This window comes from Variovorax sp. J22R115 (assembly GCF_030317005.1).
GTDB lineage: Bacteria > Pseudomonadota > Gammaproteobacteria > Burkholderiales > Burkholderiaceae_C > Variovorax.
In genome coordinates this window covers 166,082-221,028 of record NZ_JASZYM010000013.1, presented here as the reverse complement: position 1 = coordinate 221,028, position 54,947 = coordinate 166,082, and the positions used below count along the sequence as shown (strand labels likewise).

Below are 54,947 nucleotides of genomic sequence, written 5' to 3'. Positions count from 1 at the left end.
CGGGATCTCGGAAGTCTCGGATGACAGGTTTGAGACTTGCGTCTCAAATCGGGATCGCTGCATCATACGGTCCGGCCGCAGCTGTTCACAATAGATTCCGGACCTGTCCGAGCCCCGTACAAACCCCATGGCCCGACTGAAGCACAAGCTGAGCGAACCCCCGACACCCCCCGAACGCGGCGTCAGGGCCGCGACTTTCCGCTTGCTGCTGGACACCGCCATGACCATCATCCAGGAGAGCGGCCACATCCCCTCGGTGGCCGAATGCGCGGCGCGGTCGAAGGTGTCGCGCGCCACTGCGTACCGCTACTTCCCGAGCCGGAGCGCGCTGGTGACGGCGGTGATCGACAGCTCGCTCGGCCCGGTGCGAAGGCTCGCTTCGGACAACCCCAACGGCCGCGAGCGGGTGCACGAGCTGTTCCTGCAGACTTTTCCGCGATTCAAGGAATTCGAGGCGCAATTGCGCGCCGCCGCACAGTTGTCGCTGGAGCAATGGGGCCTGGAGCGTGCAGGGCTGCTGGAGGAGGAGCCCTATCGGCGAGGCCATCGCGTGCGCATCCTCCAGCATGCGATCGAGCCACTCGCGCCACTGATGCGGCCTGCGGTGCGGGACCGGCTGCATCACGCGCTGTCCGTCGTCTACGGCATCGAGCCCTACGTGATCCTCAAGGACATCTGGGGCCTGCGCGATCGCGAGGTCGAACGCACTGCGCTGTGGATGGCCGATGCGCTGATCGATGCGGCGCTGCGCGAATCCGAGCAGAAGCCGCCGTCCAGGCGCAAGACAAGTTGAGGAGTTCCATGCCCAATCGATCGCCCGAGTGGTTCGACGCCCAGTACAACAGCCGCGCACGCATCCCCGAGCATCCGGCGATCCTCCAGCACTGGGCCGATGCATCGGCGCGCGCGCTGGCCCGGCCGGGCTGGGTGTTCGATGTGGCCTACGGAGACGACCCGAGCGAACGGCTCGACATTCTTCCCGCGGGCGTAGATGCACCGGTGTTCGTCTACATCCACGGCGGCTATTGGCGCGCGCTCGACAAGCGCGACCACGCCTTCGTCGCGCCGCCGCTGGCGGACGCTGGCGCGATGGTCGTCAACCTCAACTACGCGTTGTGTCCTTCGGTGAGCATCGAACACATCGCCCTGCAACTCGTGAAGGCGCTGGCCTGGGTCTGGCGGAACGCCTCGGTGCATGGCGGCGACCCGAATCGCATCGTCGTGGCGGGCCATTCCGCGGGCGGGCACCTGGCGACGATGCTGCTGACCTGCGATTGGCAGGCCGTGGCATCGGATTTGCCGGCGGTCCTGGTGAAGTCAGCCCTGTCGATATCGGGCCTTTACGAACTGGAGCCGCTTCGGCATGCACCCTTCCTCGCCGCCGACATCGGCTTGACCGCAGCATCGGCCCTGCGCCTCAGTCCCGCTGCGATGCCCGCACCTTCGCGCGGATCATTAGTGACGGTGGTGGGCGGCGCCGAAAGCGAGGAGTTCCATAGGCAGGCCGCTTTGATCGCCAAGGCCTGGGGCCTGCGCGTCGTGATCGCCTCGGAGATCGAGGCGGGGCGCAACCACATGGATGTGCTCAATCAGCTTGCCGATCCGCAGTCGACAACGAATCGGCAGGCCCTGCAGCTTCTTGGGCTCTGAGTTGCCGAATGTCCGGGCTGCGTTGCACCAAAGTGCTATTCAAATCCAGGGACGAAGACGCTAGGCTGCGCCGAGCAATGCCTCTGGTGGGCGTCGGAGAGGTGCGGTGTGACCAGACGATGGTGGCTGCGAACAGCGCTGGGCGTTATCTTGGCTCGCGGCTACCTGGCCGCGAGTCCGGCGTCGGCCCAACAGAGCATGCCCGCCCGCTCGCCGTTGCTGGAGCCGGCCATTGCCTATGTGCTGGAGCAGCCCTCCGAACATCCCTACTCCGCGGTGCTGGACTATTCGGTGCACTCGAGCCAGCCGCGCTTTCATGTGATTGACCGCTCGACCCGGACCATCGCTCACAGCTTCGTGGTCGCGCACGGCATCGGGTCCGAGCCGGAAGACAACGACGGCATCCCGCAGGTCTTCCTGGATGTGCCCGACAGCTTCGCCAGCAGCATCGGCCTGTTCAGGACCGACGAGATCTACATGAGCCCGACGGAGGGCAACGGTCTCTCCATGCGCCTGCGCGGCCTTTCGCCGACGAACAGCAATGCCTACAAGCGGCTGATCGTCATCCACGCTCAGTGGTACGTCGAGCCGGAATTCGTCGCGTTGTATGGCAAGGCGGGGCGCAGCGACGGGTGCTTGGTCTTCTCTTCCGCCGATCGCGATACGGTGATCGAGCTGTTGCGCGGAGGGGCGCTGATCTTCGCGGTGGCCGGAGTGGCCTGACGGACGCCTTTCGGTGCGCAGGTGTGCCAAAGCGCACATCCACCGCGAGCCACGACAGAAAGAATGGGCGCCGAACCTCAGGAGAACACTATGCAGTGGCCCTCCGCCGCCGAGCTCGGCTTGCGCGCTCCATTGCCGTCGGGCTACCACTACGAGTTGCTTGACCGGCGCCAGATCCCTGCGCTGATTTCGGCGCTTGGAGAGTGGTATCCGGGCATCGCTGTCGGCAACGCCAGCTGCCACCTGCGCGAGGACTTCTACCTGCACAGGGTGTGTCTGGAGGACGAGCTCGATCGAGACTTCATGGTTGTCCTGATCAAGCAGGGCGACCAATTGGCAGGCGTGTTCTCGGGCGAGCGGGATCCGGACGGCGAGGTCTTGTACGGGCGCATCTGCGCCATTTCGCCAAAACATCGGGGCGCGCACCTGAGCAGGAGCGTTCCCCTGCTCGAGGAGGCGCTGGGCCGCGCGATGGGCATGGGGATGGCGTACGGCCTCGCCACGATGCACTACCCGCACATGCAAGCGACCTTCGAGCGTATGGGATGGCGGCTGGTCGGCATCACGCCTGGATTCGACCGGGAACTCGTGGCGCCGGGCGTCGTCAAGCGCGTGTACGAAGCCGTGTACGCGAAGGTGCTGGTGGCGGAGGAAGGGCTGTTGCGACCGCAGGCCCGGAGCATGACGCCAGCGGTCAGGGCACTGTTCGGGTTTCTCTTCCCGGGACAGTGCGACAACGCCTGACGGACCACTGCGCGGACGTGCTACCGTCGCCCACCCTCCAACCAGCGGGGGCTGAACTCCAGGAGACCCATCGTGCAGATCGGCGTACAGAGCTTCGCATCCCGGGTTCCACCGCGTTTCGACAACAAACCCGCCGAGCGGACTTACCTGCTGCAACGCCTCGCCGCCGCCTGTCGCATCTTTGGCCGGCGCGGATTTTCCGAGGGACTTCTGGGGCACATCACGATGCGTGACCCCGAGTTGCCTGATCACTTCTGGGTCAATCCGGTCGGCGTCGCGATGAACCGCGTCAAGGTATCGGATCTGGTTCAGGTCAACCATCAGGGACAAGTGGTGGGCGGCAGCGGCATGGTCAATCCCGTCGGGCTCCTGTTGCACACCGCCATCCATCGAGCGCGCCCGGAGGTGGGGGCCGTCTGCCACGCGCATGCCTTGCATGCATCGACCTGGTCGTCATTCGAGCGATTGCTCGACCCCATCACGCAGGATGCCTGCATCTTCTTCGAGAACCAGGCGCTCATTCGGGAACCGAGGGTGGTACGCGACGCGGAGGCTGCGGCCCGGTTCGCTGCCGGATTCGGCGACAAGCGCGTCGCGATCCATGGCGGGCATGGCATCTTCACGACGGGGCAGAGCATCGACGAGGCGGCCTGGTGGTTCGTTCTGATGAATCGATGCTGCGAATCGCAACTCTTGGCCGAGGCGGCAGGAAAGCCGACCCACTGGCAGACGGAAGATGCCCGCTGGCTCGCGTCGGTACTGGGCTCACCAACATTCGGTTGGCTCTCGTTTCAAACACTGTGGGATGACATCATTGCGAGCGACCCGGATCTCGTGGGTTGAAGCAAGCCAGTAGTCCTCCCGATGAGCCAACCCCCTCGACTTGCCTCCTATTTCTGGAGCGGCGATGCCATCCGCAGCCGAAGCGTGAGCGATGTCGTGCTGTCGGGCACGCTCGACGTGCCGGCGCCTCCTGCAAGGCTGACGGCCGATTGGGAGCGGGAGATATCGTTGCGCGTGGGCCTGGAACCCGGGGATGTCGAGCCATTGCCCTTGGCGCGAGCGCGTGTGCGCTGGCCGGACTACAGGCACTGCGTGCAGGCGGTGTCCGACTGGACGCGCGCGCTCGGTCTGCACGACGTGCTGGCCTCCAGCGATGTCGCCCTGATGGCCTGCCGAGGTGCAAGGTACCACCATGACGGCGCCCAATATGGCGGCGCGGCCTTCTGCAACCTCTTCGTGAGCGAGGACAGGGGGCTGGACGTGCATTTCCCCGCTGCAGGCCGGCGAATCCCCCTGGTCAGGGGCACGGCCCTGATTTTCGACACTGGGCAGCCGCACGCCGTCATCCGGCGCGGCAGCAGCGGCTTCGATTTGGCTGACTTCGCGCCTGAAGAGGATTGCACCCAGATTTTCCTGACCTGGGAGCTTCCCATCGAGCATGCCGACGTCGGACGCGCACTTGGGATCGCGCTCGACATCGACCCCGCAACCTCGTCGCAACTGGATGAAGAGCAAGTTCGGCTGAACGGAGCGCGCGCCAGCGTGTGCCCGGATTCGGGTGCCTACTTGTAGAACGCCTCCACCTTGCCCTTCAGCTTGATCAGCAGGGGCTTGCCCTTGCGGTCCAGCGTACGGCCGGCGGGCACCTTGATCCAGCCTTCGCTGACGCAGTATTCCTCGACGTCGCCGCGCTCCTTGTCGTTGAAGCGGATGCCGATGTCGTGGTCGAACACGGCCGGGATGTGATGCGGGCTGCGCGGGTCGATCGACAGGTGGTCGGGCAGGGGTGGCTTTGGAGAAGTTTCGGTCATGAAATAGAGATTCCTCGAGGCCTCTATTCTGAATTGCCTACCGGCCGGTAGAAACGGGTGTCTCACACGTGACGCACTCTCAGGTGAAACCTTGAGGCCGTACGACCGGTGCCACTTCCACAATCAGCGCCTCGCCTCGATGCCGCACCGGCGTCGTTCCCCCCGAGTCATTCCGAGGAACACGTGGAGCTCTTTTTTCAGCAACTTCTGAACGGCCTCACCATCGGCGGCGTCTACAGCCTGGTGGCACTGGGCCTGACACTGGTGTACGGCATCCTGCACGTGCCCAATTTCGCGCACGGCGCGTTCTACATGACCGGAGCGTTCGCCGGCTACTACCTGATGGCCAAGCTGGGCGTGAACTACTGGCTTTCCATGGCCGGGGCGGCGGCGATCGTCGCGGTGATCGCGATGCTGGCGCAGAGGCTGGTGTTCCATCCCCTGCGCAATGCACCCGAACTGCACGACATGATCGCGGCCATCGGCATCCTGCTGTTCCTCGAGGCGGGTGCGCAGGCCCTCTTCGGAGCGGACTTCCACCGCATGCCGACGCCCTACGGGCAGGTGGTCGAGATCTTCGGTCTCACCGCGCCGCTGCAGCGCCTGCTGATCATCGCGGGCGCATTCGGCCTGATGGTGCTGCTGCACCTGTTCCTCAACCACACGGTGCTCGGCTCGACGATCATCGCGATGGCGCAGAACCGTGACGGCGCCGCGCTGGTCGGCATCGATGCGACGCGCGTGACGCTGCTCGTGTTCGCCATCTCGGGCGCGCTGGCCGCGATCGCGGCGGTGCTCTATGCGCCGATCAATCTCGTCTACCCGGCCATGGGCAACCTCGTGATCACCAAGGCCTTCGTGATCATCATCCTGGGCGGCATGGGCAGCTTCCCGGGGGCGATCGTCGGCGGGCTGATCATCGGCATGGCCGAGAGCTTCGGCGGCTTCTATTTCTCGACGGACTACAAGGACATCATCGCCTTCGTGCTGCTGGTCGTCATCCTGTCCTTTCGGCCCCAGGGCCTCTTCACCGCGAAAGGGGCGCGCTGATGAACTGGCTTCAAGGCAGAACGGGCTGGACGCTGCTCGCCGTCGTGGCGCTCGTGTTCCCCTACTTCGCGCAGAACAACTACCTGATCTCGGTGGCGACGCAGGCCTTCATCATGGCCATCGCCGCGCTGGGGCTGAACCTGATCACCGGCTACACGGGCCAGTTCAATCTCGCGCATGGCGCCTTCATGGCCGTCGGTGCGTACACGGTCGGCATCCTGACGGTCGATCACCACGTCGCGTTCTGGCTGGCCTTCGTGCTGGCCGGTGTCGTGACCGGCGTGCTCGGCTTCTTCATCGGCCTGCTGTCACTGCGGCTCAAGGGCCACTACTTCTCGATCTTCACGCTGTGCGTGAGCTACATCATGTTTCTGCTCATCGAGAAGTGGGAGAGCCTGACGCACGGGCCGGTGGGCATCATGGGCATCCCGGCGCCCACGGGGATCGGGCCGGTGCAGTTCGGGACGCCGCTCTCGCAGTACTACCTGGTGCTGGCCTTCCTCGCGCTGGGCATCTGGATCATGTCGCGCATCGTGCATTCGCTGCTCGGCCGCAGCTTCATGGCGGTGCGCAACAGCGACGACCTGGCTGAAGCGCTCGGCATCGACCTGATGCGCACCAAGACGCTGTCCTTCGTACTGTCCGTGGTCTATGCCGGGTTTGCTGGCGCGCTGTACGCGGGGCAGGTCCGCTTTCTCGGGCCGGATCTCGCGAGCGAGGTGGTGACCTTCGACCTCGTCATGTTCACGCTGGTCGGCGGCATCGGCACGCTGCTCGGGCCGCTGGTCGGCACCTTTTTGGTCACCTGGCTCACGCAGAGCCTGCAGTTCCTGCAGGACTACCGCATGGTCGTGTTCGGCCCCGTGCTGATCGCGCTGATCATCTTCCTGCCCGACGGCATCGTCGGCACTTGGCTCAAGCGGCGCGCGCAGCGCGCGGATGCGGCCAAGGCGGCGAAAGCGCGGCCGGCGGAACCAGTCGTCGTCGACGCAGGCGCGAGGGAGGCACAAGGCAATGCTTGAGATCAACGACCTGACAAAGCAGTTCTTCGGCCTCACCGCGGTGGACCAGGTATCGACGCGCTTCGAGCGCGGGCAGGTCAGCGCCATCATCGGACCGAACGGCGCAGGCAAGACCACCTTCTTCAACCTGGTGGCGGGCACGCACAAGCCGACCTCAGGGCGCATCAGCTTCAACGGCCGGGACGTCACGGGCATGCGGCCGGATCACGTCGCCAAGCTGGGCATCGCGCGCACCTTCCAGACCACGCACCTGTTCGACAACGCGACCGTGCTGGACAACCTGATCGTCGGCCACCGGCTGCGCACGAAGTCGGGGCTGTGGGACGTGCTCGCGAACACGCGGCGGCTGAGGGAGGAAGAGCGCCTGTGCCGCGACAAGGCACAGGAAGCGCTCGACTTTGTGGGCCTCTCGCACGTTGCCAACCGCATCGCAGCCGACATCACCCAGGAGGAACGCAAGCGCGTGGCCTTCGCGCTGGCGCTCGCGACCGACCCCGAACTGCTGCTGCTCGACGAGCCGGCCGGCGGCGTGAACCCCGAGGAGACGGTGGGCCTCGCGGCCCTGATCCGCAAGCTGGTGGACCACGGCAAGACCGTGTGCCTGATCGAGCACAAGATGGACATGATCATGCGACTGGCCGACAAGATCGTCGTGCTGAACAACGGCGCCAAGATCGCCGAGGGCACGCCCGCCGAGATCCGGCGCGATCCGCACGTGATCGAGGCCTACCTGGGAGCCGACCATGCTGCGGTTTGAAGGCGTCGACCTGCACTACGGCAGCTTCCGCGCGCTGAGCGGCGTCAACCTGCACGCCGCGCCCGGCGAGTTGGTCGTGCTGCTGGGCGCCAATGGCGCGGGCAAGACCTCGATCTTCATGGCCGCGAGCGGCATCCAGAAGCCGAGCGCCGGCAGCATCCGCTTCGGCGATCGCGAACTCGTGGGCCAGCGGCCCGCGCAGATCGTCGGCGCGGGCCTGGTGCATTGCCCCGAGGGACGCAAGCTGTTCCCGATGATGTCGGTCAAGAAGAACCTCACGCTCGGCGCCTACGTGCACCGCCGCGACAAGGCGGGCATCCAGCGCTCGCTCGACGAGGTGTTCGAGCTGTTTCCGATCCTCGGGAAAAAGCAGAACGATCCGGCCGGCTCGCTGTCGGGCGGGCAGCAGCAGATGGTGGCCATCGGCCGCGCGATGCTCGGGCGACCCAAGCTGCTGCTGCTCGACGAGCCGTCGCTCGGCCTCGCGCCGCTGATCGTCAAGCAGGTGTTCGAAGTCATCCAGCGCATCAACCAGTCCGGCACCACCGTACTGTTGGCCGAGCAGAACGCTTACTCGGCCTTGGCCATCGCCCACCGCGCCTATGTGATCGAGCGCGGCCACATCACGCTGGAAGGCGATCGCGATTCGCTGCTCCACAACGAGGCCGTGCGCGCCGCCTACATCGGTGCCTGAGCCGACGCCCTTCTTCTTCTTTCCATCAACCGGAGACATTCCCTCATGAACAGAACCGCAATTTCCCGCCGTCGCCTGAACCTGCTGCCCATCGCCGTGGCCCTCGCGGGTGCGTTCGGCGCCGGCAGCGCCCTCGCGCAGGACACGGTCAAGATCGGCTTCACCGGCCCGCTGAGCGGCGGCGCCGCGCTCTACGGCAAGAACGTGGTGAACGGCATGGAAATGGCCATCAAGGAAATCAACGCCGCGGGCCTGGAGGTCGGCGGCAAGAAGGTCAAGCTCGAACTGGTGGCGCTGGACGACAAGTACTCGCCGGCCGATGCCGCGATCAACGCGCGCCGCCTGGTGCAGCAGTACCAGACACCGGCGGTGTTCGTGCCGCACTCGGGCGGCATCTACGCGATGCAGGCGTTCAACGAGCAGGAAAAGTTCATCGTGATGGCGTACTCCAGCACGCCGAAGATCACCGAAACCGGCAACAAGCTCACCATTCGCATTCCGCCGACCTTCAACTCGTACATCGAGCCCTTCACCCAGTACGAGATGAAGAAGTTCGGCAAGAAGGTCGGCATGCTGCCGGGCGACCACGAGTACGCGAAGAACTGGTCCCAGCTCTTCGGTCCGGCCTGGGAGAAGGCGGGCGGCACCATCGCATCCAACAACCCGATGTCCTATAACCGCTCGGCCGACTTCTACAGCGGCGTGAGCCGCGTGCTGGCCGAGAAGCCGGATGTGCTCTTCGTCGGCGGCCCGTCGGAGCCGACCGCGCTGGTCGCCAAGCAGGCGCGCGAGCTGGGCTTCAAGGGCGGCTTCCTGATCATGGACCAGGCCAAGCTCGACGAGATGGCGAAGGTCACGGGCGGCCTCGCGCCGCTCGAAGGATCGATCGGCGTGCTGCCGGTGTCGTACGACGATCGCGTGGGCCCCAAGACCTTCGCCGCCGCCTATCGCAAGGCCTACGGCGCCGACAAGGACCCGACCACCGAGTCCTCGTACAACTACGCGCTGACGCATGCGGTGGCCCTCGCCATGAAGCTGGCCGGCACGACGACGGACGCCACCGCCATCCGCTCCAAGATCGGCGAGGCGCTCACCAAGCTGCCGAAGGAAACGAACGCCGGCAACTTCAACGGCGTGGACGCCGTCGGCGGCACGATCGTCGATCCGCTGGTCGCCACGGTCGAGGGTGGCAAGATCAAGCCCGTGAACCTGAGCGATCTGATGAAGTAAACCGGTGGGCCGCGCCCGGTCCACTCGAAGGAAGAGAGGCATGCCATGTCCCATGTTTCATTCGAAGTCGATCAGGCGGTCTGCACTATCACGCTGAACCGGCCGGAGAAGCGCAACGCCGTCAACGGTGTTGTCGCGTCAGAACTGCTGGCCGCGTTCGAGCGCTTCGAGGCCGATGAGACTTTGCGCGTCGCCGTGCTGACAGGCGGGGGTGGTCACTTTTGCGGCGGCGCTGATCTCGGCGCGGTCAGCAATCCGGCTGAGCGCAACGAACTCGACCCCGAAGGCGGCGGGAACGGGCCGATGGGGCCGACGCGGATGGCGCTGTCGAAGCCGCTGATCGCTGCGGTCAACGGCTATGCGGTGGCCGGAGGGCTGGAACTCGCGCTGCTGGCGGATCTTCGCGTCGCGGACCAGGACGCGACCTTCGGCGTGTTCTGCCGCCGCTGGGGCGTGCCGCTGATCGACGGCGGCACCGTGCGTTTGCCGCGCATCGTCGGGATGGGGCGTGCGCTCGACCTCATTCTCACGGGGCGTGCCGTGCCAGCACCCGAAGCGTTGGCGATGGGCCTGGTCAACCGGCTCACCCCGCCGGGCGGCGCATTGGCCGCGGCGCAGGAACTGGCCCGGCAGATCGCCGCGTTTCCGCAGCAATGCATGTTGGCCGATCGAAGGTCAGCGTACGAGCAGTGGGATCTTCCGCTCGACGTGGCACTTCGTCGTGAAGGCGCGCAGGGCGTGCCCGTGGTGCTGGCGGAAGGCGAAGCCGGCGCGGCACGCTTCGTCGCCGGCGCCGGCCGTCACGGCACGTAGGGGGACGCCGGCGAATCGTCAGGCCACGCCGCGGTGCCTGCCGTACTCCATGCGGGCGATCGCGCGGTTGTGCACTTCGTCGGGGCCGTCGGCCAGCCGCATCGTGCGCATGCTGGCGTACTGCTTGGCCAGCCCGAAGTCCGTCGTCACGCCGCCCGCGCCATGCGCCTGGATGGCGTCGTCGATGATCTTCAGCGCCATGCGCGGTGCGGCGACCTTGATCATCGCGATCTCGAGCTGCGCGACCTTGTTGCCCACCCGGTCCATCATGTCGGCCGCCTTGAGGCACAGCAGGCGCGTCATCTCGATGTCGATGCGCGCTTCGGCCACGCGCTGCTCCCACACGGATTGTTCGGAGATGCGCTTGCCGAAGGCCACACGCGATTGCAGGCGCTTGACCATCTTCTCCAGGGCGACTTCGGCGCTGCCGATGGTGCGCATGCAATGGTGGATGCGTCCCGGGCCGAGACGCCCCTGCGCGATCTCGAAGCCGCGGCCTTCGCCCAGCAGCAGGTTGGACACCGGCACGCGCACGTCGCGAAACACCACCTCGGCATGGCCGTGCGGCGCATCGTCGAAGCCGAACACCGGCAGCATGCGGACGATTTCGATGCCGGGCGTGTCCAGCGGCACGAGGATCTGCGACTGCTGCGAATGGCGCGGCGCCTCGGGGGCGGTCTTGCCCATGACGATGGCGATCTGGCAGCGCGGATCACCCACGCCCGACGACCACCACTTGCGGCCGTTGATGACGTAGTTGTCGCCGTCGCGGCGGATCTCGGTCTGGATGTTGGTGGCGTCCGACGAAGCCACGTCGGGCTCGGTCATCAGGAAGGCCGAGCGGATCTCGCCAGCCAGCAGCGGCTGCAGCCAGCGGTCCTTGTGCGCGTCGCTGCCGTAGCGGATCAGCACTTCCATGTTGCCGGTGTCCGGCGCCGAGCAATTGAAGACCTCGGAGGCAAAGCCGACCTTGCCCATCTCTTCCGCGCACACGGCGTATTCGAGATTGGTCAGGCCCGCGCCGCGGTAGGGGCTGCCTTCCGGCACCGAGTCGCGCGGCAGGAAGAGATTCCACAGCCCTTCGGCCTTGGCCTTGGCCTTGAGTTCCTCGACGATGGGAACGACCTGCCAGCGGTTCTCGCCGAAGTCCTTCATCTGCTGCACGTACACCGGCACGGCGGGGTAGATGTGTTGGTTCATGAAGGCCACGACGCGGTCGCGCCAGTGCACCTGCTTGTCGGAAAGGGTGAAGTCCATGCGGAGCTTTCTTGAGGAGGATTTCAGCAGGTCACGCCGCCGTCGATGACGAGGCTTTGGCCTGTCATGAAGGCGCCCGCCTGCGAGGCAAGGAATACGGCGGCGCCGGCGATCTCGTCGGGCTCTCCGATGCGCCGCAGCGGCGTGTTGGACGTGCGGTGCTTGAGGTTCTCGGGGTCTTCCCACAGCGCGCGTGCGAAGTCGGTCTTGATGAGGCCGGGTGCGATGCAGTTCACCCGCACGCTGTGCGGCCCGTATTCGACGGCCAGGTTGCGCGCGAGCTGGAAGTCCGCGGCCTTCGACACGTTGTAGGCGCCGATGACGGGCGATCCACGCAGTCCGCCGATCGACGAGACGATGATGATCGAACCCTCCTTGCGCTCGATCATCTGCGGCACCGCGAAGTTGATCAGCCAGTGGTTGGCGATGACGTTGTTCTCGAGGATCTTGCGGAACTGGTCGTCCTCGATGCCGCCGAGCGGGCCGTAGTAGGGGTTGGAGGCCGCATTGCAGACGACGATGTCGACCCGGCCGAGTTGCCGCGTCGTCTCTTCCACCAGATGTTGCAGATCCTGCTTGGAAGAAATGTTGGCGGGCACGGAGATTGCGGCGCCTTCGCCGTGGGCCCGGTTGATGGCGTCGCGCACTTCGGCGCAGACCTCGGGCTTGCGTGATGAGATGACGACCTTGGCGCCATGCTCGGCCATGCGCTCGGCGATGGCGCGGCCGATGCCGCGCGAGGAACCCGTGATGATGGCCACCTTGCCGGCCAGTGAAAACAAGGACATGGATGTCTCCTGACTGCCTGAAAATGCAAAGACCGGATCTTCGAAGAACGAGGAAAAAAGGACGGTCCTTTAAGTGACTCGGCCTCGAATCCCCGGCGTACCGAGTGTTCCATCCGATGCATGATCGCGCGCCCAACCATCGATTGCCACGCATGCCCGTCGAGACCTCGAGAGAAACGCAGACTGCGCGCTTCAATGAAAAGCGCGATGCGATTCTGGGCGCCGCGGCGTTGCGATTCAATGAGCAGGGCGTGAAGGGAGCGACGCTTGCCGACATTGCGGCCAGCGTGGGACTGGTGACCAACAGCGTCACCTACTACTACCGCAAGAAGGAAGATCTCGCGACGGCCTGCTTCCTGCGTGCGATTGCGTTGTTCGACGACATCGCGAAGGCCTCGGTGCGACAGCCGAACGTGCCCGAACGGGTGCGCTCGTACTTGCGCAGCCACGCGGCCCTGCAGGCCGCCGTGCGCGTCGGCCAGCATCCACCGGTGGTGGTCTTCAGCGACGTGCGGGCGCTGCCGAGCCCGCAACTCGAAGCGGTGCATCGCGCCTACACGGACATGTTCCGCCGCGTGCGCTCGCTCTTCAAGGGTGAGGAGACCGCAGGGTGGGCCAAGGACACCCGCAATGCGCGCACCCACGTGCTGCTGTCGCTCGCCAACTGGCTGCCGGTGTGGTTCGGACGGTACGAGGAATCGGAATACGTCCGAATGGCCGATCGTGTGGCCGACATCGCGCTCCACGGCATGGGCGCCGCCTCGGCCGAATGGCAGGTGGAGGGCGATGCATCATGGCCGATACCGACCGAGGCCGGTCCCCTTGATGCGTTCTTGCGCGCCGCCACGGCGCTGGTGAACGAGAAGGGCTATCGCGGCGCCTCGGTCGACGAAATCTCGGCCCGTCTCCATGTGACCAAGGGGTCCTTCTATCACCACAACGACAACAAGCTCGACCTGATCGCGGCCTGCTTCGACCGCACCTTCAAGGTGGTCCGGCAAGCGCTGGAGGCCGCGGAGTCGGTTGAGGGCAGCGGCTGGAGGCGGGCGGCCTCGGCAACCCAGGCACTGGTGCGGTTCCAGCTTTCCGGGGAGGGTCCGTTGCTTCGGTTGTCGTCCACCAGTGTGCTGCCCGATCAGGCGGACCGCGCCCGCGTTCACAAGACGTTGCAGCAGCTGACCGAACGCATGGCGAGCGTGCTCGTCGACGGCCTGATGGACGGTTCGGTGCGTCCGCTGGACACGTCGATCGCTGCGCAGATGGTGATGGGGCTCGTCAACGGCGCTGCGGAATTGCACCGCTGGGTGCCGGGAGTCACCGAAGAGTCAGTGGCCGCGTTGTACGTGCGGCCGATTTTCTGCGGCCTGTTGAGCGCCGACTAGCGGGGAGGGTGGCGCCGCGGGCGCTTCAGGTAGGCGTCCCGCACGATGAGCGCCATCGTCTCGATCGGTGTGAAGACCATCGATGCGCCTGCGAGCACGGCGCAGCAGAAGTCCCCCAGCTGGAAGATCGCCGGCGGATAGGGTTGGGCGAGGAAGGGGCTGAGCAAGACGGCGTGGGCCACGAAGAGCACGAAGTTGGCAATGACCACCGCGATCAGCAGCCCACTGCGGAACATGGCGGAGCAGATCAGCCCCTGCAGCGTGGCTGCGGCGAGCAGCGCCATGCCCATGGGGTAGCCCGCAGCGTAGGCCTCCAGGCCGAGCGCTGCGAGCACGAGCGAGACGGCAGCCAGGAGCGCCGACTTCCGGCGCACGGATGCCAGGGCGGCCACCGGCCGCACAGGCTCCATCATCAGTGGAGTGGCGCGCCGCGGATCGTGTCGGCGGATTTCTGGAGCTGGCGCTCCATTTCCTCCGTGAGGTGCGATCTGCCCCACCAGCCGAGATGATCGACCAGCCATCCGCCGACGAGCACCATCGCGAGGACGCCAAGGGTGTAAAGGTCTGAGTCCATGATCCGCTTCCCTTCCGATTCGATGGCTCCAGTCTGTACGGGCGCAGCCCTGCTGTGAATCTGCCAATCGACAGGTGTTGTTAAACGACGGCGTACAGCTTTTGACATTGCGCCGGGAAGGCATCCACGGCTAGCCCTTGCCCGATTTACGCGATGTCCCCAGGGCCTTGGCGCGTTCCTTCTGCAACTCCTTGAGGCGCGCCACTTGATCGGGGCAGTCCGCCTGGGTGCCGATCAGCACCACCGGATTGCGCCGCAGGGCAGTGACGGTCTTCTCGACCTGCGCCGGATCGCGGTGCTTGACCACCAGCCCGGCGGCCACGGCGGCCTTGGACTGCTTGTAGAAGGCTTTTTCGAATCCCGGCGTGCCGCATCGCGCGGCGATCACCCGATAGTCCGCTTCCTGCTGCTCTCCCGACGAGTCGGACGGCTGCGCGCCTGCGGCCCACGGAAGGCAAGTGGCGAATACGCAGAACAGGGCTTGGACGTTGAAGCGCGCTTTCATGACACCCTCACTTCCGCACCCGGCGGATGGAAGTGAGAGTGATTTTGCGCCGATCAGTTGCCGCGTCGAAACAAAGTTTGTGGCAACTCACACTCAGCTGATCAGCTGATTCTTCAGCGCGTAGTAGGTCAGGTCGCTGTTGGAGGCGAGGTTCATCTTCTCCATCAGGCGGCTGCGGTAGGTGCTGACCGTCTTGACCGAGAGCGAGAGGTGCTCCGCGATGCTCCCAGCCGTTTCACCGGTGGCCAGCTTCAGGAACACCTGGAACTCACGTTCGGACAGTTGCTCGTGCGGTGCCGCGTCGTTCTTGCGGTCGAGCTGGCGTGCGAGCAGCTCGGCCACTGCGGGCGTGATGTAGCGCCGGCCCAGCGAGATGGTGCGGATCGCATCCACGATCTCCTTGGGGTCGCATTCCTTGTTGAGGTAGCCGCTGGCGCCCTGGCGGATGAGGTTCATCGCGTAGTGCTCTTCGGGGTAGCCGCTGAGGATCAGGATGCCGGTGTCGGGCGCCTTGGCGCGCACCATCGCGATCGCGTCGATGCCGCTCTGGCCCGGCATGGACAGGTCCATGACCAGCACATCGATCTCGTGGGATCGCACCAGGTCGATCGCTTCGCGTCCGCTGGCCGCTTCGCCGACGACACGGAGGTCGACGTGTTGCGAGAAAAAGTCCTTCAGGCCCGTCCGCACGATCGCGTGGTCGTCCACGATTCCGATCTTGATCATCTTTTGCTCCTCAAGTTATTGGCCGGGTGAGCATGCGGCGAACACCCGCCATTGCATGTCTGCGGGCGACCCGAGAGCGCGTAGGACAAGCCGTGAATCAGCTTGCAGGAAAAGAAGAGATCAAGGAGAGATCGCCGCATCGACGATGGTCTGGGCTTCGTCCAGGATGCGGCGAAGGTGCTCGGCGCCACGGAAGCTTTCGCCGTAGATCTTGTAGATGTTCTCGGTGCCCGAGGGCCGTGCAGCGAACCATCCGCCCTGGGAGATCACCTTGATGCCGCCGATCGCCGCGCCGTTTCCGGGCGCATGGCTCAAGACGTTCTCGATCTTCTCGCCTGCGAGTTCGCTGGCGCCGAGCTGCTGCGGCGAGAGCGCCGAGAGTTGCTTCTTCTGCTGGGCCGTGGCCGGCGCGTCGATCCGGCTCGCGACTGGATTGCCGAACTCGTTCGCCAGGTCGGTGTAGAGCGCACCGGGGTCGCGGCCCCTGCGTGCGGTGATTTCCGCAGAGAGCAGCGCGGCGGTGATGCCGTCCTTGTCGGTGGTCCATGCCGAGCCGTCGCGCCGCAGGAAGGTGGCACCTGCGCTTTCCTCGCCGACGAAGCCGAGAGATGCGTCGAGCAATCCATCGGCGAACCATTTGAAGCCCACCGGGACTTCGTAGAGACGACGACCGAGCCTTGCGGTCAGGCGGTCGATGAGCTGCGTCGAGACGACTGTCTTGCCGACGGCCACCTGCGGGCCCCACTGCGGGCGGTGCTGGAACAAGTAGTCGACGACCACCGAAAGGTAGTGGTTCGGCGCCAGGAGCCCCGCACCACCGGTGACGATGCCATGCCGGTCGTGGTCCGTGTCGCAGGCAAAGCCGACGTCGAAGCGGTCCTTGATGTCGAGCAGGCGCTGCATCGCATAGCCCGAGGAAGGGTCCATGCGGATCTGGCCGTCCCAGTCCAGCGTCATGAAGCCGAATCGCGGATCGACCGTGTCGCTGACGACGGTGAGATCGAGCTTGTAGCGGTCGGCAATCGCCGACCAGTAGTGGACGCCGGCGCCGCCCAGCGGGTCGACGCCCATGCGGACATGGGCGTCACGGATCGCTTCCATGTCGATCACCTGGTCGAGGTCGCCGACATAGGCGTCGAGGAAATCGTGGCGGTGCGTCGTCGCGGCCTTCAAGGCCAAGGCGTGCGGCATGCGCTTGACGCCGTCGAGCCGTAGTTCGAGGTAGCGGTTGGCTGCGGCTTCGACCCCGCCGGTGATGTCCTGCCCGGCCGGTCCGCCATTGGGCGGGTTGTATTTGAAGCCGCCGTCGCGCGGCGGGTTGTGCGACGGCGTGACGACGACGCCGTCGGCGAGGCCGCTGCTGCGTCCCCGGTTGTAGGTGAGGATTGCATGCGACAAGGCCGGGGTCGGCGTGAATTCGTCATTCGTCGCCAGCATCACGTCGACGCCATTCGCGGCCAGCACCTCGAGCGCGCTCGCGCAGGCGGGTTGCGAGAGCGCGTGCGTGTCGATGCCGAGGAACAGCGGCCCATCGATGCCTTTCGCCTTGCGGTAGTTGCAGATCGCCTGCGTGACCGCGAGCACGTGCCACTCGTTGAAGGAGCGCTCGAAGGCCGACCCCCGATGGCCGGACGTTCCGAACGCGACCCGTTGCGTCGCGATGCCGGGGTCGGGATCGTCTGCGTAGTAGGCCGCAACGAGTGCGCTCACGTCGATGAGGGATCCGGCCGGTGCCGGTTGGCCGGCGAGGGGGTTGATGCGATCACTCATGATTTCTTCTCCGCGTGGCCTCCGAACTGGTGCCGCAGGGCCGACAGCACGCGATTGGAAAAGTCCGCCTCGCCGCGCGAACTGAATCGCGCGTAGACCGCGGAACTCAGCACCGGCGTGGGCACCCCTTCGTCGATCGCGGCCTGGAGGGTCCAGCGGCCCTCGCCGGAATCGGAGACACGACCCTGGAAATTCGTGAGGTCCGGATCGGCGGTGAGCGCGGTGGCGGTGAGATCGAGGAGCCAGGAGCCGATCACGCTGCCGCGCCGCCACAGCTCGGTGATCTCGGGCAGGTTCATGTCGTACTGATAGAGCGTGGGGTCGCGCAGCGGCGTCGTCTCGGCGTCGATGTCGTGCGAGCGCTTGCCGATGTTGGCGCCGCGGAGGATGTTGAGACCCTCCGCATACGCGGCCATGATTCCGTATTCGATGCCGTTGTGCACCATCTTGACGAAGTGGCCCGCGCCGTGAGGGCCGCAATGCAGATAGCCTTGATCGGCCGTACTGGCGCCGGCGGCTCGGCCGGGTGTCGGCGGGTGCTCGCCGGCGCCTGGCGCCAGCGTGGCGAACAGCGGCGATAGGTGCTGCACCGTCTCTGCTTCGCCGCCGATCATGAGGCAGTAGCCGCGATCGAATCCGGCAATGCCGCCGCTGGTGCCTACGTCGACATAGTGCAGGCCCAGGGCGTGCAACTCGTTGCCGCGGCGGATGTCGTCGCGGTAGTGGGAGTTGCCGCCGTCGATGACGATGTCGCCGGGCTGCAGCAACGGCGTCAGCGTGGCGAGTGCGGCGTCGACGGCCGCTGCGGGGACCATGAGCCAGATCGCACGGGGCCGCGCGAGCTTGGCAACGAAATCCTGCAGCGTGGCAGCGCCGGTCGCGCCTTGGGCGGCCAATCGCTCGATGGAGGCGGGTGCGTTGTCATGCACGACACAGTCGTGGCCTCCACGCATCAGGCGGCTCGTCATGTTGGCGCCCATGCGTCCGAGTCCGATCATGCCGATTTGCATCGCAAAGCTCCTTTGAGTCTGGTTGGGTTGAGGTGTGAGCGCGCCCCTGCCGAACGAGTTCCGAAGACGTCGGGAGCGGCCGGCGATCATCTTCCCGCGCAAGCAAAAAGTCGAGCGTGCCCCGGGGACGGGACTTCTAGAGCAGGTCGCTCGGAACGAACCAGGAGAAGAGCAGCAGCTTCAGCCGCACCAGTGCGTTCGCGTCCGGCTCCTCGTTGAGGACGATGTTCTCGCCGTCGGTCGTCACCCATTGGATCTGGTCGGTGCCCGGCTTCAGGCGGACCTCGTACACGCTCTCGACGTTGTCGACCTGGAACGCGTCGAGCAGTCGGTGCGCCACTTCGTAGCCTTCGAAGCGCACGCCCAACTCGGTGTTGATGTAGGCCGATCGCGGATCGAAGTTCAGCGAGCCGACGAGGGCCCATTCGCGGTCGATCAGCGCCAGCTTGGCGTGCAGGCGCCCGCGCGACTGGCGGAACACCTTGCGCAGGTTGAGGCTGCGCTTGATCTGCTCCGAACTCACCTCGTACAGCGTGACGCCCATGCGGAGCATTTCGACGCGAAAACTGTTGTAGTTGATGTTGACGAGCGGCTCGTCCGTGTCAGCCAGCGAATTGGTGGCGACCGTGATCCGGATGCCGCGCGCGCGCAGCCGCGCAATGTGGTCCATGCCCGCGTCGCCCGGAATGAAGTACGGCGTGATGATATTGATGTCGGACTTCGCGAGGTCGAACAGGGCGCGCATGCGCTCGGCCACGGTCGGCGGGCGATGCTGGGGCAGGTCGTCGCCCTCCACGCGCAGCGCCTTGGAGGGGGAGTCCGCGACGGCATTGGCGTGCGTCGGGATCAGCTCCAGCTTGCCTTGCGCGATCGCCGTGCTGACGGGCGGATCGCCGAACATGTCCGACTCCGGCGGCGGTTCGAGGCGCGGCGCCTGAGCTTCGGAGGTGAGGGCGTCGAACCTTGTCCTCAGCGCCTCGGGCGTTTCGCTGGATGGGACGATGTCGTGCAGCGGGTAGACGACTTCGCTGTTCCAGTAGTTGTCGAAGATGGTCTCGAGCTCGGTCACGACGGGGCCGGCGGCGAGCATGTCCAGATCGATGAAGTTGGCGCCCGCGCTGCGCAGGAAGTACTCGTCCGCCAGGTTGCGCCCGCCCACGATCGCCACGGCCCCGTCGGCGACGAAGAGCTTGTTGTGCATCCGGTGGTTGAGCCGGCTGAATTCGCCTGCAAAGCTGAGCCAGCGGGTCGCGGTGTGGTCCCTGCCGGTGACGAAGGGGTTGAACAGGCGGATTTCCACGTTCGGGTAGGCGGCCAGTCCGAGCAGCATGGGATCGAGCTTGACCGTATAGAAATCGTCGAGAAGCAGCCGCACGCGCACGCCGCGGCGCGCTGCATCGCGCAGCTCACGCAGGATCAGCTTGCCGGTCTGGTCGTTGCCGAGCAGGTAGTACTGCAGGTCGAGCGAGGCCTGGGCGTGGCGGATCAGGGCGATTCGCGCATCGAGCGCGAGGGCGCCCTGGGGCATCACCCGCGCACCCGAGACGCCGTCGCGCTGTTCGTAGAAGGCGGCGGTCAGCTTGCCCAGTTCCGTTGCCGGCGAGGCCGTGACGGCGGGGCTGTACGGCGTGACGGTGCGCGACGGCAGGCCGGCGCACGCCGAAACCAGGCAGACGAACGCGAGCGCCAGGCAACGAAGCTTTGACGCGGGCGTCGCGGGAAGTCTGGGCATGCAGCTTGGATGGTTGCGGGCAGCGGATCGTAGCCGGCCGGCGAAATGCGCGCGTCGCCATCGGGTGAATGGGCATCTTCACATTGCGTTCACATTCCATTCATGAATAGAATGCGAATTGTTATCAATTGCAATCAAAGAACAACCCAATGCGGATCAATTTCGGGCGGCGCCAGACCGCCGCCATGCTTGCCGGCTGCCTCGCCATCTATCTCCAACAACAGACATTGGCGCAGACGGGAAGCACGACGACCCTGCCTGAGGTCCGGGTCGACGCGAACGCTGAAGTCGAGACCGCTACGTCGCCGGTCGTCGGCTACCGGGCCAGGAACGCCATGTCCGCAACCAAGACGGACACGCCTCTGTCCGAAACGCCGCAGTCGGTGACCATCGTGACCCGCGACCAGATGACGGACCAAGGTGCGACCAACGTCCAGGATGCGTTGACCTACGCCGCCGGCGTGCGCTCGGATGCCTACGGCGTCGATTCGCGCACTGACAGCGTGCTGATACGCGGCAGCAACCCCGACGAATACCTTGACGGGCTGCGCAAGAACTTCGACTGGTACACCAGCAACGCACGCACCGAAACCTACACGCTCGAGCGCATCGAGGTCCTGCGCGGCCCCTCGGCCATGCTGTACGGGCAGGGGAGCACGGCGGGCATCATCAACATGGTGAGCAAGCGGCCGCTGGCCGACACACAGCGCGAAGTCGAAGTGCAGTTCGGAAGCTGGAACCGCACCCAGCTCCAGACCGACCTCACCGGACCGTTGACGGAGGATGGTCAATGGCTCTATCGCCTGATTGCCGTGGGTCGCAATGCGGACACTCAAGTGGACTACATCCGCGACGATCGCCAGCTCATCGCCCCCTCCCTCACGTGGAGGCCGAACGCAGCCACCACTCTGACGTTGCAGGCGCTCTACCAGAAGGACAAGACGGGGTCGACATCGCAGTTCTTCCCCTGGGAGGGCATGGTGCTTCCCAATCCGAACGGCATCCTGCCCACCCGCCGATTCATCGGCGAGCCGGGCTACGATCGCTACGACACCGAGCGCTCGACGGCGGGATGGCTTTTCGAGCACCGGTTCAACGATCAATGGGCCGTGAACCAGAACCTGCGCTACACCCACAACAACGTCGACTACACCGGTTTCTACGGTGACTCGTTCACCGTGCCGGGCGGCTGGGCCGGCGATCCGGTCAACAAGCGGTTGTTCGGGCGCTTCTGGGATTCGAGCATCACCAAGGTGAACATGTTGCAGGCCGATCAGTACGTTCAAGGCCGCTTCCAGACCGGCGCCGTCGACCACCAGGTGCTCACCGGCCTGGACTTTGCCCGCTACTCCATGAACAAGCGGTCGGGCTTCGACTATCCGATCTACCTCGGCGGCACCCAGCCGCTCATCGACGCCTACGCACCGGTGTACGGCCAGCCGTTCCCGACCTACGAACTGGTCGACAGTCCAAAGTCGACGCAGCGCCAGTACGGCGTCTACGTGCAGGACCAGATGAAGTTCGCGAAGAACTGGATCGTCCTGGCCGGATTGCGCCACGACGAAGTCACCAATGGCCTGGTCGGTAGCGACGACGAGAAGAGCGATGCCACCACCAAGCGCTTCTCCCTCATGTACGCGGCCGACAACGGAATCTCGCCGTACATGAGCTACGGCGAGTCGTTCACGCCGGTCGCCGGCCTGAACGCGAACAACGAACGATTCACGCCGCAACGCGGCAAGCAGTGGGAGGTCGGCGTCAAGTATTTGCCGACCGACCGCCCCATCCAGGCGACCGCCACGGTCTACGACCTGCGCGAGGACAACCGCCTGATCCTGAATCCCGACGGCGGCATCGACTACGTGCAAGCCGGCAGCACCAAGACCACGGGCGTCGAGCTCGAAGTCAAGGCCACGCTGGACAAGGACTGGGACGTGCTCGGCTTCTACAATTACACCAACGTCGACCCGCAGTTGACCCAGGTGCCCCGCAATCAGGCGGCGGTGTGGACCAAGTACCGCTTCATCCTCAGTGGCATGCCTGGCTTCTCGGCCGGAGCCGGTGTGCGCTGGATGGGCAAGTTCCAGGACGGCGTTGCTCCCGAGACGCCGGCCGTGACCTTGCTCGATCTCATGATCGCCTACGAAACGGCCAAGTGGCGACTCGCGCTGAATATCAACAACCTGACGGACAAGTCCTACAACTCTGTCTGCCTTTCGCGCGGCGACTGCTGGTGGGGTGCCCGCCGCAATGCGGTGGCCAGCGCGACTTACCGCTTCTGACGCTCCTGCAAAATTCCATGATGAACAGCCGCCGAATCAAGACCTGGGCTTGGGTCCACAAGTGGAGCAGCCTGGTCTGCACCGCGTTCATGCTGCTCCTGTGCATCACGGGGCTGCCGCTGATCTTCCACCACGAGATCGGGCATCTGCTCGGCACGGAGGTGGAAGCCCCCAAGATGCCCGCCGACGCGCCGCGCGCGAACCTGGACCGTGTGCTCGAGACGGCGAAGGCGTTGCATCCGGACCGCGTGGTGCAGTTCGTTTCGCAGCCGGAGGATGACGACGCCATCTGGTTCGTCACGCTCACGCCCACGCCGGCGCCGACGGACGATTTCAAGCAGGTCGCGGTCGATGCGCGCACCGGCGCGGTGCTGGCGCAGCCGAAGACCGACGAAGGCTTCATGTACGTGATGTTCAAGCTGCACGTCGACCTGTTCGCGGGGCTTCCCGGCATGCTGTTCCTCGGCTTCATGGGCTTTTTGCTGCTGGTGGCGATCGTCTCCGGCGTGGTTCTGTATTCGCCCTTCATGCGCAAGCTGGATTTCGGCACGGTGAGGCGCGAACGCCGGCCGCGCCTCAAGTGGCTGGACCTGCACAACCTGCTCGGCATCGTGACCTTGGCGTGGGCCTTCACGGTGGGCGCGACCGGAATGATCAACACCTGGGCCGACCTCATCGTCAAGTACTGGCAGCACGACCAACTCAGCGTGCTGCTGAAGCCCTATCAGGGACAGCCGACGGTGCCGGTGGCTGAGCGTGGCTCCGTACAGCAGTCGATGGACGTGGCTCTGAAGAGCGCACCGGGCATGAAGCTGTCCTTCATCGCCTTTCCGGGTACATCGTTCTCCAGCCCGCACCACAACACCTTCTTCCTGCGCGGGAACGAGCCCTTCACCTCGCGGCTCTTGCAGCCGGTTCTCGTCGATGCCCAAACCGGCACGATCACCGCCAGCCCGAGGCTGCCGTGGTATCTGACGGCGCTGCTGGTGTCGCAGCCCCTGCATTTCGGCGACTACGGCGGCATGCCCATGCAGATCCTGTGGGCGCTGCTCGACATCGCCACCATCATCGTGCTGGGCAGCGGGCTCTATCTGTGGCTCAAGCGCGGCCACACGGTGCCGGCCTCGGCAAAGGTGGGCGAGGATGCGCACGGCTCGCCTGCGCCCCTGGCGCAGCCGGCTTCAACGGCGACCGCGAAGGTGGGCACATGAAGCACCCGCATCACGGTCACTTCTGGCGTCTGTGGGGCTGGCCGATCGTGCTGGGCCTGCTCACCTGCATAGGGCTCGTCTCTGCGCTGTTCAGCGATGGCGGGCTGGGCGATGCACTGGCGTGGGTCACGCTCGGCATCCCGGTCGCAGTGGGTATCTGGTTCGGCTGGTGCCGCCGCCATCCGCGGCATCCGTAGGTCGGTCTCGGACCAGGGCGCCATAGGGTCTTGCCCTCCGCGCGGCGGGCGGCGGCCCAACGCAGAATCGCCGCCATGAAATCTCCTGTCGCCGTCGCCTGCCTGCTGGTCGCCACCTCTTCCTCCATCCATGCGCAGGATGTGGGCAGCGTGCCGAGTCTTGGCGAAGTCACCGTCACCACGCCGCGAGGGGCCGAGCCGCTGTTCGACGTGGCCGGCTCGGTCAGCCGAGTCGAAGGCGCCGAGATCCGGGACATGCGCCTGGGGTCCCAGCTCTCCGAGGGGCTGAACATCGTCCCCGGCCTGCAGGTCCAGAACCGGCAGAACCTCGCGCAGGACCTTCAGATCTCCATCCGCGGCTTCGGTGCGCGCTCCACCTTCGGCGTGCGCGGCATTCGCCTCTATGTCGACGGCATCCCCGCCACGCTGCCCGACGGCCAGGGACAGACGTCCAACATCGACATCGGCTCGCTCGATCGCGTCGAAGTGCTGCGCGGCCCCTTCTCGGCGCTCTATGGCAACTCCTCCGGCGGCGTGTTCCAGTCCTTCACGGAGACCGGCGAAGGACCGCCCAAGCTGGGCTTCTCGCTGGCCGCCGGCAGCTATGGCACGACGCGTATCGGCAGCCAGGTGAGCGGATCCTCCGGCGCGGTCGATTACCTGCTGAGCGGCAGCCACTTCGAGACCGACGGCTATCGCGATCACAGCGAGGCTGAGCGCAACATCGTCAACGGCAAGATGGGCTTCAACCTGGACGATGGCAGCCGGCTCTCCCTGATCCTCAACAGCGTGCACCTGAACGCCCAGGACCCGCTGGGCCTCACGGCCGAGCAGTACGCGCTGGACCCGCGCAGCGCAGTGGTCGCCACCCAGTTCAACACGCGCAAGAGCGTGGATCAGACGCAGGCTGGCCTGCTGTACGAGCGCCCCATCGATGCCAACAACGCGCTGCGCCTGATGGTCTATGGCGGCCAGCGCAAGACCACGCAGTACCAGGCCATTCCGCCGTCGGCGCAACTGAACCCGCTGAGCGCGGGCGGGGTAATCGGCCTGTCGCGTGACTACGGCGGCGTCGACCTGCGCTGGATCTCGCAGATGACGCTGGCCGGCCGACCCTTCGAGCTGGTCGCCGGCCTGGTCTACGACGATCTTCGCGAGCAGCGGACCGGTTACGAGAACTTCATCGGCCCGGCGGCCAATCCGATCCTGGGCGTGCAAGGCCGCCTGCGCCGCAACGAGACCAACACGGTCGACAACCTCGACCCCTATGTGCAAGCCACCTGGCGTCTGGCGGATCAATGGACGCTGGAAGCCGGCGTGCGCCGCAGCAAGGTCAACTTCGACTCGACGGATCGCTACATCGTGGGCGCGAACCGCAACGACAGCGGCAGCGCGGAGTACACCGAGACCCTGCCGGTGGCCTCGCTGCGTTACCAGGCGACGCGCGACCTGGCTTTCTACACCTCGGTGGGGCGTGGCTTCGAGACGCCGACGCTCAACGAGCTTTCGTATCGCCCCGATGGTCAGGGCGGGCTCAACTTCGCGCTGCAGCCCGCGACCAACGACAGCGTGGAGGTGGGTGCCAAGGCGCGCCTGGCGGGTGGCCTGCTCACGGCGGCGGTATTCCAGACCCGCACCGACGACGAGATCGTGACCGCGACCAACGTGGGCGGCCGCGCCACCTTCCAGAACGCCGGGCGCACGAAGCGCGATGGCTTCGAGCTGGCCTGGCAGCACGAGACGGAGAACCACTGGCGCACGCAACTGGCCTACACCTGGCTGGACGCGCGCTACAGCGATCCCTTCTGCGCCGTCCCGTGCACCGCTGGCACCTTCGTTCCGGCGGGCAATCGCATTCCGGGGATTGCGCCGCAGTCCCTCTTCGCCTCCTACGGCTGGGTGCCGCCGGAAGGCTGGCGCGGGGGCACGGAGTTGCGGGCGCTCGGGAGCATCGAGGCCAACGATCGGAACACGGTCAGCGTGCCAGGCTACGGTGTGGTGGCGCTGTTCGCGGGCTACCTCAAGAAGTGGCAGCGCTGGGAGTTCAACGCCTTTGCGCGCATCGACAACCTGTTCGACAAGCGCTACGTCGGCTCGGTGATCGTCAATGAGGGCAATGCCCGCTACTTCGAGCCGGCGCCGGGGCGCAACTGGACGGTCGGCATGGGAGGCGCGTATCGTTTCTGAATTCCGGCTGCAAGGAGTGCAAATGGAATTCAAGGATCGACGCGATGCGGGTCGCCGACTCGCGAATGCGCTCGGCGCCTGGCGCGGGCGCCCCGATGTCCTGGTGCTGGGGTTGCCGCGCGGCGGCGTGCCCGTGGCCTGGGAAGTGGCGCAGTCTCTGGGGGCCCCGCTCGACGTGCTGGTCGTGCGCAAGCTCGGCTTTCCGGGCCAGGAAGAATTCGCGATGGGAGCGATCGCATCGGGTGGCGTGCGCGTGATGGGCGACATCGACGGCGGCTGGCCGGTGTCGGAGCGGGCCGTCGAGGCCGTGGTGGCGCGCGAGCAGGCGGAGTTGGTGCGTCGCGAGCGCCTCTATCGCGGCGAGCGCGCGCCGCTCGCGCTGGCCGGAAAGGTGTTGCTGCTGATCGACGACGGTCTTGCAACCGGAGCCACCATGTGCGCGGCCGTGAAGGCCGCCCGGATGGGCCAGCCCGAGCGCATCGTGGTGGCGGTGCCTGTGGCGTCGCGCGAGGCTGTGCAGAGCGTGGGCGCGGTCGCGGACGAAGTCGTCTGCGTTTCCACGCCCGAGCACTTTCGCGCCGTCGGGCTGTGGTACGAGGACTTCGGCCAGACCGGCGACGAGGAGGTCTGCGAGTTGCTGCGCATACCTTCCTGATTCAGCGGTCGGAGTCTCAGAGACCGGCCGCAGCGCGCAGGGCTGCGGCGTTGGCGGTGCTTTCCCAGGTGAACTCGGGCTCTTCGCGGCCGAAGTGGCCGTAGGCTGCGGTCTTGCCGTAGATCGGACGCAGCAGGTCGAGCATCTGGATGATGCCCTTGGGACGCAGGTCGAAATGTTCCTGCACCAGTGCCGCGATCTTCTCGTCGGAGATGACGCCCGTGCCTTCGGTGTAGACCGTGACGTTCATCGGCTTGGCCACGCCGATCGCGTAGGCGACCTGGATCTGGCACTGGCGCGCGAGGCCGGCGGCAACGATGTTCTTGGCCACGTAGCGAGCGGCGTACGCGGCCGAGCGGTCGACCTTGCTCGGGTCCTTGCCCGAGAAGGCACCACCGCCGTGCGGGCAGGCGCCGCCGTAGGTGTCGACGATGATCTTGCGGCCGGTCAGACCACAGTCGCCCTGCGGGCCGCCGATGACGAAGCGGCCAGTCGGGTTGATCAGGTAGCGCGTTTCCTTGAGCCACTCCTTGGGCAGCACCGGCTTGATGATCTCTTCGATGATGGCTTCGTTGAACGAGGCCTTCATCTTGGTTGGCGTCTCGCTCTGATCGGGGTGGTGCTGCGTGGAGAGCACGACGGTGTCGATGCTGTGCGGCTTGCCGTCGACGTAGCGCATCGTCACCTGGCTCTTGGCGTCGGGACGCAGGAAGGGCAGGCGGCCGTCCTTGCGCAGTTGGGCCTGGCGCTCGACGAGGCGGTGCGCGTAGTAGATCGGCGCGGGCATCAGTTCGGGCGTCTCGTCGCATGCGTACCCGAACATCAAGCCCTGGTCGCCGGCCCCGGTATTCAGGTGGTCGTCGCTCGCGTGGTCCACGCCCTGGGCGATGTCGTTGGACTGCTTGTCATAGCAGACCATGACGGCGCAGCCCTTGTAGTCGATGCCGTAATCGGTGTTGTCGTAGCCGATGCGCTTGATGGTGTCGCGCGCGACCTGGATGTAGTCGACGTGTGCGTTGGTGGTGATCTCGCCGGCCAGCACGACCAGACCGGTGTTGGTCAGCGTTTCGGCGGCGACGCGGGAGCGCGGGTCCTGGGCAAAGATCGCGTCGAGGATCGCGTCGGAGATCTGGTCCGCCACCTTGTCGGGATGGCCTTCGGAAACGGATTCGGAAGTAAAGAGGAAGTCGTTCGCCATTTGATGAAACTCCATGAAGGTCCGATTGGCGCGTTGCCAACTCGGATGGAGCTTTGGCGAACGCTTTAGCAGTGATGTTTAACGTCGCCCTGCAAGTAGTTCCATAACTCAGCGACAATTTGCATTCTATTCGAGCCGCGCTGTACGCTGCGCGCGCGTCCTGATTTCACCCCTCCCTGTTTTGATGCTTTCTCTCTTCCGTTGGCTTGCCCGATTGCCGCTGCCCCTGATGCACGCGGTCGGCGGATGCCTTGGCTGGCTGGTTTGGTGGATGGCGCCGGACTACCGCCGGCGCTTTCGGGAAAACGCCGAAGCTGCCGGATTCACGCCGGCGCAATACCGGCCCGCGATCACCGCCGCCGGCGCCATGGTGGGCGAGCTCCCCTGGGTCTGGGCACGTCCGAAGGGCGAAAGCCTGCTGCCGAAGATCGTCCGCTGGGACGGCGTCGAGGCGTTCGAGGCCGCGCTGGCCGCGCGCAAGGGCGTGATCCTCGTTTCGCCGCATCTCGGCAGTTGGGAAACCTTGGGTCAGGCTGTCGGCGAGCGTTTCTTCGAGGCCTACGGCCCGATCACCGCGCTGTTCAGGCCAGCCCGCAAGAAATTCATGGCGGACCTGATCGCAGGCTCCCGGGACCGCCCCGGCCTGCAGACCTTGCCCACCACCTTGGCTGGCGTGCGCGGCCTGATCCGTACGCTTCGCAACGGCGGCTACACCGGCCTGTTGCCGGATCAGGTGCCACCGCTGGGGCAGGGGGTCTGGGCGCCGTTCTTCGGTCGTCCGGCCTACACGATGACGCTGTTGCCCCGCCTCGCGCAACAGACCGGTGCCCGGGTGTTCCTCGGCGTCTGCGAGCGACTGCCGCGTGGGGCCGGCTACGCGATCCGGTTCGAGCCCTTCGACGGCACCGCGATGAGCGACCCCAAGGCCACGCCCGAGGCCGCCGCGACGGCCATGAACGAAGGGATTGCCAGGCTGATTCGCCGTTTGCCGGGCCAGTACGTCTGGGACTACGCGCGCTACAAGCAGCCGCGCGCCGAAGCGGCCGAGGTGGCTTCGTGAGCCTCACTTCGAGACTCGGCATCGCCTTCATGCGAACGCTGGCGCACGTGCCGTTGCCGCTGGTGCGAAGATTCGGCGCGCTGCTCGGACCGGTGCTGCACGTGGCTGCCGTTCCTCGTCGGCGGGTGGTGGATGCGAACCTGGCCGTGTGTTTTCCGGACAAGTCGCCCGCCGAACGCCGCCGCATGGCGCGCGAGACCTTCGTCTATGTGGCCCAGTCATGGCTCGACCGCAGCTGGCTCTGGCATGCGCCGGAAGAGGTCGTCGCGCGGCGGCTCAAGGTGCATGGCGCGGTCAAGGAAATCGACGAGATTGCCCACGGTCACGAACCGACGATCCTCTTCGCGCCACATTTCTACGGCTTGGATGCGGCAGCCACGGCGCTGACGATGCACACGGCCCGGCCTTCGACCACCATCTATACCACCCAGCGGGATCCGATGGTGGACGAGTGGATCCGCGAAGGCCGCAAGCGCTTCGGCAACGTGATCACCCTGAACCGTGTCGATGGCATCAAGCCGATCATTGCGGGGCTGCGCAAGGGCGGGTTGCTGTACCTGCTGCCCGACATGGATTTCGGGCGCGATCAAACCGTGTTCGTGCCCTTCTACGGCGTACAGGCAGCCACCGTGCCGTCGCTGTCGCGCTTCGCGCGGCTGGGCCGGGCCAAGGTGGTGCCGATCGTCTCGAAGCTCACCACGGATGGCTACGAGATCGAAGTGCTCGAGGCCTGGAAGAACTTCCCTACCGATGACGTGATGGCCGACACCGCCCTGATGAACCGGCGCCTGGAGGGCTACATCGACACCATGCCCTCGCAGTACTACTGGGTGCATCGCCGCTTCAAGACGCGCCCCGAGGGCGACCCTTCGATCTACTAGGGCCCCCCGGCTTTTCACTTCGCTTCGCTGCGTGCAATTCGCCACCCCCCGAGGGGGAGGCCCGGCCGCCTTGGGGCGGCCCGGCGGCGGCCGGATCTCCTATTGGGCTCGCCGTATGAAAGCTTCGATCTCGCTGGCGACGAACTGGGGCTGCTCATGGATCAGCCAGTGCGTCGCGCCCGGCACCTTCTTGAGATCGAGTTTCGGCACGTAGTCTTCCAGCCCTTCGAGCAAGCCCGGCAACAGGGCCGAATCGTCGAGCGCCCACAGCACGAAGGTCGGCGCGGCGACCGTGAGCCGTTCGCGCGGCAGCGTGGGGATCTGGGGTGCCGGCTGGCCGGGCACGGCCGGCTTCATCGGCGTGACGCGATAGAGGTTGCAGGCGCCCGTGAGGCCGGCGTTCCAGACCTCGCGGTACTGGTTCTTCACATCCTCGGTGAGCCAGCCGAAGCCGTCCGGACCTGCCTTCATCAGCGTGAAGAAGGGCCACATGCGTCGATAGTCGTCGGCCGAGAGCAGGGCTTCGGCATCGGGCCGGGCCAGAAAGTTCATGTAAGCGCTCGCGGCCTGCTGCGCCGGGTTGTTCAGCAATTCGCGCGTGAAAGTACCCGGATGCGGCGAATTGATGATCACCAGCCTGCCGAGCTTTTCGCCGTGCTGGTTGGCGTAGCCCCAGCCGAAGGCGCCGCCCCAGTCATGCGCGACCAGGACCTCGATCTTTCCTTCAGGGTTTTCGCTCGCGGCGAGTTCGGCGACGTCCTGCACCAGCAGATGGGCGCGGTAGGCGGACACCTCGGTGGGCGAACTCGATTTCTCGAAGCCGCGCAGGTTGGGCGCGATGCAGCGGAATCCGCCGTGCTCGGGTTGCGCGAAGTAATCGAGCAGTGCGTCCCAGATGAAGGCGGCCTCGGGAAAGCCGTGCAGGAACACCATCAGCGGGCGTCCCGGCGTGCCGGTCGCGCGGCAACTGAGGGTGGTGCCGTTGGGCAGCTTGCGGGCGAAAGTCTCGATCACGGGTTGTCTCCTTCTTGCTCTTGGTTGGATGTCTCGGATTCAGCCAGAGAGGGGAGCCGCCGTTACCGATCCCTCAGCCCTGTTCGTCGACCTGTGCTGGCGGCTCCGCGGGCTGCTCGCCCTCCGGGTGTACCCAGCGCCAGAGCAATTCGGCCGCTTCGTCCACGCCCTGCTGTTTCAGCGCCGAGAACAGTTTGACCTCGCCGCCGCCGGCCTGCAGTCGCGCAATCGACAGTGCCTTGGCGCCGTCCGAACGCGTGAGCTTGTCCGCCTTGGTCAGCAGCACCAGGAACTTGAGCCCTTGCTCGACCCTGGGGCGAATGACATCCAGCAGGATCTCGTCCAGTTCGGTGAGGCCGTGGCGCGGATCACACATCAGCACGACGCCACGTAGGCTCTCGCGCGTCATCAGGTAGTTGCCCATCACGCGCTGCCAGCGCAGCTTGGCTTCACGGGGCACGGCCGCGTAGCCGTAGCCCGGAAGGTCGGCCAGCAGCGCGTCGTCGACCTTCTGCTTGCCGACGCCAAACAGGTTGATGTGCTGCGTCCGGCCGGGCGTCTTCGATGCGAAGGCCAGGCGCGTCTGTTGCGTGAGCGTGTTGATCGCCGTCGATTTACCGGCGTTTGAGCGGCCGACGAAGGCGATCTCGGGCAGGTCGAAAGGCGGCAAATGCTCCAACTGGGGCGCGCTGGTGAGGAAGTGGGCGGTGTGCAGCCAGCCCCGGGCGACGCGGGCGCGTTCGGCGGCCGCGGCGTCCACGGCCGGAGCCGTGCGGGAGTAGGGTGCGGCCGGCTTGCGCGGCGGGGTGGTCATCAATGAGCTTTCGGAACGGGGCGCCATTGTAGAATCGCCGGGTTTTGCGCCCTAAATCTAAGCCCCCGATATGAAGTTGTTTGCCAATTTTCTGCTTGCAGCCCTGTTGGGCGTCGCCGCCAGTGCCAGCTTCGCCGCCGACGAGCATGCCGCCAAGCCGGCAGCCGAGGCGCCCCCCAAGGCGGCCAAACCCGATCCGGCCAAGGGCGAGACCATCTTCAATGCCACGCCGGCCAACAGCCAAAGCTGCGCCTCGTGCCACAACGCCGACGGCAATTCGGCCATTGCGGCAAATCCCAAGCTGGCGCAGCAGCATCCCGAATACATCCTCAAGCAGCTTCAGGACTTCAAGTCCGGCAAGCGCAAGAGCGCGATCATGAAGCCGATGGCGGCGGCCCTGTCGGACGAAGACATGCGCAACATTGCGTGGTTCGTAGGCTCCAAGAAGATCAAGACCGGTTATTCGAAGGAAAAAGACCTGGTCGCGCTGGGTGAACGCATCTTCCGCGGCGGCGTTGCGGATCGCCAGATTCCGGCCTGCGCAGGCTGCCACAGTCCAGACGGCGCCGGCATTCCGGCCCAATACCCGCGCCTCGGCGGTCAGCATGCCGATTACACGGTGGCGCAACTCGTCCAGTTCCGCGACAACATCCGCCTGAATTCGGCGCCGATGAACGGTGTGGCCGCCAAGCTCAATGACCGCGAAATCAAGGCTGTGGCCGACTACATTGCCGGCCTGCGCTGATTTGCAGCGGTTCAGCGTGAACTAACCGCCGATAACAAACCCCAAACAAGGCGGGCCGATCCAGTAAGGATGGCCCGCCTTTTTTGCTTCCCACGGTTCGCTCCTCATGTCAGTTTCCACCCACGGCCTTCGAGTCCGTCGCGGTCCCCAAGTGGTCCGCGCGGCGGTGGAGCTGTTGTCGTCGATGCGCTTCGCGATCGCGTTGCTGACGATCATCTGCATCGCATCGATCATCGGCACCGTGCTCAAGCAGCACGAGCCCATCAACAACTACATCAACCAGTTCGGGCCTTTCTGGGCCGAAGTGTTCCGCGCGGCGAAGCTCGATTCGATCTACAGCGCCTGGTGGTTCCTGCTGATCCTTGCGTTCCTCGTGATCAGCACGTCGCTGTGCATCGCCCGCAACACGCCGCGCATCCTGTCGGACCTGAAGACCTACAAGGAAGGCATCAGGGTCCAGAGCCTCAGGGCCTTCGGCCAGCGGGCCGAGACGGTGCTCGACGAGACGCCGGACACGGCCGCCAATCGCATCGGCCAGTTGCTGGCCACCGGCGGCTGGAAGGTCAAGCTCCAACACCGCGATGGCGACGGCTGGATGGTGGCGGCGCGCGCAGGCGGGGCGCACAAGCTCGGCTACATCGCCGCGCACAGCGCGATCGTGCTGGTGTGCATCGGAGGCCTGCTTGACGGCGATTTGATCGTGCGGGCGCAGACCTGGTTCAACGGCAAGAGCGTCTACACCGGCGGCGGCCTCATTGCCGATGTGCCGCCCCAGCATCGCCTTTCGCCGCGCAACCCGACCTTCCGCGGCAACATCCTGGTGCCCGAGGGCGCGCAGTCGAGCGTCGCCATCCTCAACCAGTCGGATGGGGTGCTGCTGCAGGATCTGCCTTTCTCCATCGAACTGAAGAAATTCATCGTCGACTACTACTCCACCGGCATGCCCAAGCTGTTCGCGAGCGAGGTGGTGCTTCACGATCGCGAAACGGGCAAGCAGATCCCGGCGCGCATCGAGGTGAATCACCCGGCGAGCTACAAGGGCATCGAGATCTACCAGTCGAGCTTCGACGACGGCGGCTCGAGCGTGAAGCTGAAGGCCGTGCCGATGGCTGCCGCGGCCAAGCCCTTCGAGGTCGAAGGCACGATCGGTGGCAGCTCCGAAATCACCAATGGCACCGACCGGCTTACGCTGGAGTACACCGCGCTGCGCGTGATCAACGTCGAGAACTTCGGTGAGAGCGCCGGCGGCGCGATGACGAGCGGCGCCGACGTGCGTAAGGTCGATTTGCACAACAGTCTTGAATCGCGCCTGGGTGCGGCGAACAAGACCAACAAACCGAAGGTGCTGCGCAACATCGGGCCTAGCGTCGGCTACAAGCTGCGCGATGCTGCCGGACAGGCGCGTGAGTATCAAAACTACATGGTTCCGGTCGACACTGGCGACGGACAGCCAGTCTTCCTGCTCGGCATGCGCGAACGGCCAGAGGAGCCGTTCCGCTACCTGCGCGTGCCGGCCGACGAACAGGGGTCGATGGAGACCTTCGTGCGCATGCGTGCGACGCTGGCGGATGACGACGCACGTGCGCGGGCCATCGACCGCTACATCGTGCGAGCGACCGATCCGAAGCGTCCTGAACTCGCCAACCAGCTTCGCTCCTCTGCCGCGCGCGCGCTGGCGCTGTTCGCTGGCGCCGAGCGCGCCAAGACCGATGCCGTGAGCACCGGCGGCTGGCAGGCCATCGCCGAATTCATGGAAGCCAACATTCCCGAGGGCGAGCGGGAGCGCGCCGGGGCGGTGCTGGTGCGCATCCTCAACGACGTGCTGTTCGAGGTGCTCAACGTGAGCCGCGAGAAGGCCGGTCTCGCGGCGATGCCGTCTGACGAAAAGACGCAGACCTTCCTCACCCAGGCAGTGCTGGCCATCAGCGATGCCCATTTCTATCCTGCCCCGGTGGCGTTGATGATGACGGACTTCAAGCAGGTGCAGGCCAGCGTGTTCCAGGTCGCCCGAGCCCCTGGCAAGAACATCGTTTACCTAGGGTGCCTGTTGCTGATCATCGGCATTTTTGCGATGCTGTATGTGCGCGAGCGCAGGCTGTGGGTCTGGCTGGCGAAGGACGATGCCCACCCGCGCGGCACGGCGGCCACCATGGCCTTTTCGGTCAATCGCAAGACCATGGACAGCGATCGTGAATTCGAGCACCTGAAAGAAAAGCTGCTCGCCATCAGGAAAGACACGGCGTCATGACTACCACCACCCTCACGCTCAACGACAGCTGGTTTTCGCGCCGCAACGCCTTCGACTGGATCTTCGCGGTCCTGGTGGCGGCGGGCGGATTTTTTGCGTTCTCGCGCTACGCCGGGTCAATGGACTACTACGAGAAGACCATCCTCGTGGCCGCCATTCCAGCGGCGATCTGGCTGGGTTGGTTCTGGCGGCCGCTGCGCGTGCTGGCGATCGTGGTCGCCGGCGCGGCGCTGCTGGCCATCTTTTCCTATCAGGGCGACCTGGCGCGCGCCGACTCGGTGTTCTGGCTCAAGTACTTCCTGTCGAGCCAGTCCGCAATCCTCTGGATGAGCGTGCTCTTCTTCATGAGCACCCTGTTCTACTGGATCGGCTTCTTCGGCGGCAAGCAGGGCGATACGATGGACCTGATCGGCTCGCGCCTCGCGTGGGCTGCCGTCACCATGGCGCTGATCGGCACGATGGTGCGTTGGTACGAAAGCCATCAGCTCGGCCCGGACATCGGCCACATTCCGGTCAGCAACCTCTACGAGGTGTTCGTCCTTTTCTGCTGGCTGACCGCGGCCTTCTATCTGTATTTCGAATCTCGCTACGGTACGCGTGCGCTGGGTGCGTTCGTGATGCTGGTGGTGAGCGCGGCGGTCGGTTTCCTGCTCTGGTACACGCTGGTGCGCGAAGCCCACGAAATCCAGCCGCTGGTGCCGGCGCTGCAGAGCTGGTGGATGAAGCTGCACGTGCCGGCCAATTTCATCGGCTACGGCACTTTTTCGTTGGCGGCGATGGTCGCGTTCGCCTATCTCATCAAGGAGCAGGCGAGTGAGACGCGCTGGTACAAGCTCACGCCGATCTGGCTGCTGGGCGTGGCGCTGTGTTTCGTGCCGGTGGCGTTCCGCCAGCGGGTGCAGGAGGCCGGCGGAAGCTACTGGGTGGGCTACGCGGCAATATCGGCGCTGATCGCCGCAGGCATTCTGCTGGGCCGCAAGCGCATTGCAGCACGCCTGCCGGCCAATGAAGTGCTGGATGACGTGATGTACAAGTCCATCACGGTCGGCTTCGCGTTCTTCACGATTGCCACCGTCCTTGGCGCCCTGTGGGCGGCCGATGCATGGGGTGGCTACTGGAGCTGGGATCCCAAGGAGACTTGGGCGCTGATTGTCTGGCTCAACTATGCGGCCTGGCTGCACATGCGGCTGGTGAAGGGGCTGCGCGGCACCGTGGCGGCGTGGTGGGCCCTGGGCGGGCTGGCGGTGACGACCTTTGCCTTTCTCGGCGTCAACATGTTCCTGAGTGGCTTGCACAGCTACGGCACCTTGTAGGCGTCGGCGCGCGGAATTTTCCGGATGCAGTGAACCAAAGGCGCGTTCTTCGCGTAACCGGATCATCGTTGGCAACGAACTCATCTGGGCACAGCAATTGTGGCGAAAGGCAACCATGTTGATTCAATCCCGTGACAACGGCTTCATCCACCCGCATTCGAGCGAGATCACTCCGCGGGGCGTCTACGAAGGCCGGCGCGACATGCTCAAGTGGCTGGCCGGCGGCGCGGCCGGTGCGGCCATGGCGTCATGGGCGGCCCGCGACGCACTGGCGCAAGTTGCGGCGCCGGGCAAGCTGGCGCCATTGCCGGGCGTGAAGTCGACTGTCCTTGGCGCACAGACCATGGAAAAGGTCAGCGACTACAAGGACGTGACCAGCTACAACAACTACTACGAGTTCGGTACCGACAAGGGCGACCCGGTCAAGAACGCCGGCACGCTCAAGACGAAGCCGTGGACCGTCGAGGTCGAAGGCCTCGTCAAGAAGCCCGGCAAATACGGCATCGAGGATCTGATCAAGCTCAGCGCACAGGAAGAACGCATCTACCGGCTGCGCTGCGTCGAAGGCTGGTCAATGGTCATTCCGTGGGTAGGCTATTCGCTGGCCGAGCTCATCAAGAAGGTCGAGCCGCAGGGCAATGCCAAGTACGTCGAGTTCATCACCCTCGCGGATCCCAAGACCATGCCCTTCGTCGGTTCGCGCATCCTCGACTGGCCCTATGCCGAGGGGCTGCGCATGGACGAGGCGATGCATCCGCTCACGCTGCTGACCTTCGGCATGTATGGCGAGGTGCTGCCCAACCAGAACGGCGCGCCGGTACGCATCGTGGTGCCATGGAAGTACGGCTTCAAGAGTGGCAAGTCGATCGTCAAGATCCGCTTCGTTGAAAAGGAACCCGGCACCGCCTGGAACAAGGCCGCGGCACAGGAATACGGCTTCTATTCCAACGTGAACCCGAACGTGGACCATCCGCGCTGGAGCCAGGCGACCGAGCGCCGCATCGGCGATGGCGGCGGGCTGTTCGCCAAGCGAACCAAGACGCAGATGTTCAACGGCTACGAAGCGCAGGTCGGCCAGCTCTACGCGGGCATGGACCTGAAGAAGTTCTACTGAGCCGGGCCTGTCGTGAACAAGCTCCTGATGCATCCGGCGGCCAAGCCGCTGGTGTTCGTGCTGTGCCTGCTGCCCTTCGCGTGGCTGTTCTACGGTGCACTCACCAACGGGCTGGGCGCCAATCCGGCGGAGCACCTGATCCGCTCGATGGGCGACTGGACGCTTCGATTCATCTGCATCGTGCTGACTGTCACGCCGCTGCGGGTGATCACCAAGTTGAATTCGCTGGCGCGCTTCCGGCGGATGCTGGGCTTGTTCGCATACTTCTATGTCGTCGTGCACCTGCTGAGCTACAGCTGGTTCGACATGGGTTTCGACGTACCCGAGATCGCGAAGGACATCGCCAAGCGACCATTCATCCTGGTGGGGTTCTCTGCCTTTGTGCTGCTTACGCCGCTGGCCGCGACCTCGTTCAACCGGGCCATCAAGGCGTTGGGGGCCAAGCGGTGGCAGACGCTCCACAAGCTGGTGTATGTCATCGCCGGGCTCGGCCTGTTGCACTTCTTCTGGATGCGCGCCGGCAAGAACAACTTCTCCGAAGTGTTTGTTTACGCCACGATCATCGCAGTGCTCCTCGGGTGGCGTGTATGGAACTACGCCAGCAAGAAGCCGCGACCCAGTGGCGCGCTCAGTCGGCCAGCCGCTCGCTGAGCAACTGGTCGTCGATGGTCTCGCGGCGACGAATCAGGGTGGCGCGTCCGCCGCTGACCAACACTTCGGGCGCACGCCCGCGAGTGTTGTAGTTGCTGGCCATCGCCATGCAATAGGCGCCTGCGGAAAGCACCGCGAGGAGGTCGCCCGATTGCACCTTCAATGCGCGGTCGCGGCCGATCCAGTCACCGCTTTCGCAAACGGGGCCCACGACATCGTAGGTGACGACATGGGCGTCGGCGCGTTCCGCTGCCACCGGGACAATCTGGTGAAAGGCCTGGTACATCGCCGGTCGAGGCAGGTCGTTCATCCCCGCATCGACGATGCAGAAGTTCTTGTCTTCGCCAGGCTTCGTGTAGAGCACCTCGGTCACGCACACACCCGCGTTGCCGACCAGCGAACGTCCGGGTTCGACGATCAACCGGCGCTGGCCGAAGCCTCGCGCGTCGAGGCGGGCAAGAAGCTGGTGCCAGAGCGCATCGGCAGCGGGCGGCGTGTCGCCGTTGTAGTCGATGCCGAGTCCGCCCCCGAAGTCCAGGTGGTGCAGCGCAATGCCCGTCTTCTCGATGGCTTCGACGAGGTCGAGCACGCGCTCCAGCGCCTCCAGATAGGGCGAGGCGTCGGTGATCTGCGAGCCGATGTGGCAGTCGATGCCGACCACCTTCAAGCCCTTCAGCGACGCGGCGTGCTGATAGATCGCGACCGCGCGGTCATGGGCAATGCCGAACTTGTTGCCCTTCAGGCCGGTCGAGATGTAGGGATGCGTCTTAGGATCGACGTTGGGATTGATGCGCACGCTGATCGACGCGATGCGGCCTTCCTGGAGCGCAACTTCGTTGAGCACGTCGATTTCGGCTTCGCTTTCCACGTTGAAGCATCCGATGCCCGCTGCAAGGGCCTGGCGCATCTCGCCGCGCGTCTTGCCGACGCCGGAGAAGATCACCATGGCCGGGTTCGCGCCCGCTGCCAGCACGCGCGCGAGTTCACCGCCGGAGACGATGTCGAAGCCGCAGCCGGCTTCGGCGAAGACGCGCAGGACACCGAGCGACGAGTTCGCCTTGATCGCATAGCAAACCATGGCGTCGCGACCCTCGAACCCGCGCTGGTAGGCGGCCAGGGCATCGAGCATCCATTGCCTGGAGTAAACGAAGAGGGGAGTGCCGTGCTCGCGAGCGAGTGCGGAGAGCGCCTGGCCTTCGACATGCAGGACGCCGTCCTTGCGTGCGACGTGCGGGTGGCCTGGGAGGTGCGCGGGAGTGTTCATTCCACATTCCCCTTCTTGGCCGGGGCGCCGCTGGCTGGCGCGGGGGCCTCTGCGGGCTTGGCCGCCGCGTCCGGTGCGGAAGATGAGCCTGGCAGCAGCAATTCCGGCAGCGTCGCGCGGTTTTTTGCGGCAGCTTCCGTCGGGAGGTAAAGCGCACCTCTCTGGCCGCAGGCGGTCAGGCCGACCCCAACGAGCGCGAGGCCTACGGCGCTCACTAGAATTTGGCGAACATTCAACATGGCGAAATTGTAATGACCGACCCCGAGTACATGGACCGCGCGGAAGCAGCGCTTGCGGCGATCGAGCGAAGCTGCGATCGCATCAACGACGAGACCGACGTCGATATCGACAACCAGCGTGTGGGCGGCATGATCACGATCACCTTCGGCAACGGCAGCCAGTTGATCGTCAATCTCCAAAAACCGTTGCAGGAAATCTGGCTGGCGGCTCGTTCTGGCGGTTATCACTACCGCCACGACGGCCGTGCCTGGGTCGACACCAAGACGAACGAGGAATTCTTCGGCAATCTGTCGCGCGAAGCGACGCTGCAAGCCGGCCAGGCGCTCGAGTTCGCGGCTGCCTGACCGATCAATTGCGGAAGAGATCGAGGATGCGGTTGCGCTCTTCCGGCGCGGGCGCAGCGCCGATGGGGGCGCCCGAGATCGCCTCAGCCGGCGGCGTCGGCCCGGTCTCTACGCCCAGCGCCGCGACGCCGCGGCCCGGTGCATAGTCGTCGTAGTACCACTCGCCGCCGACGTTGACCACGCCGGAAGGCGCGGGAACCTCGGCCACGGGAACGCCCTTGATGGCCGTCTCCATGTAGGTGATCCAGATCGGCAGGCTCAGGCCGCCGCCCGTTTCGCGATCGCCGAGCTTGCGCGGCGTGTCGTAGCCCATCCATGCCACGGCCGTCATGGTCGGCTGGAATCCGGCGAACCAGGCGTCCAGCGAATCGTTGGTGGTGCCGGTCTTGCCGTAGATGTCGGTGCGCTTGAGCGTGGCCTGTGCCTTGGCCGCGGTGCCGCCGCTCGCCACGGATTGCAGCAAGCTGTCCATGATGTACGCGTTGCGTTGCGGGATCGCACGCAGGGTTTCGTTGAGCAGTGGCGGCTGCTTGTCGACCAGGACCTTGTCCTTGTGGTCGGTCACGCGAGTTACGAGGTAAGGATTGACGCGGTAGCCGCCATTGGCGAACACCGAATACGCGGTCGCCATCTGCATCGGCGTGACGGAACCTGCGCCCAGTGCCATCGGCAGGTAGGCCGGATGCTTTTCACGTTCGAAGCCGAAATTGGTAATCCAGTCCTGTGCGTAGCGCGTGCCGATCGACTGCAGGATCCGGATCGAAATCATGTTCTTCGATTTCATCAGCGCGCGGCGCATGGACATCGGTCCCTCGAAATTGCCGTCGTAGTTCTTCGGCTCCCAGGGCTGGCCACCGGTCGTCCCCGCGTCGAAGAACAGGGGCGCGTCGTTGATCACCGTGCCGGGGGTGAAGCCCTTTTCGAGCGCGGCCGAATAGATGAACGGCTTGAAGCTGGATCCCGGCTGGCGCCATGCCTGCGTGACGTGGTTGAACTTGTTCTTGTCGAAGTCGAAGCCGCCGATCATGGCTTTCACGGCGCCGTCGCGCGGATCCATGGCGACGAAGGCGCCTTCCACCTCGGGGAGCTGGGTGATTTCCCATGCGCCCTTCGGTGTCTTGGCGACCCGGATCACCGCGCCGCGGCGAATCTTGATGTTGGGCGGTGCCTTGTCCGACAGCCCAGATTGGGCAGGCTTGAGGCCGTCGCCGACGATCTGCAGGGTGTCGCCATTGCCGCGCACCGCAGTGATCTCCTTGGTGTTGGCCTTCAACACCACCGCCGACATCACATCGCCGTTGTCCGGATGGTCGGCCAGCGCGTCATCAACTGCTTCGTCGAGTTCCTTCGGGTTGTTGGGCAGGTCGACGAACTTCTCGGGGCCGCGATAGATCTGGCGGCGCTCGTAGTCCATGATGCCCTTGCGCAGGGCCCGGTACGCCGCGGCCTGATCGGCAGCGACAAGCGTGGTGTAGACCTTGAGTCCGCGCGTGTAGGTGCTGTCGCCGTACTGCGCATACATCAGCTGCCGCACGGTCTCGGCGACGTATTCGGCGTGCAGGCGAGTCGGGTCCGCCGCGTCCCGCAGGTGCAGCTCTTCCTTCTTGGCTTCAGCCGCCTGGTCGGCCGTGATGAATCCGGCTTCCTGCATACGGTCGATCACATACAACTGACGCCCGCGTGCGCGTGCTGGGTTGTTGACCGGGTTGTTGGCTCCGGGCGCCTTCGGCAATCCGGCCAGCATGGCCGCCTGCGCGATCGTGATGTCCGACAACGGCTTGCCGAAATAGGCCTCCGATGCCGCCGCAAACCCGTAAGCGCGATTGCCCAGGTAAATCTGGTTCAGATAGATCTCGAGGATCTGGTCCTTGGTGAGCAGATGCTCCAGCTTGAAGGTCAGCAGAACCTCATAGATCTTGCGGGTCAGTGTTTTTTCGGAGCTTAGATACACATTCCGCGCCACCTGCATCGTGATGGTCGAGGCCCCCTGGCTCTTGACCCGATTCATGTTCGCGAGGCCGGCGCGCAGCATGCCCTTGTAGTCGACGCCACCATGGTCGTAGAAGCGGGTGTCCTCGGCAGCCAGGACGGCATCTTTCATCACCTTCGGGATGGTCGAGATGGGCGTCAGATTGCGGCGCTCTTCGCCGAATTCACCGATCAAGATGCCTTCGGAGGAAAAAACACGCAGTGGCAACTTAGGGCGGTAATCCGAAAGTTCGGATATGTCGGGCAAGTTCGGATAGGCGACCGCCAGGGCAACGGCGATCACACAGATCACGGCAACAGCGCCCGCCGCGGCGATCCCCAGAGCCCACAATACGATGCGCATCAGCCAGGTCAACCAGGTTGAGCGTTTGGGCTTGGAAGAGGGGGCCTTGGATGGCCCTTTGGGTCGAGTTGTTTCGGGCATTGAGGCTGTTGAAGTCAGCGAGCATTATAAAAACGTGGCTCTCCAAGACGGTCCGTCCGTAGCAGTTAGGACCCAAGTACTCTTATTTGTGACGTAAGTTGCAGATCGGAACCGTTACGTCGACTTTTGACAACGATTGACGCTGCACTGGGGATTCGCCGCTTGGTTGGCGTTGTCCCTTGCTGCTAGCATGCAACCACTCGCAATTTTTTCCAATCGTTACAAACGGATGGGATCTAACTTGACTGCTCTGGGATCGTTGTTTCGCCGTCAGCCCGCGCCACTGCTCGGGTTAGACGTCAGTTCGTCCAGCGTCAAGCTGGTCGAACTCGGCCGTGACGCGAGCGGCAAGTTGGTACTCGAGCGATGTGCGATCGAGCCGCTCGAGCGCGGTTGGATCACGGACGGCAACGTGGAAAAGTTCGACGAAGTCGCCGAAGCCGTCCGCCGCGTCGTCCGCAAGAGTGGCACACGGACCAAGAACGTCGCACTGGCCTTGCCGCCATCCGCCGTCATTACCAAGAAGATTGTCCTGCCGGGTGGCATGAGCGAGCAGGAACTCGAAATTCAGGTCGAGTCCGAAGCCAATCAATACATCCCCTTTTCGCTCGACGAAGTCAGCCTCGATTTCTGCGTCATCGGCCAAAGCGCCAATTCGGCAGGCGACGTCGAAGTGCTGATTGCAGCATCCCGCAAGGAAAAGGTTCAGGACCGCCAGGGTTTGGCCGAGGCGTCCGGTCTGAAGGCTGTGATTCTGGATGTGGAGTCCTACGCTTCGCGCCTTGCGACGGCCCGCTTGATCGAGCAGCTTCCAGGCCAGGGCCGCGATGCGGTGGTTGCACTGTTCGAAGTGGGTGCCTTCACGACCAGCATGCAGGTTCTGCGGAACCAGGAAGTGCTCTACGACCGTGACCAGGCTTTCGGCGGTGCTCAGCTCACGCAGCTCATCGTTCGGCAATATGGTTTCTCTGCTGAGGAGGCCGAAGCCAAGAAGCGGAGCGGGGAATTGCCTGACGACTATGGATCGGGTGTCCTCAAGCCTTTCGTGGCGAGCATCGCGCAGGAAATCGCGAGGGCGCTTCAGTTCTTCTTTACCAGTACGCCGCACAATCGCGTCGACTACGTTTTGCTGGCAGGGGGCTCGGCAGCACTGCCAGGCCTGACGAGCGCAGTCACGCGCCAGACTTCCTTTGCCTGCTCACTCGTGAATCCGTTCGATGGAATGGAAATCGGCAGCGGAATCCGTGAGAAGAAGGTACGACGCGAAGCGCCGTCCTATCTGACATCGTGCGGCCTCGCGATGCGGAGGTTTCTGCAGTGATCTTGATCAACCTGCTCCCGCACCGGGAGGCTGCGCGCAAGCGCCGGCGCGAGTCCTTCTACGCCACGCTGGGACTGTCCGCAGTACTGGGTGGTGTCATCGCCGGACTGGCATTTCTCTGGTACCAGGCCCAGATTTCCGGCCAGCAGTCGAAGAACGGCCTGTTGCAGTCCGCGATCACCAAGCTAGAAGCGGAAATCAAGGAAATCTCGACCCTGCAGGCCGAAATTGCCGCCTTGAGAGCCAGGCAACAAGCCGTCGAGGACCTGCAGGGCGACCGCAATATGCCCGTCCATTTGCTCAATGAACTCGTTCGGCAGTTGCCCGACGGGGTCTACCTGACAAGCATGAAGCAGGACAACCAGGCCGTCACGCTGCAAGGCATGGCCCAATCCAACGAGCGCGTGTCCGAGCTGCTTCGCAATCTTGGCAACAACAGCCCGTGGCTGGTCAAGCCGGAACTCATTGAAATCACGTCGGGCAATGTCAGCCTGAGCCCGCGCGATCAGCGTCGCGTCGCGAACTTCACGATGCGCATCGGCCTCAAGCGACCCACCGAGGCACAGAAAGCCGCCGCACCAGCGGGCAAGGCTGCGGCGCCTGCACCCAAAGGATAGGCGTTCATCATGGCAACAAAACGCTCATCCCCGAAGATCGATCTCGCGACCGCCATGCGGCGCTTCGGTCAGCAGTTCCAGGGCCTCAATCCGAACGATCCCTCGGTCTGGCCGGCAGTTCCGCGATACGCCTTATGCGTCGCAGTCGCGGCGATGGTGCTGGTGGCCTTGTGGTTCGTGTGGCTCACCAATTCGAACGACGAACTCGAAGCCGAGCGCGCCAAGGAAGTCACGCTCAGGGCGGACTACCAGAAGAAGGTCGCGCAGGCCGCCAATCTCGAGTTGCTGAAGAAGCAGCGCGAGCAGGTCCAGCAATACGTCACGCTCCTCGAAAAGCAGCTGCCGAGCAAGGCGGAAATGGATGCCCTGCTTTCGGACATCAACCAGGCGGGCCTCGGGCGCAGCCTGCAGTTCGAGTTGTTCCGCCCAGGCCAGATTTCGGTCAAGGATTACTACGCCGAACTGCCAATCGCCGTGCGCGTGACGGGTCGCTATCACGACATGGGCGCCTTTGCCGCTGACGTTGCAAACCTTTCCCGCATCGTGACCTTGAACAACCTGTCCGTCACGCCGCAGAAGGATGGAGGCCTGGTCATGGACGCGACGGCCCGGACCTATCGTTATCTGGATGAGGAAGAGCAAGCCATGCAGAAACGAGCTGCCGCGGAGGCAAAGAAGAAATGAGATCGCTCCGTTTTCTCTGGCTTGGCGTGGCCGCGGTCAGCCTGAGCGGCTGCTTCGGCTCCGAGCAGGAGGATCTTCAGCGCTGGATGGACAACGAGCGGGCGCAGGTTCGCCCGACGGTGCCGCCCATCACCGAGCCGAAGAAATTCACGCCCCAGGCTTACACGGAAGGCGCGGTCATCGAGCCTTTCAACATGCAGAAGTTGACGCAGGCACTGCGCCGTGACTCGAGCCAGCCCAGCACCTCTGGTCTGATTGCACCGGAACTCACGCGTCGCAAAGAGGCCCTGGAGGCCTTCCCGCTCGATTCGATGGCGATGGTGGGCAGCCTGAACCGAAACGGACAGCCGGTCGCGCTGATCAGTGTCGACAAGCTGCTCTATCAGGTTCGGATGGGCAACTATCTGGGACTCAACTACGGGCGCATTACCCGTATCAGTGAAACCGAACTCGCCTTGCGTGAAATCGTGCAGGACGCCGCCGGTGAATGGATTGAACGCGTGGCGACTCTGCAGTTGCAAGAGAGGACGAAATGAATCAACAAAAATCAATGTTCGCACGCTGGCTGCGCGTTGCCGGTGCGGCTGTCCTCGCGTTGAGCGCGGCGGCCGCCGCTCATGCGCAGAATGCCATCGAATCGGTCACGAGCTCGATGCAATCGGGCGCCGAGGTCATTCGGATCGACTTCACCCAGCCCCTCACGGCGCCGCCGGCGGGCTTTGCCATTCAATCGCCGGCGCGCGTTGCCCTCGATTTCCCCGGTGTGACGAACGCGATCGGCCGGTCGGCGATCGAGGTCAACCAAGGCAATCTGCGTTCGGTGAACGTCGTTCAGGCTGGCGAACGGACGCGCCTGGTGCTGAACCTCAAGCAAGCCACTGCGTACAAGACAGAGATCCAGGGCAAGTCCCTTCTGGTCTCGCTGGAACCTGTGCCGGGTGCCGCCCTGGTCGCTTCGATGCCCTCCGCGTTCGCGGAGAACCGGAACCGTGACACCTTGCCGTTGCGCGACGTCGATTTCCGCCTGGGTTCGGACAACACCGGCCGCGTGATTGTCGATCTGGCTAACAACCAAGTGGGCGTCGACATCCGCCAGCAAGGCAAGAACCTCGTGGTCGAGTTCACGAAATCGACCTTGCCGGAAGGCCTGCGCCGCCGGCTCGACGTTTCGGATTTCGGCACGCCCGTTCAACTCGTGACGACGCAGCAAGTGGGTGACCGCGTGCGGATGACCATCGAGCCCAAGGGAGACTGGGAGCACAGCGCCTATCAGAGCGAAAACCAGTTCGTCGTTGAAGTCCGCCCCCGCAAGGTCGACCCGACCAAGCTGACGCAGGGCGTTGGCTACACGGGTGAAAAGCTCTCGCTGAACTTCCAGAACATCGAAATCCGTTCGCTACTTCAGGTGATTGCCGACTTCACGAACTTCAACATCGTGACATCCGATTCCGTGACCGGAGCGCTCACGCTTCGGCTGAAAGATGTGCCCTGGGATCAGGCGCTGGACATCATCATGCAGGCGAAAAACCTGGGCATGCGCAAGAACGGCAGCGTTCTGTGGATCGCGCCCAAGGACGAAATCAATGCCAAGGAAAAGCTGGAGTTCGAGGCGCAGGCCGCCATCCAGAACCTGGAGCCGCTTCGCACCCAGTCGTTCCAGCTCAACTACACCAAGGCGGTTGCGATTGCCGCGGGCCTGACGGGTACCGGCGCAGGCGCGGGCAGCGGTGGCGGTGCAGGCACGGCCTCTCGCATCCTGAGCCCCCGCGGTAGCGTGATCGCCGAGTCCCGAACCAATCAGCTCTTCGTTTCGGACATCCCGTCGCGTCTGACCCAGGTGGCTGAATTGATCCAGAAACTGGACGTTCCGGTGCGCCAGGTGCTGATCGAGGCTCGCATCGTCGAAGCGTCGGACACCTTCGGCAAGTCGCTGGGCGTCAAACTGGGCGGGGGCATTATCAATACGAATGGCACGATTGGTGCGAACCCGATCGTGACGCCGAATCCGGTTGTCAACGGCGTTTTCGCCAACCAGCCCACTGCGACCACGGTCTTCACGGGTTCCAACTTCGTGAACCTGCCCTCCACCGGCGTCGCGGGGAACGGCAATTCGCCGGGCACCTTTGCTATTTCACTTTTCAATTCGAGCCTGTCGAGAATTCTCAACCTAGAAATCTCGGCGCTGGAGGCTGACGGCAAGGGCAAGGTGGTCTCGAGTCCACGCGTGGTCACGGCCGATCAGACGAAGGCGCTGATCGAGCAGGGCACTGAACTCCCTTATCAGGTCGCGACCTCGAGCGGCGCCACCTCCATTGCCTTCCGCAAGGCGAATCTCAAGCTCGAAGTGACCCCTCAGATCACCCCCGAGGGCAACATCATTCTGACGCTGGACGTCAACAAGGACACGGTGGGTCAAGCCACGACGGCCGGCTTTGCCATCAATACGAAGCACGTCCAAACGGAAGTGCTGGTTGAAAACGGCGGCACGGTCGTCATCGGCGGGATCTTCGAATTGACTGAAGCAGTCGATGAGTCGCGCATTCCGGTACTCGGAGAGGTCCCCTATTTGGGCGGACTTTTCCGGACGCGGAATCGCACGGCGAACAAGACGGAAATGCTTGTCTTCATCACGCCGAAGATGATCACCGACCGCAACGCGGCCCGATAAATGAACAAGAATGTTTTTAGGTTAAAAATGGGAAACTCATTGAGCGTGAAGAAATCTGCGTTGGTTGCAACGATCATGGCTGCCATCGTGACAGCGTGTGGCGGTGGCGGCAGTCCGGGGCTTCCCCCGGCGGCCCCGGCCAGTGGAGGTGACACAGGAACTACGCCGGCCCCAGCGCCAGTGCCCGCGCCAGCGGCGGCGGACATGATTGTCACGGTCGACAAATCTGCGCTGACGAACACTGGCAGTGACCAAGCCTCGCTCAACGTTGTAGCTGTCGATGCGTCGCGCAACGTTGTCGCCTCGGTCCCCGTCGCGGTGACCGTCGATAGCAATGCAGTGTTCACACCAGCATCTGGGTCGACCACCGCCCCTGACGGCACCTTTGGCGGAAAGATCGGCATTGGCGCCGACAAGTCCAATCGGCTCATTCACTACTCGGTGAAGTCGGGCACGCTGACCAAGACAGGTGCGATCAGCGTTGCGGGCAGTGCGATCCAGTTGAATGCAGTACCACAGAAGCCACTGCCCGGCGCAAGCGTGACTTTGACGGTCACTGTCAAGGATGCATCCAATGCGGGTGTCGCCGGAGCGACGGTGACGGCGAGTGGCATTCCCGGACAGTCGTTCGCGGCCACCCAGACCAGTTCGAACGGCGCCGTTACCTACACATTCCCGGCTCCCAGCACCGTCGGGCTTTATACGATTGCCGTGGAAAGTTTGGGAGTTACCAGTACTTACCCATTGCAGGTGTCGTCAGGAGCACAAGTCCCGAACGCCGTCGGGCCCGTGTCCGGCGCAAGTGCACTCGCCAATCCAGTCGTGGTGGCGTCCAATGCCAGCGGTAGCACCGCCAACCGGTCGGAAATCCGCGCTCTGTTCTTCGCCGCCAACAACACGCCGATTCCGAATATGCGCGTGCGGTTCTCTGTGGCGAGCACTGCGCTGCCCGGCGAATCGCTTTCGACGGGCTCGGACTTGGTCTACAGCGACGCCACCGGGGTGGCCACGACGAGCTATGTGGCTTCGACCACATCCAGCCCCACCAATGGGGTGGCCATCAAGGCGTGTTACGACGTGACTGACTTTGCCGCAGGCACTTGCCCGAACGAGGTGCAGACGTCGCTGACGGTGACGGCTAGCCCTGTCTCGCTGACGATCGGGTCCGGCAACGAAATCACGAAATCCCCGAGCAAAATTTCATACATCAAGCAATTCGAGATTCAGGTCGTTGACTCGGCCGGTCAGGCCAAGGATGGCGTTCCCCTGTCCGCCGTCGTCGACATCGACGGGTACTGGAAGGGTGCCACGCCGCCGGCGCCCCCGACCTTGCTCACGAACGACTTCCCGGGCTACAAATGGTGCTACAACGAAGACCAGCCACAGCTTCGTAACGGCGTCTTGGACGCCGGTGAGGACACTAACAAGGACGGCCAGCTCACGCCCCGACAAGCTGACGCGGCGATCAGCTTCGTCAATGGCAACCTGACCCAAAACGGTGGCCTGGCGCAGGTTCAACTGACCTACCCGCAAAACGTTGCGACGTGGTTGCGCGTGAAGATCCGGGTCACAGCGGGGGTGTCGGGCAGCGAAGGCGCTGCGACGTACACTTATATCCTTCGCGCTGCACAGGAAGATGTGGCCAACGGGTCGTTCAATATCCCGCCTTACGGGAGCGACACCGGTACCGGTCCCAATCAAGGTTGCAACACTCCGCTCTAAGAATGACTTCAGGCAAGCCGATCATCCTGATCGGCTTGCCGGGTTCGGGTAAATCGAGCATCGGTCGTCGACTCGGCCGTGAGCTCGATTTGCCGTTTCTGGATTCCGACACGGTGATCGAGGAACGCATCGCTTGCTCAATACGTGACTACTTTGAGCGTGAAGGCGAGGTGAGTTTTCGCGACATCGAGCAGTCGGTGATCAGCGAACTCGTCGCCACGCATTGTGGTGTGTTGGCCACCGGCGGCGGCGCTATATTGAGGGATATCAATCGTCGCACGCTGCGCGAAGGCGGACATGTCGTCTATCTTCGCTCTTCCCCAGAAGATTTATTCCGCCGCTTGCGGCACGACGTAAAGCGACCGCTCTTGCAGGTGGACGATCCCCTGGGCCGATTGCGCCAACTCTATGACGTGCGCGATCCGCTTTACCGCGAGACCGCTCACGAAGTGATCGATACCGGACGACCCACATTGGTGATGTCCGTCAATCTCGTTGTGGCGCAACTCGAGTTGGCGGGAATCATCCCTTCATCGCCGCAGGCTAGACCTCCCGAGTAGCCGGCGGGGGCGGGCATGCGCCTAAACTCGCAGCCATGCCATTGATGATTTCCCATGAGCGTGTCGAGATCGAACTCGGCGATCGCAGCTACCCCATTCTGATTGGCAGCGGTTTGCTCAACGATCCGATGTCCTTCGCCAAAGTGCCCGACAGCGCAAGCGCGTTGATCGTGACCAACACGACTGTCGCGCCCTTGTACGCCGCAACACTGAGCAAAGTGATTTCTAGTCGGTTCCGGTCGGTCCGCTTGCTCGAACTCCCCGACGGCGAGGCGCACAAGGACTGGCAAACGCTCAACCTGATCTTCGACGCGCTGCTGAGTCACGGCTGCGACCGCAAAACTGTGCTCTTTGCGCTCGGCGGTGGCGTCGTGGGCGACATGACCGGCTTTGCGGCCGCCAGCTACATGCGAGGCGTGCCCTTCGTCCAGGTGCCGACCACCTTGCTGGCGCAGGTTGATTCTTCAGTGGGAGGCAAGACTGCCATCAACCATCCGTTGGGGAAAAACATGATCGGCGCGTTCTATCAGCCGCAACTCGTGCTGTGTGACCTGGCGACGCTGAACACCTTGCCGCCGCGGGAACTCAGCGCCGGATTGGCCGAAATCATCAAGTACGGGCCGATCTACGACATGGATTTCCTGGCGTGGATCGAGACAAATATCGATGCCCTGGTGGCGCGGGAGCCTGCCGCGCTGGCGCATGCCGTCAAGCGCAGTTGCGAGATCAAGGCGGCCGTCGTTGGCCAGGACGAACGGGAAACGGGTCTGCGCGCAATTCTCAATTTCGGCCATACCTTCGGTCACGCGATCGAATCGGGGCTTGGCTATGGTGAGTGGCTGCACGGCGAGGCGGTGGGTTGCGGCATGGTCATGGCCGCGCATTTGTCGGAGCGGCTCGGCGGCATCGACGCTGCCTTCGTGCAGCGACTCACGGCGCTGATCCAGCGCGCCGGCCTTCCCGTCGTGGCGCCTGCGCTTGGTGTCGAGCGCTATCTGGAACTGATGCGCATCGACAAGAAGTCGGAAGCTGGGGAGATCCGTTTTGTCGTGCTGGACAAGCCCGGTTCAGCCATCATGCGTGGCGCTCCCGATGCGATGGTGCGCGAGGTGCTTGCGCAATGCTGCGCCGCCTGAATTCTCGGCTGGGCTGCGCAGCATGAGCCTCGCGCCCTACGCCTCCGATCCCGCCATGTCGCGCGGACGCAGGCACCCCGAACTGCCGGCGCCCACGCGCGATGCGTTCCAGCGCGATCGCGATCGCATCGTGCATTCGACGGCGTTCCGCCGCCTGGTCTACAAGACGCAGGTATTCCTGAATCACGAAGGGGATCTGTTCCGCACGCGGCTCACTCATTCGCTCGAAGTCGCGCAGCTCGGGCGCTCGGTCGCGCGCGCGCTGCGGCTCAATGAGGATCTGGTCGAAGCGATCGCCCTGGCGCACGATCTCGGCCACACGCCCTTCGGGCACGCCGGCCAGGACGCGCTCGACGACCGCATGCGGGATCACGGAGGTTTCGAACACAACCTGCAGAGCCTGCGTGTCGTGGATGAACTCGAGCATCGCTACCCGCAGTACGACGGCCTCAACCTGAGCTTCGAGACGCGCGAAGGCATTCTCAAGCACTGTTCGCATGCCAATGCAGAGCGCATCGAGGCCGCCGAGCCGGGCGGCGTGGCGCGACGATTCTGTGACCGCACGCAGCCGGGGCTGGAAGCGCAGCTGTGCAACCTTGCCGACGAGATCGCCTACAACGCTCACGACATCGACGATGGCGTGAGGTCGGGGCTGATCAGCATCGAGCGATTGAGCGAGGTGGCCTTGTTCGATCGCTATCGCCGCGAGGCGCTGGCGGAGTATCCGCAGCTTCATGGACGACGGGTTCTCTACGAGACGATCCGGCGGATGCTCAGCGCGCAGGTCTATGACGTGATCGATGCGACGCGCGGTGCGCTCGAGGTCACGGCGCCGGCCGATGCGGATGCTGTCCGCCGCGCGACGCCGCTGGTGCTCTTCAGCAAGGCCATGCGGTCCGAATCGACGGACCTCAAGCGCTTCCTTTTCCACAACTTGTATCGGCACGAACGGGTGATTCAGACTGCCAATCAGGCGCAAGGGGTGGTTCGCGCTTTGTTCGCCGCATACTTCGATGCGCCGGCAGAGATGCCGGAGGGATACGGGCAGCGCGAGGACCGACATCGCGCGGTGGCGGACTATATTGCCGGGATGACCGATCGATTCGCGATCCGTGAATACGAGCGGCTCACGGGGCGACGGTGGGTCGAATGAGCGGCCTGTCGATCCCGCGGGCCCGCATTCCCGCCTCGGCGCTGGCCGTCGTGGCCGCAGGAGTTGCCGCCGCGTTGCATCTGGGCAAGTTGCCGCCGGCGGTGCCTGCCTTGCAAGCGAGCCTGGGCCTCGGATTGGTCGAAGCGGGTTTCCTCCTGTCGCTCGTCCAGGTTGCGGGCATGACGCTCGGCATCTTCGTCGGACTGGCCGCGGACACGATCGGATTGCGGCGCAGCATGCTCGCCGGGTTGGTGGTGGTCACCATCGCGAGCGTTTTTGGCGGACTGGTGGGGATCTGGGTTGCAGACGGCGCGCAGGCTTTGCCTTGGTTGCTGGCCCTTCGGGCGCTCGAAGGCGTTGGATTTCTCCTGGCAGTGATGCCGGGGCCCGGGCTGGTCCGGGCGATGGCGCCGCCCGAGTCGGAGAAGGCGGCGCTCGGATTGTGGGGCGCCTACATGCCGCTCGGCGTGGCTTTGGCCCTCCTGCTGGGACCGGCGCTGATCGCCTGGGCAGGCTGGTCGGGATGGTGGTGGGCCCTGTCCGCTGTCTCAGCGGCGGCGGCGATCTGGGTGACGCTCGCGGTGCCCGGCGACAAAGCGCGGCAGGCAATAGTTGCATCGTCGACGGAAAGTTGGTCATTGCGGCTGCGCGGCACCGTCGGTGCGAGCGCGCCATGGACCTTGGCGCTTGCCTTTGCCGTCTACTCCTCGCAATGGATGGCCGTGATCGGCTTCCTGCCGGCGATCTACGCCGACGCTGGCGTGCCAAGCGCCTGGAACGCGGCGCTCACCGCTCTGGCGGCGGCGACCAACATCGTTGGCAACGTGACGGGCGGCCGACTGCTCCAGCGCGGCGTGGCACCCGATCGCCTGCTGCGCTGCGGCTTCGTCGTCATGGCGCTCGGCAGCATGGCTGCTTTTGCGCAGTTCGGCGGTGTCGACGATGCGCTGAGCCTGCCGCCGGCGCTGCGTTACCTGGCGGTCTGCATGTTCTCGCTGGGCGGCGGGGTCGTGCCGGCCACCCTGTTCATGCTGGCGGTGCGGCTTGCGCCGGGGCCTTCGACCGTGTCGATCACCGTCGGGATGATGCAGCAGGCATCGTCACTGGGCCAGTTCATCGCGCCGCCGTTCGTTGCGTGGATCGCGCACCGCGCAGGCGGCTGGCAGTGGACGTGGACCTTCACGCTGGCGTGCTCGCTGATGGGCTTGGCGCTCGCGGCGCGGCTGTCGCCTGCCATCGCGCGCAGGGGCGCCACATGAACTGCCCTGGCACTTCGTCATCGCAGGCCGAGGCTGATACCCGACGCTGGCTGGAGCGCGCGGTGATCGGGCTCAATCTCTGCCCCTTTGCGAAAGCGGTGCATATTCGAGGGCAAATTCACTACGCGGTCTACTTGCAGGGCGAAGAGGCCGAGCTGATCGACCTGCTGATTGCCGAGGCCAACGCGCTCGCCGCCTGCGAAGCTTCCGAACGGGACACCACACTTCTGATTGCGCCCAACATCTTGGCTGATTTTCTCGATTTCAATGATTTCACGGCGCGTGCCGAGCGGCGCCTTGCGCGCGAGGGCTTCGAAGGCCAGTTTCAGCTCGCGAGCTTCCATCCGCACTTTCAGTTTGCCGGCACGGACGCCGACGACATCACGAACGCGACCAACCGCGCGCCGTATCCGACGCTGCACCTGCTGCGCGAGGACAGCGTGAGCCGTGCGGTCGACGCCTTCCCGGACGCCGAAGCCATCTTCGGCCGGAACATCGACACACTGGAAGCGCTCGGCGCTGAAGGCTGGACGGCCTTGGGCGTCGGCCCCGGAGGAGCCGCGCGATGAGCAAGGTTGCCAAAGCCGTGAAGGCTGAAGCGGAGGTCCTGAATGAGCTGCGACCGGGCCAGTCGGTCGAGTTGCTCAAGGAACTGCACATCCTCACGCGCGAAGGCCGGCTCAACCAGGACTCGCGCCGCAAGCTCAAGCAGGTCTATCACCTCTTCCAGTTCATCGACAAGCTGCTTCGCGAATTGCCGGACGACGGCGCGCAGGCGACGCTGGCCGATCATGGGGCGGGCAAGTCGTACCTGGGCTTCATCATCTACGACCTGTTCTTCCGCGAGCGCGGCGGCGGGCACGTGTATGGAATCGAGACGCGGGCAGAGCTGGTCGAGCGGTCGCGCGACCTTGCCAAGCGCCTGGGTTTCGACCGCATGTCGTTCCTCAACCTCACAGTGGCCGAATCGGCCAGCGCGGCGGCCTTGCCGGCACGGATCGACGTGGTGACGGCGCTTCACGCCTGCGACACCGCGACCGACGATGCGATCGCGTTCGGGCTCGCGAAAAAGGCGCGCTTCATGGTGCTGGTGCCTTGCTGCCAGGCCGAGATTGCAGCCTGCCTACGCCAGACCAAGGCGTTGGCGCTCTCTCGCACGCCATTGGCGGAACTCTGGCGCCATCCGTTGCACACGCGCGAGATCGGAAGCCAGCTGACCAACGTGCTGCGCTGTCTCTACCTGGAAGCCAACGGCTACCAAGTGACAGTCACGGAGCTGGTGGGTTGGGAGCACAGCATGAAGAACGAACTCATCATCGCGCGCCACACCGGGCGGCACAAAGCGAGTGCCGCGGCGCGGCTTCGCGAGTTGCTGGCCCAGTTCGGGCTGGAGTCGCTGATGGAGACTCGCTTCCGTGTGCCCTGATCCTCTCCGCCCCTTCGCGCCATGGCACGCCTGCCCCGCCTCACCCTGGCCGATCAGCCGCATCACGTCATCCAGCGCGGCAACAATCGGCAACCGGTCTTCGTTGATCGCGCCGACCACGAGTTCTTCCTGGGCCTGATCGGGGAGAACGCCGCGCGCTTCGGCATCGCGCTGCATGCGTACGTCCTGATGGACAACCACTTCCACCTGCTCGCCACGCCGTCGACGGCAGACGGTCTGCCGCAATGGATGCAGGCGGTCGGGCGGCGCTATGTCCGGTACTTCAACGACCGGCACGGCCGCACCGGCACTTTGTGGGAAGGGCGGTA

Annotated in this window: 55 protein-coding genes (1 of these 55 cut by a window edge); 39 read left to right on the top strand and 16 right to left on the bottom strand. The window is 64.6% G+C overall.

What is annotated here, in order from left to right; all coding sequences use genetic code 11:
• The first annotated feature begins 127 nt into the window (after window positions 1-127).
• From QTI04_RS23400 to QTI04_RS23375, 6 genes are all read left to right on the top strand, one after another.
• A complete protein-coding gene (locus QTI04_RS23400) occupies window positions 128-793 on the top strand; it encodes a TetR/AcrR family transcriptional regulator (RefSeq protein WP_286617730.1) in 666 nt (221 codons plus the stop codon).
• An 8-nt stretch (window positions 794-801) separates the two neighbouring features.
• On the top strand, window positions 802-1,650 hold the full coding sequence (locus tag QTI04_RS23395; RefSeq protein WP_286617729.1) for an alpha/beta hydrolase: 849 nt from the start codon (window positions 802-804) through the stop codon (window positions 1,648-1,650).
• 108 nt (window positions 1,651-1,758) lie between these two features.
• Window positions 1,759-2,373 carry a murein L,D-transpeptidase catalytic domain-containing protein gene (locus QTI04_RS23390; protein WP_286617728.1) on the top strand — a complete coding sequence of 205 codons (615 nt, stop codon included), beginning with the start codon at window positions 1,759-1,761 and terminating at the stop codon, window positions 2,371-2,373.
• Between the two features lie 90 nt (window positions 2,374-2,463).
• The gene (locus tag QTI04_RS23385) at window positions 2,464-3,117 is read left to right on the top strand and encodes a hypothetical protein (protein WP_286617727.1); all 654 of its coding nucleotides are present in this window, start codon (window positions 2,464-2,466) and stop codon (window positions 3,115-3,117) included.
• 72 nt (window positions 3,118-3,189) lie between these two features.
• On the top strand, window positions 3,190-3,960 hold the full coding sequence (locus tag QTI04_RS23380) for a class II aldolase/adducin family protein (protein ID WP_286617726.1): 771 nt from the start codon (window positions 3,190-3,192) through the stop codon (window positions 3,958-3,960).
• Between the two features lie 21 nt (window positions 3,961-3,981).
• The gene (locus QTI04_RS23375; RefSeq protein ID WP_286617725.1) at window positions 3,982-4,692 is read left to right on the top strand and encodes a hypothetical protein; all 711 of its coding nucleotides are present in this window, start codon (window positions 3,982-3,984) and stop codon (window positions 4,690-4,692) included.
• On the opposite strand, the gene QTI04_RS23370 is transcribed toward QTI04_RS23375, so the two are convergent.
• Window positions 4,683-4,931 (bottom strand): DUF3297 family protein, encoded by a 249-nt coding sequence (locus QTI04_RS23370; RefSeq protein WP_286602258.1) that lies wholly within the window; start codon window positions 4,929-4,931, stop codon window positions 4,683-4,685. The two genes, QTI04_RS23375 and QTI04_RS23370, sit on opposite strands and share 10 nt — an antisense overlap.
• 183 nt (window positions 4,932-5,114) lie before the next feature.
• Between QTI04_RS23370 and QTI04_RS23365 the strand changes: the two genes are divergently transcribed.
• From QTI04_RS23365 to QTI04_RS23340, 6 genes are read left to right on the top strand one after another with little or no spacing between them, the layout of a single operon-like run.
• Window positions 5,115-5,981: a branched-chain amino acid ABC transporter permease gene (locus tag QTI04_RS23365; protein WP_286602257.1), complete on the top strand. Its 867-nt coding sequence runs from the start codon at window positions 5,115-5,117 to the stop codon at window positions 5,979-5,981.
• Complete coding sequence (locus QTI04_RS23360; protein WP_286617724.1) at window positions 5,981-7,003, top strand: branched-chain amino acid ABC transporter permease; 1,023 nt, start codon at window positions 5,981-5,983, stop codon at window positions 7,001-7,003. Before QTI04_RS23365 ends, QTI04_RS23360 begins: the two co-directional genes overlap by 1 nt.
• On the top strand, window positions 6,996-7,760 hold the full coding sequence (locus QTI04_RS23355) for an ABC transporter ATP-binding protein (protein WP_286617723.1): 765 nt from the start codon (window positions 6,996-6,998) through the stop codon (window positions 7,758-7,760). Before QTI04_RS23360 ends, QTI04_RS23355 begins: the two co-directional genes overlap by 8 nt.
• Complete coding sequence (locus tag QTI04_RS23350; protein WP_286617722.1) at window positions 7,747-8,454, top strand: ABC transporter ATP-binding protein; 708 nt, start codon at window positions 7,747-7,749, stop codon at window positions 8,452-8,454. Before QTI04_RS23355 ends, QTI04_RS23350 begins: the two co-directional genes overlap by 14 nt.
• Before the next feature lie 45 nt (window positions 8,455-8,499).
• Window positions 8,500-9,684, top strand: a complete 1,185-nt coding sequence (locus QTI04_RS23345; protein ID WP_286617721.1) for an ABC transporter substrate-binding protein — start codon at window positions 8,500-8,502, stop codon at window positions 9,682-9,684.
• Window positions 9,685-9,729: 45 nt separating this feature from the next.
• Window positions 9,730-10,497 carry a crotonase/enoyl-CoA hydratase family protein gene (locus QTI04_RS23340; protein WP_286617720.1) on the top strand — a complete coding sequence of 256 codons (768 nt, stop codon included), beginning with the start codon at window positions 9,730-9,732 and terminating at the stop codon, window positions 10,495-10,497.
• An 18-nt stretch (window positions 10,498-10,515) separates the two neighbouring features.
• Here the strand turns inward: QTI04_RS23340 and QTI04_RS23335 are convergent, their stop codons facing one another.
• Together QTI04_RS23335 and QTI04_RS23330 are read right to left on the bottom strand one after the other, a co-directional pair.
• Complete coding sequence (locus QTI04_RS23335; RefSeq protein WP_286617719.1) at window positions 10,516-11,754, bottom strand: acyl-CoA dehydrogenase family protein; 1,239 nt, start codon at window positions 11,752-11,754, stop codon at window positions 10,516-10,518.
• A 23-nt stretch (window positions 11,755-11,777) separates the two neighbouring features.
• Complete coding sequence (locus QTI04_RS23330; RefSeq protein WP_286617718.1) at window positions 11,778-12,542, bottom strand: SDR family NAD(P)-dependent oxidoreductase; 765 nt, start codon at window positions 12,540-12,542, stop codon at window positions 11,778-11,780.
• 152 nt (window positions 12,543-12,694) lie between these two features.
• Between QTI04_RS23330 and QTI04_RS23325 the strand changes: the two genes are divergently transcribed.
• The gene (locus QTI04_RS23325) at window positions 12,695-13,924 is read left to right on the top strand and encodes a TetR/AcrR family transcriptional regulator (protein ID WP_286617717.1); all 1,230 of its coding nucleotides are present in this window, start codon (window positions 12,695-12,697) and stop codon (window positions 13,922-13,924) included.
• On the opposite strand, the gene QTI04_RS23320 is transcribed toward QTI04_RS23325, so the two are convergent.
• The 7 genes from QTI04_RS23320 to QTI04_RS23290 all read right to left on the bottom strand — a co-directional run bounded on the left by QTI04_RS23320 (window position 13,921) and on the right by QTI04_RS23290 (window position 20,241).
• A complete protein-coding gene (locus QTI04_RS23320) occupies window positions 13,921-14,316 on the bottom strand; it encodes a hypothetical protein (protein WP_286602243.1) in 396 nt (131 codons plus the stop codon). The two genes, QTI04_RS23325 and QTI04_RS23320, sit on opposite strands and share 4 nt — an antisense overlap.
• A 20-nt stretch (window positions 14,317-14,336) precedes the next feature.
• Window positions 14,337-14,498, bottom strand: a complete 162-nt coding sequence (locus tag QTI04_RS23315) for a hypothetical protein (protein ID WP_286602242.1) — start codon at window positions 14,496-14,498, stop codon at window positions 14,337-14,339.
• A gap of 130 nt (window positions 14,499-14,628) precedes the next feature.
• Window positions 14,629-15,003 carry a hypothetical protein gene (locus QTI04_RS23310; RefSeq protein ID WP_286617716.1) on the bottom strand — a complete coding sequence of 125 codons (375 nt, stop codon included), beginning with the start codon at window positions 15,001-15,003 and terminating at the stop codon, window positions 14,629-14,631.
• Window positions 15,004-15,096: 93 nt separating this feature from the next.
• On the bottom strand, window positions 15,097-15,729 hold the full coding sequence (locus tag QTI04_RS23305; RefSeq protein WP_286602240.1) for a response regulator transcription factor: 633 nt from the start codon (window positions 15,727-15,729) through the stop codon (window positions 15,097-15,099).
• A gap of 120 nt (window positions 15,730-15,849) precedes the next feature.
• Window positions 15,850-17,499: a phosphoglucomutase (alpha-D-glucose-1,6-bisphosphate-dependent) gene (pgm, locus tag QTI04_RS23300; RefSeq protein ID WP_286617715.1), complete on the bottom strand. Its 1,650-nt coding sequence runs from the start codon at window positions 17,497-17,499 to the stop codon at window positions 15,850-15,852.
• A complete protein-coding gene (gene gnd / locus QTI04_RS23295) occupies window positions 17,496-18,509 on the bottom strand; it encodes a phosphogluconate dehydrogenase (NAD(+)-dependent, decarboxylating) (RefSeq protein ID WP_286617714.1) in 1,014 nt (337 codons plus the stop codon). The genes pgm and gnd overlap by 4 nt, the downstream gene beginning before the upstream one ends.
• Before the next feature lie 136 nt (window positions 18,510-18,645).
• Window positions 18,646-20,241, bottom strand: a complete 1,596-nt coding sequence (locus QTI04_RS23290; RefSeq protein WP_286617713.1) for a phospholipase D family protein — start codon at window positions 20,239-20,241, stop codon at window positions 18,646-18,648.
• 149 nt (window positions 20,242-20,390) lie between these two features.
• Between QTI04_RS23290 and QTI04_RS23285 the strand changes: the two genes are divergently transcribed.
• The 5 genes from QTI04_RS23285 (at window position 20,391) to QTI04_RS23265 (ending at window position 26,773) form a co-directional block, all read left to right on the top strand.
• Window positions 20,391-22,523: a TonB-dependent siderophore receptor gene (locus tag QTI04_RS23285; protein ID WP_286617712.1), complete on the top strand. Its 2,133-nt coding sequence runs from the start codon at window positions 20,391-20,393 to the stop codon at window positions 22,521-22,523.
• A gap of 20 nt (window positions 22,524-22,543) precedes the next feature.
• Window positions 22,544-23,734, top strand: coding sequence for a PepSY domain-containing protein (locus QTI04_RS23280; protein WP_286617711.1), 1,191 nt, complete (start codon window positions 22,544-22,546; stop codon window positions 23,732-23,734).
• Entirely contained in the window at window positions 23,731-23,931 is a 201-nt protein-coding gene (locus QTI04_RS23275; RefSeq protein ID WP_286602235.1) for a hypothetical protein, read from the top strand. The genes QTI04_RS23280 and QTI04_RS23275 overlap by 4 nt, the downstream gene beginning before the upstream one ends.
• 75 nt (window positions 23,932-24,006) lie before the next feature.
• Window positions 24,007-26,118 (top strand): TonB-dependent receptor, encoded by a 2,112-nt coding sequence (locus QTI04_RS23270; RefSeq protein WP_286617710.1) that lies wholly within the window; start codon window positions 24,007-24,009, stop codon window positions 26,116-26,118.
• Window positions 26,119-26,140: 22 nt separating this feature from the next.
• Window positions 26,141-26,773 carry a phosphoribosyltransferase gene (locus QTI04_RS23265; protein ID WP_286617709.1) on the top strand — a complete coding sequence of 211 codons (633 nt, stop codon included), beginning with the start codon at window positions 26,141-26,143 and terminating at the stop codon, window positions 26,771-26,773.
• 16 nt (window positions 26,774-26,789) lie between these two features.
• Here the strand turns inward: QTI04_RS23265 and metK are convergent, their stop codons facing one another.
• Window positions 26,790-27,971: a methionine adenosyltransferase gene (gene metK / locus QTI04_RS23260; protein WP_286602232.1), complete on the bottom strand. Its 1,182-nt coding sequence runs from the start codon at window positions 27,969-27,971 to the stop codon at window positions 26,790-26,792.
• Between the two features lie 184 nt (window positions 27,972-28,155).
• Here metK and QTI04_RS23255 point away from each other — a divergent pair, with 184 nt between their 5' ends.
• Window positions 28,156-29,031: a lysophospholipid acyltransferase family protein gene (locus QTI04_RS23255; RefSeq protein ID WP_286602231.1), complete on the top strand. Its 876-nt coding sequence runs from the start codon at window positions 28,156-28,158 to the stop codon at window positions 29,029-29,031.
• Window positions 29,028-29,912, top strand: a complete 885-nt coding sequence (locus QTI04_RS23250; RefSeq protein ID WP_286617708.1) for a lipid A biosynthesis acyltransferase — start codon at window positions 29,028-29,030, stop codon at window positions 29,910-29,912. The genes QTI04_RS23255 and QTI04_RS23250 overlap by 4 nt, the downstream gene beginning before the upstream one ends.
• 99 nt (window positions 29,913-30,011) lie before the next feature.
• Here QTI04_RS23250 and QTI04_RS23245 read toward each other — a convergent pair whose 3' ends face one another.
• Window positions 30,012-30,926, bottom strand: coding sequence for an alpha/beta fold hydrolase (locus QTI04_RS23245; RefSeq protein ID WP_286617707.1), 915 nt, complete (start codon window positions 30,924-30,926; stop codon window positions 30,012-30,014).
• A 73-nt stretch (window positions 30,927-30,999) separates the two neighbouring features.
• Window positions 31,000-31,740, bottom strand: a complete 741-nt coding sequence (yihA, locus tag QTI04_RS23240) for a ribosome biogenesis GTP-binding protein YihA/YsxC (RefSeq protein ID WP_286602228.1) — start codon at window positions 31,738-31,740, stop codon at window positions 31,000-31,002.
• A gap of 70 nt (window positions 31,741-31,810) precedes the next feature.
• On the opposite strand from yihA, the gene QTI04_RS23235 reads away from it, so the two are divergent.
• The 5 genes from QTI04_RS23235 (at window position 31,811) to QTI04_RS23215 (ending at window position 37,811) form a co-directional block, all read left to right on the top strand.
• Window positions 31,811-32,485 carry a cytochrome c gene (locus QTI04_RS23235; RefSeq protein WP_286602227.1) on the top strand — a complete coding sequence of 225 codons (675 nt, stop codon included), beginning with the start codon at window positions 31,811-31,813 and terminating at the stop codon, window positions 32,483-32,485.
• Between the two features lie 106 nt (window positions 32,486-32,591).
• Complete coding sequence (locus QTI04_RS23230; protein ID WP_286617706.1) at window positions 32,592-34,733, top strand: cytochrome c biogenesis protein ResB; 2,142 nt, start codon at window positions 32,592-32,594, stop codon at window positions 34,731-34,733.
• Window positions 34,730-36,046: a c-type cytochrome biogenesis protein CcsB gene (gene ccsB, locus QTI04_RS23225; RefSeq protein ID WP_286617705.1), complete on the top strand. Its 1,317-nt coding sequence runs from the start codon at window positions 34,730-34,732 to the stop codon at window positions 36,044-36,046. Before QTI04_RS23230 ends, ccsB begins: the two co-directional genes overlap by 4 nt.
• 115 nt (window positions 36,047-36,161) lie before the next feature.
• Window positions 36,162-37,160 carry a protein-methionine-sulfoxide reductase catalytic subunit MsrP gene (msrP, locus tag QTI04_RS23220; RefSeq protein ID WP_286617704.1) on the top strand — a complete coding sequence of 333 codons (999 nt, stop codon included), beginning with the start codon at window positions 36,162-36,164 and terminating at the stop codon, window positions 37,158-37,160.
• Window positions 37,161-37,172: 12 nt separating this feature from the next.
• Complete coding sequence (locus QTI04_RS23215; protein ID WP_286617703.1) at window positions 37,173-37,811, top strand: sulfite oxidase heme-binding subunit YedZ; 639 nt, start codon at window positions 37,173-37,175, stop codon at window positions 37,809-37,811.
• On the opposite strand, the gene lysA is transcribed toward QTI04_RS23215, so the two are convergent.
• Window positions 37,789-39,075: a diaminopimelate decarboxylase gene (lysA, locus tag QTI04_RS23210; protein WP_286617702.1), complete on the bottom strand. Its 1,287-nt coding sequence runs from the start codon at window positions 39,073-39,075 to the stop codon at window positions 37,789-37,791. The two genes, QTI04_RS23215 and lysA, sit on opposite strands and share 23 nt — an antisense overlap.
• Complete coding sequence (locus QTI04_RS23205) at window positions 39,072-39,314, bottom strand: lipoprotein (protein WP_286617701.1); 243 nt, start codon at window positions 39,312-39,314, stop codon at window positions 39,072-39,074. The genes lysA and QTI04_RS23205 overlap by 4 nt, the downstream gene beginning before the upstream one ends.
• Before the next feature lie 12 nt (window positions 39,315-39,326).
• Here QTI04_RS23205 and cyaY point away from each other — a divergent pair, with 12 nt between their 5' ends.
• On the top strand, window positions 39,327-39,659 hold the full coding sequence (gene cyaY / locus QTI04_RS23200) for an iron donor protein CyaY (protein ID WP_286602217.1): 333 nt from the start codon (window positions 39,327-39,329) through the stop codon (window positions 39,657-39,659).
• Window positions 39,660-39,663: 4 nt separating this feature from the next.
• Here the strand turns inward: cyaY and QTI04_RS23195 are convergent, their stop codons facing one another.
• Entirely contained in the window at window positions 39,664-41,991 is a 2,328-nt protein-coding gene (locus QTI04_RS23195; RefSeq protein WP_286617700.1) for a penicillin-binding protein 1A, read from the bottom strand.
• A 322-nt stretch (window positions 41,992-42,313) separates the two neighbouring features.
• Here QTI04_RS23195 and QTI04_RS23190 point away from each other — a divergent pair, with 322 nt between their 5' ends.
• The 13 genes from QTI04_RS23190 to QTI04_RS23130 form a co-directional block, all read left to right on the top strand.
• Entirely contained in the window at window positions 42,314-43,393 is a 1,080-nt protein-coding gene (locus tag QTI04_RS23190; protein ID WP_028249285.1) for a pilus assembly protein PilM, read from the top strand.
• Window positions 43,390-44,010 carry a PilN domain-containing protein gene (locus QTI04_RS23185; protein WP_286602213.1) on the top strand — a complete coding sequence of 207 codons (621 nt, stop codon included), beginning with the start codon at window positions 43,390-43,392 and terminating at the stop codon, window positions 44,008-44,010. The genes QTI04_RS23190 and QTI04_RS23185 overlap by 4 nt, the downstream gene beginning before the upstream one ends.
• A gap of 9 nt (window positions 44,011-44,019) precedes the next feature.
• Entirely contained in the window at window positions 44,020-44,694 is a 675-nt protein-coding gene (locus QTI04_RS23180) for a type 4a pilus biogenesis protein PilO (protein ID WP_286602210.1), read from the top strand.
• Complete coding sequence (locus QTI04_RS23175) at window positions 44,691-45,230, top strand: pilus assembly protein PilP (RefSeq protein WP_286602209.1); 540 nt, start codon at window positions 44,691-44,693, stop codon at window positions 45,228-45,230. The genes QTI04_RS23180 and QTI04_RS23175 overlap by 4 nt, the downstream gene beginning before the upstream one ends.
• Window positions 45,227-47,362 carry a type IV pilus secretin family protein gene (gene pilQ, locus QTI04_RS23170; protein ID WP_286617699.1) on the top strand — a complete coding sequence of 712 codons (2,136 nt, stop codon included), beginning with the start codon at window positions 45,227-45,229 and terminating at the stop codon, window positions 47,360-47,362. Before QTI04_RS23175 ends, pilQ begins: the two co-directional genes overlap by 4 nt.
• A gap of 204 nt (window positions 47,363-47,566) precedes the next feature.
• Window positions 47,567-49,084, top strand: a complete 1,518-nt coding sequence (locus tag QTI04_RS23165) for a carboxypeptidase-like regulatory domain-containing protein (protein ID WP_286617698.1) — start codon at window positions 47,567-47,569, stop codon at window positions 49,082-49,084.
• 2 nt (window positions 49,085-49,086) lie between these two features.
• Window positions 49,087-49,644, top strand: a complete 558-nt coding sequence (locus QTI04_RS23160; RefSeq protein ID WP_286617697.1) for a shikimate kinase — start codon at window positions 49,087-49,089, stop codon at window positions 49,642-49,644.
• A gap of 35 nt (window positions 49,645-49,679) precedes the next feature.
• Entirely contained in the window at window positions 49,680-50,780 is a 1,101-nt protein-coding gene (aroB, locus tag QTI04_RS23155; protein WP_286617696.1) for a 3-dehydroquinate synthase, read from the top strand.
• A 22-nt stretch (window positions 50,781-50,802) separates the two neighbouring features.
• Entirely contained in the window at window positions 50,803-51,933 is a 1,131-nt protein-coding gene (locus QTI04_RS23150; protein WP_286617695.1) for a deoxyguanosinetriphosphate triphosphohydrolase, read from the top strand.
• On the top strand, window positions 51,930-53,192 hold the full coding sequence (locus QTI04_RS23145) for a CynX/NimT family MFS transporter (protein WP_286617694.1): 1,263 nt from the start codon (window positions 51,930-51,932) through the stop codon (window positions 53,190-53,192). The genes QTI04_RS23150 and QTI04_RS23145 overlap by 4 nt, the downstream gene beginning before the upstream one ends.
• A complete protein-coding gene (locus QTI04_RS23140) occupies window positions 53,189-53,761 on the top strand; it encodes a DUF1415 domain-containing protein (RefSeq protein ID WP_286617693.1) in 573 nt (190 codons plus the stop codon). Before QTI04_RS23145 ends, QTI04_RS23140 begins: the two co-directional genes overlap by 4 nt.
• Complete coding sequence (locus QTI04_RS23135; protein ID WP_286617692.1) at window positions 53,758-54,618, top strand: SAM-dependent methyltransferase; 861 nt, start codon at window positions 53,758-53,760, stop codon at window positions 54,616-54,618. Before QTI04_RS23140 ends, QTI04_RS23135 begins: the two co-directional genes overlap by 4 nt.
• 21 nt (window positions 54,619-54,639) lie before the next feature.
• A protein-coding gene (locus tag QTI04_RS23130; protein ID WP_286617691.1) for a transposase crosses the window boundary here: on the top strand, window positions 54,640-54,947 show its start. Its footprint extends 388 nt past the window's final position; the window shows 308 of its 696 coding nt (coding positions 1-308); it begins with the start codon at window positions 54,640-54,642; the stop codon falls past the right edge of the window.

What these genes read in the sequence shown, in the direction of transcription:
- QTI04_RS23275 (WP_286602235.1), top strand. Translation starts at nt 23,731, where the DNA reads ATGAAGCACCCGCATCACGGTCACTTCTGGCGTCTGTGGGGCTGGCCG.
- QTI04_RS23360 (WP_286617724.1), top strand. Translation starts at nt 5,981, where the DNA reads ATGAACTGGCTTCAAGGCAGAACGGGCTGGACGCTGCTCGCCGTCGTG.
- QTI04_RS23175 (WP_286602209.1), top strand. Translation starts at nt 44,691, where the DNA reads ATGAGATCGCTCCGTTTTCTCTGGCTTGGCGTGGCCGCGGTCAGCCTG.
- QTI04_RS23350 (WP_286617722.1), top strand. Translation starts at nt 7,747, where the DNA reads ATGCTGCGGTTTGAAGGCGTCGACCTGCACTACGGCAGCTTCCGCGCG.
- QTI04_RS23385 (WP_286617727.1), top strand. Translation starts at nt 2,464, where the DNA reads ATGCAGTGGCCCTCCGCCGCCGAGCTCGGCTTGCGCGCTCCATTGCCG.
- QTI04_RS23140 (WP_286617693.1), top strand. Translation starts at nt 53,189, where the DNA reads ATGAACTGCCCTGGCACTTCGTCATCGCAGGCCGAGGCTGATACCCGA.
- gnd (WP_286617714.1), bottom strand. Translation starts at nt 18,509, where the DNA reads ATGCAAATCGGCATGATCGGACTCGGACGCATGGGCGCCAACATGACG.
- ccsB (WP_286617705.1), top strand. Translation starts at nt 34,730, where the DNA reads ATGACTACCACCACCCTCACGCTCAACGACAGCTGGTTTTCGCGCCGC.
- QTI04_RS23235 (WP_286602227.1), top strand. Translation starts at nt 31,811, where the DNA reads ATGAAGTTGTTTGCCAATTTTCTGCTTGCAGCCCTGTTGGGCGTCGCC.
- QTI04_RS23355 (WP_286617723.1), top strand. Translation starts at nt 6,996, where the DNA reads ATGCTTGAGATCAACGACCTGACAAAGCAGTTCTTCGGCCTCACCGCG.
- cyaY (WP_286602217.1), top strand. Translation starts at nt 39,327, where the DNA reads ATGACCGACCCCGAGTACATGGACCGCGCGGAAGCAGCGCTTGCGGCG.
- QTI04_RS23395 (WP_286617729.1), top strand. Translation starts at nt 802, where the DNA reads ATGCCCAATCGATCGCCCGAGTGGTTCGACGCCCAGTACAACAGCCGC.
- QTI04_RS23305 (WP_286602240.1), bottom strand. Translation starts at nt 15,729, where the DNA reads ATGATCAAGATCGGAATCGTGGACGACCACGCGATCGTGCGGACGGGC.
- metK (WP_286602232.1), bottom strand. Translation starts at nt 27,971, where the DNA reads ATGGCGAACGACTTCCTCTTTACTTCCGAATCCGTTTCCGAAGGCCAT.
- QTI04_RS23230 (WP_286617706.1), top strand. Translation starts at nt 32,592, where the DNA reads ATGTCAGTTTCCACCCACGGCCTTCGAGTCCGTCGCGGTCCCCAAGTG.
- msrP (WP_286617704.1), top strand. Translation starts at nt 36,162, where the DNA reads ATGTTGATTCAATCCCGTGACAACGGCTTCATCCACCCGCATTCGAGC.
- QTI04_RS23375 (WP_286617725.1), top strand. Translation starts at nt 3,982, where the DNA reads ATGAGCCAACCCCCTCGACTTGCCTCCTATTTCTGGAGCGGCGATGCC.
- QTI04_RS23280 (WP_286617711.1), top strand. Translation starts at nt 22,544, where the DNA reads ATGAACAGCCGCCGAATCAAGACCTGGGCTTGGGTCCACAAGTGGAGC.
- QTI04_RS23160 (WP_286617697.1), top strand. Translation starts at nt 49,087, where the DNA reads ATGACTTCAGGCAAGCCGATCATCCTGATCGGCTTGCCGGGTTCGGGT.
- QTI04_RS23345 (WP_286617721.1), top strand. Translation starts at nt 8,500, where the DNA reads ATGAACAGAACCGCAATTTCCCGCCGTCGCCTGAACCTGCTGCCCATC.
- QTI04_RS23265 (WP_286617709.1), top strand. Translation starts at nt 26,141, where the DNA reads ATGGAATTCAAGGATCGACGCGATGCGGGTCGCCGACTCGCGAATGCG.
- QTI04_RS23150 (WP_286617695.1), top strand. Translation starts at nt 50,803, where the DNA reads ATGAGCCTCGCGCCCTACGCCTCCGATCCCGCCATGTCGCGCGGACGC.
- QTI04_RS23145 (WP_286617694.1), top strand. Translation starts at nt 51,930, where the DNA reads ATGAGCGGCCTGTCGATCCCGCGGGCCCGCATTCCCGCCTCGGCGCTG.
- pilQ (WP_286617699.1), top strand. Translation starts at nt 45,227, where the DNA reads ATGAATCAACAAAAATCAATGTTCGCACGCTGGCTGCGCGTTGCCGGT.
- QTI04_RS23180 (WP_286602210.1), top strand. Translation starts at nt 44,020, where the DNA reads ATGGCAACAAAACGCTCATCCCCGAAGATCGATCTCGCGACCGCCATG.
- QTI04_RS23335 (WP_286617719.1), bottom strand. Translation starts at nt 11,754, where the DNA reads ATGGACTTCACCCTTTCCGACAAGCAGGTGCACTGGCGCGACCGCGTC.
- QTI04_RS23195 (WP_286617700.1), bottom strand. Translation starts at nt 41,991, where the DNA reads ATGCGCATCGTATTGTGGGCTCTGGGGATCGCCGCGGCGGGCGCTGTT.
- QTI04_RS23310 (WP_286617716.1), bottom strand. Translation starts at nt 15,003, where the DNA reads ATGAAAGCGCGCTTCAACGTCCAAGCCCTGTTCTGCGTATTCGCCACT.
- QTI04_RS23325 (WP_286617717.1), top strand. Translation starts at nt 12,695, where the DNA reads ATGCCCGTCGAGACCTCGAGAGAAACGCAGACTGCGCGCTTCAATGAA.
- QTI04_RS23400 (WP_286617730.1), top strand. Translation starts at nt 128, where the DNA reads ATGGCCCGACTGAAGCACAAGCTGAGCGAACCCCCGACACCCCCCGAA.
- QTI04_RS23370 (WP_286602258.1), bottom strand. Translation starts at nt 4,931, where the DNA reads ATGACCGAAACTTCTCCAAAGCCACCCCTGCCCGACCACCTGTCGATC.
- QTI04_RS23255 (WP_286602231.1), top strand. Translation starts at nt 28,156, where the DNA reads ATGCTTTCTCTCTTCCGTTGGCTTGCCCGATTGCCGCTGCCCCTGATG.
- QTI04_RS23135 (WP_286617692.1), top strand. Translation starts at nt 53,758, where the DNA reads ATGAGCAAGGTTGCCAAAGCCGTGAAGGCTGAAGCGGAGGTCCTGAAT.
- aroB (WP_286617696.1), top strand. Translation starts at nt 49,680, where the DNA reads ATGCCATTGATGATTTCCCATGAGCGTGTCGAGATCGAACTCGGCGAT.
- QTI04_RS23205 (WP_286617701.1), bottom strand. Translation starts at nt 39,314, where the DNA reads ATGTTGAATGTTCGCCAAATTCTAGTGAGCGCCGTAGGCCTCGCGCTC.
- QTI04_RS23270 (WP_286617710.1), top strand. Translation starts at nt 24,007, where the DNA reads ATGAAATCTCCTGTCGCCGTCGCCTGCCTGCTGGTCGCCACCTCTTCC.
- pgm (WP_286617715.1), bottom strand. Translation starts at nt 17,499, where the DNA reads ATGAGTGATCGCATCAACCCCCTCGCCGGCCAACCGGCACCGGCCGGA.
- QTI04_RS23315 (WP_286602242.1), bottom strand. Translation starts at nt 14,498, where the DNA reads ATGGACTCAGACCTTTACACCCTTGGCGTCCTCGCGATGGTGCTCGTC.
- QTI04_RS23330 (WP_286617718.1), bottom strand. Translation starts at nt 12,542, where the DNA reads ATGTCCTTGTTTTCACTGGCCGGCAAGGTGGCCATCATCACGGGTTCC.
- QTI04_RS23340 (WP_286617720.1), top strand. Translation starts at nt 9,730, where the DNA reads ATGTCCCATGTTTCATTCGAAGTCGATCAGGCGGTCTGCACTATCACG.
- QTI04_RS23290 (WP_286617713.1), bottom strand. Translation starts at nt 20,241, where the DNA reads ATGCCCAGACTTCCCGCGACGCCCGCGTCAAAGCTTCGTTGCCTGGCG.
- yihA (WP_286602228.1), bottom strand. Translation starts at nt 31,740, where the DNA reads ATGACCACCCCGCCGCGCAAGCCGGCCGCACCCTACTCCCGCACGGCT.
- QTI04_RS23285 (WP_286617712.1), top strand. Translation starts at nt 20,391, where the DNA reads ATGCGGATCAATTTCGGGCGGCGCCAGACCGCCGCCATGCTTGCCGGC.
- lysA (WP_286617702.1), bottom strand. Translation starts at nt 39,075, where the DNA reads ATGAACACTCCCGCGCACCTCCCAGGCCACCCGCACGTCGCACGCAAG.
- QTI04_RS23165 (WP_286617698.1), top strand. Translation starts at nt 47,567, where the DNA reads ATGATTGTCACGGTCGACAAATCTGCGCTGACGAACACTGGCAGTGAC.